At 60.6% G+C, this 57,671-nt stretch carries 54 protein-coding genes and 1 pseudogene (2 of these 55 running past the window's edge); 18 read left to right on the top strand and 37 right to left on the bottom strand.

What is annotated here, in order from left to right; all coding sequences use genetic code 11:
* The 22 genes from AUC68_RS09220 to AUC68_RS09115 all read right to left on the bottom strand — a co-directional run.
* Window positions 1–282: the 5' portion of a CBS domain-containing protein gene (locus tag AUC68_RS09220; RefSeq protein ID WP_069437350.1), read on the bottom strand. The gene continues 153 nt to the left of window position 1, outside the view; the window shows 282 of its 435 coding nt (coding positions 1–282); the start codon lies at window positions 280–282; its stop codon lies beyond the left edge, outside the window.
* A complete protein-coding gene (hypB, locus tag AUC68_RS09215; protein ID WP_069437349.1) occupies window positions 279–1,313 on the bottom strand; it encodes a hydrogenase nickel incorporation protein HypB in 1,035 nt (344 codons plus the stop codon). The genes AUC68_RS09220 and hypB overlap by 4 nt, the downstream gene beginning before the upstream one ends.
* Window positions 1,313–1,651, bottom strand: a complete 339-nt coding sequence (gene hypA / locus AUC68_RS09210; RefSeq protein ID WP_069437348.1) for a hydrogenase maturation nickel metallochaperone HypA — start codon at window positions 1,649–1,651, stop codon at window positions 1,313–1,315. Before hypA ends, hypB begins: the two co-directional genes overlap by 1 nt.
* A 9-nt stretch (window positions 1,652–1,660) precedes the next feature.
* Window positions 1,661–2,725, bottom strand: coding sequence for a hydrogenase expression/formation protein HypE (hypE, locus tag AUC68_RS09205; RefSeq protein WP_069437347.1), 1,065 nt, complete (start codon window positions 2,723–2,725; stop codon window positions 1,661–1,663).
* Window positions 2,722–3,852, bottom strand: coding sequence for a hydrogenase formation protein HypD (gene hypD, locus AUC68_RS09200; protein WP_069437346.1), 1,131 nt, complete (start codon window positions 3,850–3,852; stop codon window positions 2,722–2,724). The genes hypE and hypD overlap by 4 nt, the downstream gene beginning before the upstream one ends.
* Window positions 3,849–4,148, bottom strand: coding sequence for a HypC/HybG/HupF family hydrogenase formation chaperone (locus tag AUC68_RS09195; protein WP_069437345.1), 300 nt, complete (start codon window positions 4,146–4,148; stop codon window positions 3,849–3,851). Before AUC68_RS09195 ends, hypD begins: the two co-directional genes overlap by 4 nt.
* Window positions 4,118–6,571, bottom strand: a complete 2,454-nt coding sequence (gene hypF / locus AUC68_RS09190) for a carbamoyltransferase HypF (protein WP_069437467.1) — start codon at window positions 6,569–6,571, stop codon at window positions 4,118–4,120. The genes AUC68_RS09195 and hypF overlap by 31 nt, the downstream gene beginning before the upstream one ends.
* Window positions 6,568–7,761, bottom strand: coding sequence for an NHL repeat-containing protein (locus tag AUC68_RS09185; RefSeq protein ID WP_069437344.1), 1,194 nt, complete (start codon window positions 7,759–7,761; stop codon window positions 6,568–6,570). Before AUC68_RS09185 ends, hypF begins: the two co-directional genes overlap by 4 nt.
* 2 nt (window positions 7,762–7,763) lie before the next feature.
* The gene (locus AUC68_RS09180) at window positions 7,764–8,633 is read right to left on the bottom strand and encodes a NifU family protein (protein ID WP_069437343.1); all 870 of its coding nucleotides are present in this window, start codon (window positions 8,631–8,633) and stop codon (window positions 7,764–7,766) included.
* 7 nt (window positions 8,634–8,640) lie between these two features.
* Window positions 8,641–8,865, bottom strand: a complete 225-nt coding sequence (locus AUC68_RS09175; protein WP_069437342.1) for a hypothetical protein — start codon at window positions 8,863–8,865, stop codon at window positions 8,641–8,643.
* Between the two features lie 12 nt (window positions 8,866–8,877).
* A complete protein-coding gene (locus AUC68_RS09170) occupies window positions 8,878–9,090 on the bottom strand; it encodes a hypothetical protein (protein ID WP_069437341.1) in 213 nt (70 codons plus the stop codon).
* 26 nt (window positions 9,091–9,116) lie between these two features.
* Window positions 9,117–10,130, bottom strand: coding sequence for a tetratricopeptide repeat protein (locus AUC68_RS09165; protein WP_069437340.1), 1,014 nt, complete (start codon window positions 10,128–10,130; stop codon window positions 9,117–9,119).
* 99 nt (window positions 10,131–10,229) lie between these two features.
* Window positions 10,230–10,550 carry a hypothetical protein gene (locus AUC68_RS09160; protein ID WP_069437339.1) on the bottom strand — a complete coding sequence of 107 codons (321 nt, stop codon included), beginning with the start codon at window positions 10,548–10,550 and terminating at the stop codon, window positions 10,230–10,232.
* A complete protein-coding gene (locus tag AUC68_RS09155; RefSeq protein WP_069437338.1) occupies window positions 10,547–11,035 on the bottom strand; it encodes a hydrogenase maturation protease in 489 nt (162 codons plus the stop codon). The genes AUC68_RS09160 and AUC68_RS09155 overlap by 4 nt, the downstream gene beginning before the upstream one ends.
* A gap of 48 nt (window positions 11,036–11,083) precedes the next feature.
* Window positions 11,084–11,395, bottom strand: a complete 312-nt coding sequence (locus tag AUC68_RS09150; protein WP_069437337.1) for a hypothetical protein — start codon at window positions 11,393–11,395, stop codon at window positions 11,084–11,086.
* Between the two features lie 106 nt (window positions 11,396–11,501).
* The gene (locus tag AUC68_RS09145) at window positions 11,502–11,813 is read right to left on the bottom strand and encodes a hypothetical protein (protein ID WP_069437466.1); all 312 of its coding nucleotides are present in this window, start codon (window positions 11,811–11,813) and stop codon (window positions 11,502–11,504) included.
* A gap of 94 nt (window positions 11,814–11,907) precedes the next feature.
* The gene (locus AUC68_RS09140) at window positions 11,908–13,509 is read right to left on the bottom strand and encodes a nickel-dependent hydrogenase large subunit (RefSeq protein ID WP_069437336.1); all 1,602 of its coding nucleotides are present in this window, start codon (window positions 13,507–13,509) and stop codon (window positions 11,908–11,910) included.
* A 42-nt stretch (window positions 13,510–13,551) separates the two neighbouring features.
* The gene (locus AUC68_RS09135) at window positions 13,552–14,514 is read right to left on the bottom strand and encodes an NADH-quinone oxidoreductase subunit B family protein (protein ID WP_069437335.1); all 963 of its coding nucleotides are present in this window, start codon (window positions 14,512–14,514) and stop codon (window positions 13,552–13,554) included.
* A 260-nt stretch (window positions 14,515–14,774) separates the two neighbouring features.
* Window positions 14,775–15,371, bottom strand: a complete 597-nt coding sequence (locus AUC68_RS09130; protein WP_069437334.1) for a HupE/UreJ family protein — start codon at window positions 15,369–15,371, stop codon at window positions 14,775–14,777.
* A gap of 237 nt (window positions 15,372–15,608) precedes the next feature.
* Window positions 15,609–16,142, bottom strand: a complete 534-nt coding sequence (nikR, locus tag AUC68_RS09125) for a nickel-responsive transcriptional regulator NikR (protein ID WP_069437333.1) — start codon at window positions 16,140–16,142, stop codon at window positions 15,609–15,611.
* A 153-nt stretch (window positions 16,143–16,295) separates the two neighbouring features.
* Window positions 16,296–16,535, bottom strand: a complete 240-nt coding sequence (locus AUC68_RS09120; protein ID WP_069437332.1) for an Rcat domain-containing protein — start codon at window positions 16,533–16,535, stop codon at window positions 16,296–16,298.
* Window positions 16,536–16,539: 4 nt separating this feature from the next.
* Entirely contained in the window at window positions 16,540–17,979 is a 1,440-nt protein-coding gene (locus AUC68_RS09115; RefSeq protein ID WP_069437331.1) for a sigma-54 dependent transcriptional regulator, read from the bottom strand.
* Between the two features lie 397 nt (window positions 17,980–18,376).
* Between AUC68_RS09115 and AUC68_RS09110 the strand changes: the two genes are divergently transcribed.
* Both AUC68_RS09110 and AUC68_RS09105 read left to right on the top strand, forming a co-directional pair.
* Window positions 18,377–19,642, top strand: coding sequence for a formylmethanofuran dehydrogenase (locus tag AUC68_RS09110; RefSeq protein ID WP_069437330.1), 1,266 nt, complete (start codon window positions 18,377–18,379; stop codon window positions 19,640–19,642).
* Window positions 19,643–19,658: 16 nt separating this feature from the next.
* Complete coding sequence (locus AUC68_RS09105; RefSeq protein ID WP_069437329.1) at window positions 19,659–21,323, top strand: formylmethanofuran dehydrogenase subunit A; 1,665 nt, start codon at window positions 19,659–19,661, stop codon at window positions 21,321–21,323.
* Window positions 21,324–21,685: 362 nt separating this feature from the next.
* Here the strand turns inward: AUC68_RS09105 and AUC68_RS09100 are convergent, their stop codons facing one another.
* Together AUC68_RS09100 and AUC68_RS09095 are read right to left on the bottom strand one after the other, a co-directional pair.
* On the bottom strand, window positions 21,686–23,086 hold the full coding sequence (locus AUC68_RS09100; protein ID WP_069437328.1) for an OprO/OprP family phosphate-selective porin: 1,401 nt from the start codon (window positions 23,084–23,086) through the stop codon (window positions 21,686–21,688).
* A gap of 70 nt (window positions 23,087–23,156) precedes the next feature.
* On the bottom strand, window positions 23,157–23,432 hold the full coding sequence (locus tag AUC68_RS09095; RefSeq protein WP_244500462.1) for a winged helix-turn-helix domain-containing protein: 276 nt from the start codon (window positions 23,430–23,432) through the stop codon (window positions 23,157–23,159).
* A gap of 584 nt (window positions 23,433–24,016) precedes the next feature.
* Here AUC68_RS09095 and AUC68_RS09090 point away from each other — a divergent pair.
* Together AUC68_RS09090 and hemC are read left to right on the top strand one after the other, a co-directional pair.
* On the top strand, window positions 24,017–25,327 hold the full coding sequence (locus AUC68_RS09090) for a site-specific integrase (protein WP_141701180.1): 1,311 nt from the start codon (window positions 24,017–24,019) through the stop codon (window positions 25,325–25,327).
* Between the two features lie 165 nt (window positions 25,328–25,492).
* Complete coding sequence (gene hemC / locus AUC68_RS09085; RefSeq protein ID WP_083240576.1) at window positions 25,493–26,473, top strand: hydroxymethylbilane synthase; 981 nt, start codon at window positions 25,493–25,495, stop codon at window positions 26,471–26,473.
* A gap of 5 nt (window positions 26,474–26,478) precedes the next feature.
* On the opposite strand, the gene hemB is transcribed toward hemC, so the two are convergent.
* From hemB to AUC68_RS09055, 8 genes are all read right to left on the bottom strand, one after another.
* A complete protein-coding gene (gene hemB / locus AUC68_RS09080; protein WP_069437325.1) occupies window positions 26,479–27,489 on the bottom strand; it encodes a porphobilinogen synthase in 1,011 nt (336 codons plus the stop codon).
* Between the two features lie 782 nt (window positions 27,490–28,271).
* A complete protein-coding gene (locus AUC68_RS18720; RefSeq protein WP_158008286.1) occupies window positions 28,272–28,946 on the bottom strand; it encodes a nucleoside/nucleotide kinase family protein in 675 nt (224 codons plus the stop codon).
* Entirely contained in the window at window positions 28,913–29,773 is an 861-nt protein-coding gene (locus tag AUC68_RS09075) for a PfkB family carbohydrate kinase (RefSeq protein WP_069437324.1), read from the bottom strand. The genes AUC68_RS18720 and AUC68_RS09075 overlap by 34 nt, the downstream gene beginning before the upstream one ends.
* The gene (locus tag AUC68_RS16425; RefSeq protein WP_141701179.1) at window positions 29,766–30,701 is read right to left on the bottom strand and encodes a hypothetical protein; all 936 of its coding nucleotides are present in this window, start codon (window positions 30,699–30,701) and stop codon (window positions 29,766–29,768) included. The genes AUC68_RS09075 and AUC68_RS16425 overlap by 8 nt, the downstream gene beginning before the upstream one ends.
* Window positions 30,702–31,903: 1,202 nt before the next feature.
* Window positions 31,904–32,935 (bottom strand): IS110 family RNA-guided transposase, encoded by a 1,032-nt coding sequence (locus tag AUC68_RS09070; RefSeq protein WP_069437323.1) that lies wholly within the window; start codon window positions 32,933–32,935, stop codon window positions 31,904–31,906.
* A gap of 120 nt (window positions 32,936–33,055) precedes the next feature.
* Window positions 33,056–34,102: a UDP-3-O-(3-hydroxymyristoyl)glucosamine N-acyltransferase gene (gene lpxD / locus AUC68_RS09065; RefSeq protein WP_069437322.1), complete on the bottom strand. Its 1,047-nt coding sequence runs from the start codon at window positions 34,100–34,102 to the stop codon at window positions 33,056–33,058.
* 116 nt (window positions 34,103–34,218) lie between these two features.
* The gene (locus AUC68_RS16980) at window positions 34,219–34,389 is read right to left on the bottom strand and encodes a hypothetical protein (RefSeq protein WP_193407081.1); all 171 of its coding nucleotides are present in this window, start codon (window positions 34,387–34,389) and stop codon (window positions 34,219–34,221) included.
* A 383-nt stretch (window positions 34,390–34,772) separates the two neighbouring features.
* Complete coding sequence (locus AUC68_RS09055) at window positions 34,773–34,982, bottom strand: cold-shock protein (protein ID WP_069437320.1); 210 nt, start codon at window positions 34,980–34,982, stop codon at window positions 34,773–34,775.
* Window positions 34,983–36,025: 1,043 nt separating this feature from the next.
* Here AUC68_RS09055 and AUC68_RS18715 point away from each other — a divergent pair.
* From AUC68_RS18715 to AUC68_RS09040, 3 genes are all read left to right on the top strand, one after another.
* A complete protein-coding gene (locus AUC68_RS18715; RefSeq protein WP_083240575.1) occupies window positions 36,026–36,265 on the top strand; it encodes a helix-hairpin-helix domain-containing protein in 240 nt (79 codons plus the stop codon).
* 1,029 nt (window positions 36,266–37,294) lie between these two features.
* On the top strand, window positions 37,295–37,543 hold the full coding sequence (locus AUC68_RS09045) for a hypothetical protein (protein ID WP_069437318.1): 249 nt from the start codon (window positions 37,295–37,297) through the stop codon (window positions 37,541–37,543).
* 658 nt (window positions 37,544–38,201) lie between these two features.
* Window positions 38,202–38,633, top strand: coding sequence for a CBS domain-containing protein (locus tag AUC68_RS09040; protein WP_069437317.1), 432 nt, complete (start codon window positions 38,202–38,204; stop codon window positions 38,631–38,633).
* 229 nt (window positions 38,634–38,862) lie between these two features.
* Here AUC68_RS09040 and nhaA read toward each other — a convergent pair whose 3' ends face one another.
* From nhaA to AUC68_RS09005, 5 genes are all read right to left on the bottom strand, one after another.
* Window positions 38,863–40,185: a Na+/H+ antiporter NhaA gene (gene nhaA, locus AUC68_RS09035; RefSeq protein ID WP_069437316.1), complete on the bottom strand. Its 1,323-nt coding sequence runs from the start codon at window positions 40,183–40,185 to the stop codon at window positions 38,863–38,865.
* Window positions 40,186–40,410: 225 nt separating this feature from the next.
* Window positions 40,411–41,493, bottom strand: a complete 1,083-nt coding sequence (locus AUC68_RS09030; RefSeq protein WP_069437315.1) for a zinc-binding metallopeptidase family protein — start codon at window positions 41,491–41,493, stop codon at window positions 40,411–40,413.
* 939 nt (window positions 41,494–42,432) lie between these two features.
* Window positions 42,433–43,245, bottom strand: a complete 813-nt coding sequence (locus AUC68_RS09020; RefSeq protein WP_069437313.1) for a transglutaminase-like domain-containing protein — start codon at window positions 43,243–43,245, stop codon at window positions 42,433–42,435.
* Between the two features lie 1,576 nt (window positions 43,246–44,821).
* Window positions 44,822–46,156 (bottom strand): type II toxin-antitoxin system HipA family toxin, encoded by a 1,335-nt coding sequence (locus AUC68_RS09010; RefSeq protein WP_069437311.1) that lies wholly within the window; start codon window positions 46,154–46,156, stop codon window positions 44,822–44,824.
* On the bottom strand, window positions 46,156–46,404 hold the full coding sequence (locus AUC68_RS09005) for a helix-turn-helix domain-containing protein (protein ID WP_069437310.1): 249 nt from the start codon (window positions 46,402–46,404) through the stop codon (window positions 46,156–46,158). The genes AUC68_RS09010 and AUC68_RS09005 overlap by 1 nt, the downstream gene beginning before the upstream one ends.
* A gap of 264 nt (window positions 46,405–46,668) precedes the next feature.
* On the opposite strand from AUC68_RS09005, the gene AUC68_RS09000 reads away from it, so the two are divergent.
* From AUC68_RS09000 to AUC68_RS08955, 11 genes and pseudogenes are all read left to right on the top strand, one after another.
* Window positions 46,669–47,352: an RNA polymerase sigma factor gene (locus AUC68_RS09000; RefSeq protein WP_069437309.1), complete on the top strand. Its 684-nt coding sequence runs from the start codon at window positions 46,669–46,671 to the stop codon at window positions 47,350–47,352.
* A complete protein-coding gene (locus AUC68_RS08995) occupies window positions 47,339–47,971 on the top strand; it encodes a helix-turn-helix domain-containing protein (protein WP_141701178.1) in 633 nt (210 codons plus the stop codon). Before AUC68_RS09000 ends, AUC68_RS08995 begins: the two co-directional genes overlap by 14 nt.
* A gap of 96 nt (window positions 47,972–48,067) precedes the next feature.
* Window positions 48,068–49,189, top strand: a complete 1,122-nt coding sequence (locus AUC68_RS15910) for a UvrD-helicase domain-containing protein (RefSeq protein WP_141701177.1) — start codon at window positions 48,068–48,070, stop codon at window positions 49,187–49,189.
* Window positions 49,171–51,330, top strand: a complete 2,160-nt coding sequence (locus AUC68_RS17770; RefSeq protein WP_425283223.1) for an ATP-dependent DNA helicase — start codon at window positions 49,171–49,173, stop codon at window positions 51,328–51,330. Before AUC68_RS15910 ends, AUC68_RS17770 begins: the two co-directional genes overlap by 19 nt.
* Window positions 51,331–51,410: 80 nt before the next feature.
* Window positions 51,411–51,902, top strand: a complete 492-nt coding sequence (locus AUC68_RS08980) for a hypothetical protein (protein WP_069437305.1) — start codon at window positions 51,411–51,413, stop codon at window positions 51,900–51,902.
* Window positions 51,903–51,904: 2 nt separating this feature from the next.
* A pseudogene (locus AUC68_RS18710) lies at window positions 51,905–52,389 on the top strand (DUF7665 family protein).
* A 40-nt stretch (window positions 52,390–52,429) separates the two neighbouring features.
* On the top strand, window positions 52,430–52,864 hold the full coding sequence (locus tag AUC68_RS18705; protein WP_425283222.1) for a hypothetical protein: 435 nt from the start codon (window positions 52,430–52,432) through the stop codon (window positions 52,862–52,864).
* Window positions 52,865–52,866: 2 nt separating this feature from the next.
* Complete coding sequence (locus AUC68_RS08970; protein WP_141701176.1) at window positions 52,867–53,367, top strand: hypothetical protein; 501 nt, start codon at window positions 52,867–52,869, stop codon at window positions 53,365–53,367.
* A 1-nt stretch (window position 53,368) separates the two neighbouring features.
* On the top strand, window positions 53,369–54,280 hold the full coding sequence (locus tag AUC68_RS08965) for a ubiquitin-activating E1 family protein (RefSeq protein ID WP_069437303.1): 912 nt from the start codon (window positions 53,369–53,371) through the stop codon (window positions 54,278–54,280).
* Window positions 54,281–54,407: 127 nt separating this feature from the next.
* Entirely contained in the window at window positions 54,408–55,673 is a 1,266-nt protein-coding gene (locus tag AUC68_RS08960) for a metallophosphoesterase family protein (RefSeq protein ID WP_069437302.1), read from the top strand.
* A gap of 3 nt (window positions 55,674–55,676) precedes the next feature.
* Window positions 55,677–57,671, top strand: partial view of an ATP-binding protein gene (locus AUC68_RS08955; RefSeq protein ID WP_069437301.1) — the 5' portion only. It continues 1,572 nt past the right edge of the window; only the first 1,995 of its 3,567 coding nucleotides appear in the window; the start codon lies at window positions 55,677–55,679; its stop codon lies off the right edge, out of view.

Raw genomic sequence — 57,671 nt, 5'->3', positions numbered from 1 at the left:
GCCCATCACATCGTTGATGGGATCGTCGGGAGAACAGAACACGACAACCTTTGTCATCAAGCTTGCCACCGGCACCGTTGGCAGACGGCTCGCATGGGCCGCCAAGCCGTAGGCAAGGTCGCGCTCCGAGATGATGCCGTCTACGGCGTGCCCGTCGGCGCTGACAATGGCCGCGCCAATCCGTTCGGCTCGAAGCCGTTCCGAGAGGTCCAATGCCGTCTCGTCGGGCCGCACCATCGTGACACTGGACCCTTTGTTCTTGAGAATGTCGGCAACGATCATGAGCGTCCTCCCTCGGCTATGGCGTCCCCGGAGCCGGGATCATTGCGCGCTCCCGCCCGCGATCCGGCAGCGAGGCGCCGTGTCTTGAGCCAGGCGTACCAATCGCCCAGCCCTTCACCCGTGCGCGCCGATACGGTCAGCGCGTTGACGCGCGGATTGACGTCGAGCGCATGACGCACGGCCGCCGCCACGTCGAAATCGACATGCGGCAGGAGATCGATCTTGTTGATCAGCACGAGATCTGCGGCGCGAAACATATGCGGGTATTTGAGAGGCTTGTCGTCGCCCTCCGTGACAGACAGGATCGCAACCTTCGCGTGCTCGCCGAGATCGAACATGGCGGGGCAGACGAGATTGCCGACATTCTCGATCATCACCACGGAGTCCGGTGTCGGACTGAGTTGATCGAGGCCGCGCGCCACCATGTCGGCTTCGAGATGACAGCCGGTTCCCGTATTCACCTGCACGGCAGGCGCGCCGGCGGCGCGGATTCGCAAGCCGTCATTCGCCGTGGCTTGGTCGCCTTCGAGGACAAACAACGGCAGCGCGTCCTTCATGTCCTTGATCGTGCGTTCGAGCAGTGTCGTCTTGCCCGCGCCAGGGGAGCTCACAAGGTTGAGAGCCAAGATTCGATGGTCCGCAAACCAGGCCCGGTTCTTTGCCGCGGCGGCATCGTTCTTGGCGAGAATGCGCGCTTCGAGGGCGACGACCGTATCGTTCTCTCCTCGCGCGTCGCCATGGTGGTGATGTTCGTGCCCGTGGTCATGCTCATGCTCATGGGGATGGTCATGGGGATGGCTGTGGCGCGTGCCGTCGGCATGAACGTGCTCGTGCGCGTGATGGTGCTCGTGACCGTGCGCATGGTCGTCGTGATCATGGTCATGACCGTGCGCATGATCGTGCTCGTGAGGGTGCGCGTGCCGGGTCCCATCCTCGTGGACGTGCTCATGCTCATGGCTATGAGCGGCGCCCGACTTCAGATCGATGACCGTGACCTTCGCGTCGCTTCCACATCCGCAATGCCCACACATTAGGCTGCCTCCTCCAACTCCATGGTCTTGATGTTCAGTTCCTCGCCCTGAAGCCGCTCCAAGTGGCGCGAGCCGCAGGCGCAAGGGGTGTAAAGCGCGGTCATGTCAAATTCGGCGCCGCAGTCGCTACAGCGGGCGCGGCCGCGAATGGATCGAATGTCGAGCTCTGCGCCTTCAAGCACGGTGCCTTGCGCGACGACGTCGAAGCAGAACGCGACGGCGTCGGCCATCACCCCGGACAGTTCGCCAATCTCCAGCGTCACGCGGCGCACCTTGCGTCCATTCGCCGCCTCGCTGACGATGGCCACAATATTCTGTGTGATGCCGAGTTCGTGCATGAGACGCCTCTAACAGATCCTGGGAAGCTGCTCGCCGACGAGCATGTCGACGATGCGCCGCCCACCGAAGACGGTGCGCATGGTGACGCGCCCCGGCTCGCCGTCTTTCACCGTGCCGATGATGCGGGTGCCTGCGCCCAAGGGATGCGCCTGCATGGCCGATAGCGCGGCGTCGGCTTCCTCCGGCGGTACCACCGCGGCGACCTTGCCTTCATTGGCGAGATAGAGCGGGTCGAGCCCCAGAATCTCGCAGAAGCCCTTCACTTCCTCGCGGATCGGAGTCGTCGTCTCGTCGATCTCGATTTCCGTGTCTGAAGCGTCCGCGATCTCGTTCAAGACCGTGGCGAGCCCGCCCCGGGTGGCATCGCGCAACGCACGCGTCCCGGGCGCCGCGGCGAGCAGCGCTTCGATGAGCCCATGCAATGCCGCGCAATCGCTTTCGATGGGGGACTCCAGCGCCATGTCGCCGCGCGCGCCGAGGATCGCCGCGCCATGGTCGCCGAGCAGGCCGTTCACCAGGACCATGTCGCCGGGCCGGCGAGATGGCGCCGAGTTCCAAACCTTTCCGGATACGCCGACGCCGGTCGTGGTGAGGAAGAGCTTGTCGCAGGCCCCCTTGTGGACGACCTTCGTATCGCCGGTGACGATGCCGACGCCCGCATCCCGGGCGGCTTCCGCCATGGAGCCGGCGATCTGCCGTAACAGATCGAGGCTGACGCCCTCCTCGATGATCGCCGCGCAGGAGAGGTAGAGCGGCCGGGCGCCGCCAACGGCCAGATCGTTCACGGTGCCGCAAACCGCGAGCTTGCCGATGTCTCCGCCGGGGAAGACCACCGGATCGACTACGAAAGAATCCGTGGTGAAGGCAAGCCGGTCGCCTTGCGCGGCCACGGCCGCCAGGTCGATCCGCGCCTGATCCTCGAGCGGGGCAAGCGTGCCATTGTCGAAGGCCGAGACGAACACGTCGTCGATGAGATCCTTCATGGCTTTGCCGCCGCCGCCATGGGCAAGCGTGACGGTCGGCACGTTGACCTTGCCGAGGCGGCGCGGTTTGGGAAACGGCATGACGTTCATGCGGCACCTGCTTGGGCTTTGATGCCGCCATACTGATAGTAGGCCGCGCATGAGCCCTCGGACGACACCATCAGTGCGCCGAGGGGAGTCTCGGGCGTGCACGCGGTTCCGAACAGCGCGCACTGCCAGGGTTTGATCACGCCCTTGAGGACCGCCCCGCATTGGCAGGCGGCCGGGTCGGCGACCTGAAGATTGGGCAGGGCGAATTTCAGCTCGGCATCGTAACGGGCATAGGCCGCGCGAAGCTTCACGCCGGAATGGTCGATGGAGCCGAGACCCCGCCACTCGAAGAAGTCGCGCAGTTCGTAGACCTTCTCGACGGCGTCCTGCGCGGCGCTATTGCCGGCGTCGGGGACGACACGGGCATATTGGTTCTCGATTTCGGCGCGGCCGTCCTTGATCTGCTTCAGCACCATCCAGATGGACTGGAGCACGTCGAGCGGCTCGAAACCCGAGACCACCATCGGCTTCTTGTAGAAGCTCGCGATGAATTCGTACGGCGCCGTTCCGATAACCATCGAGACATGACCCGGGCCGATGAAAGCATCGATATTGAGATCGGGACTTTCGAGAATGGCCTTGAGCGTCGGCACGATGGTGATGTGGTTACAGAACACCGAGAAATTGGCGATGCCCTCGCGTTCGGCCTGGAGGACGGTGAGCGCCGTCGACGGCATGGTCGTTTCGAACCCGAGTCCAAAGAACACGACCTCGCGCTCCGGGTTCTTGCGCGCGATCTCGAGCGCATCCATGGGCGAATAGACCATGCGAATATCCGCGCCGTCGGCCTTCGCCTGCATCAGGCTCTTCTTGGAGCCGGGCACGCGCATGGCATCGCCGAAGGTCGTGAAGATCACGCCCGGCCGTTCGGCAATGGCGACGCAATCGTCGACGCGGCCCATGGGAAGCACACAGACCGGACATCCGGGCCCATGCACCAGCTCGATCTCCTTCGGCAGCATGCCCTCGATCCCATAGCGGAAGATCGAATGGGTATGACCGCCACAGACTTCCATGATGTGGATCGGCCGCTCCTTGGCCATGGGGATTTCGGCGACCAAGGCCTCGATCTCCTTGATGAGGGCGGCAGCCTTTTCGCGATCGCGGAATTCGTCGATGTACTTCATGACGCGGCCCTCCCGACTTCGGTGGCGGAGAGCCGCATGGCCTCGATCTCCGCTTGCGCCTCGCCAAGCTCGGTCAGGATCTTCAGGGTCTCCGCGGCTTCCTTCTCGTCGATGCGGCTCATGGCGAACCCGACATGGACGAGCACCCAATCCCCGACGCAACTCTCGGCCGGGCGATCGTCGCTCACGATGCAAGCGATGTTGACCTGGCGCTTCACGCCGCCGACATCGACGGTCGCGAGCCGCTTGGCGCCATCGTCGATCTTTACGATGCGGCCTGGAATTCCGAGGCACATGATGTGTTTCCTTCCCTTGTCCTCATCTCTTTTTGTATGAGCTGCGCGGCGCCGATGACGGCTTGGCCGAGCGCGAGTCCGCCATCGTTGGCCGGAACTTGCGCATGGGGGAGCACCGTGAAGTCTTCCGCTTCCAATCGGTGCACGACCTGCTCAAACAAAACACGGTTCTGGAAGCAGCCTCCCGACAGGGCGACATGCGTGAAGCGCGCGCCCTCGGCGCTGTCGCGCCGGGAGAGCTTCCGCGCCATGACGGCGATCGCCTTGGCGAGGCCCTTGTGGAAGCGCGCGGCCATCACGGGGGCTGGCGTTTCGAGAATGAGGTCGCCGAGAATCGCGTTCCACATGGCGAGCGGCTCGATATAGGGAAGACCGGAGCCCCGCAGGTTCGGGCCGTTGAGCGGATAGGCCAGCGCCTCGTCCTCGCCGCGCAGCACGTCCTCGTCGACGGCGGCTTCCAGCGCCGCCGCGGCCTGCCCTTCATAGGCCTGGACATCCTTGGCAAGTCCGAGCGCGGCGGCGACCGCATCGAACAGCCGTCCGCATGACGAGGCGAGCGGCGCGTTGACGCCGTTGTTGATCATGGCGTCGAGCGTTGGTCCGCGCCGCGCCTCGAGCGCGGCATAAAGCGCAAGCTCGGAAAAGTTCAGAGAAAACTGCGCCCAGCCCATCTCCGCCATGAGATGGGCGTAGAGGTTGCGCCACGGTTCGCGGACTGCGGCTGCGCCGCCCGGCATGGCGACAGGCTTGAACGTTGCGAGCCGTTCGTAGCCTTGGTAGTCGGCAAGCAGGAACTCTCCGCCCCAGATCGTGCCGTCGTCTCCGAGCCCCAGTCCGTCGAGCACGATGCCGAGAACCGGCGCGCCGTCGAGCGGATACCCGTTCTCGGCAAGACACGCCCCGACATGGGCATGGTGATGCTGCACCTCGATAGTCGCGAGCCCGTCCTTTCCGGCGCGGGCGCGGGCGAGTTTGGTCGAAAGATATTCCGGATGCTTGTCGGCGACGAGCACCTCGGGCGCGTGATCGAACAGGGTCGCGTAGAGCGCGAGGTTCTTGCAATAGTCGTCATAGGTCGCCGCGTCTTCGAGATCGCCCTGGTGCTGGGATAGAATGGCCTCGCCGTCCTTCACCAGGCAGAACGTCGCCTTCAGTTCGCCGCCGTGCGCCAAGATCTGTGGCGCCGCCTCGAAACCAGGCGGCAATTGAATAGGCGCCGGCGCGTAGCCGCGTGCCCGGCGAACGAGACGCGCCTTACCCGCCATGATGCGCACGACGGAGTCGTCGATGCGGTTGGCGATGTCCCGGTCATGCACCAGCGCATACGGTGCGATGGCCGAAAGCCGCGCGCTCGCCTCCGCCTCGGTGGTAACTTGCGGTTCATCGGACAGGTTGCCGCTCGTCATCACCACCGGCCGGTCCATGCGGCGCAAGATCAGCAGGTGCAGCGGCGTCGTCGGCAGCATGAAGCCAAGCGTCGTCATGCCCGGAGCCACGACGTCTGGCAAGCGCGCGGTCCCGCTCGCAGGGAGAATGACGATGGGGGCCTCGGGGCTGTGCAGCACCTGTCGCGCAATGTCGTCGAGCGCGCAATAGCGTCCGACGATCTCGATGTCGCGGGCCATCAAGGCGAAGGGCTTGGCATCGCGCTTCTTCAAGATCCGTAAGCGCGTCACCGCGTCCTCATTGGTGGCGTCGCAGGCGATCTGATAGCCTCCGAGCCCCTTGATCGCGACGATCTCGCCCTTCTGCAAAAGGCTGCAAACCGCATCGACATCGTCGAGCATGGAATGCTGATCGAAGCTCACCGCGCGCCCGTCGAAACGCACCAGCCGTGCCGTCGGACCGCAGGTGTGACACGCGATCGGTTCGGCGTGGAAGCGGCGGTCGGCGGGATCTGTGTATTCCGCATCGCATGCCGGACACATGGGGAAGGGCGCCATCGTTGTCTGCGCGCGGTCGTAGGGGATGCCCGTGACGATCGAGAAGCGCGGGCCGCAATGGGTGCAATTGGTGAAGGGATAGCGGTAGCGGCGCGCGAACGGGTCCACGACTTCGGCGGCGCATGCCTCGCAGATCGCGGCGTCAGGCGTGACTTGGGTGTGTGCCGTGCCACCGACGCTCTCGGCGATCCGGAACTCGCGCGGAAGATCGCCGCCGAAGGGCCGCGTCTCGAAATGGTCGATCCGTCCGAGCGGCGGCCGTTCGGCCTCCATCCGTTCGAGAAGGCGCGCGATCGCGGCGCCGCTGCCGCCGAGGCGGACAAGAACGCCGTCGGCATCGTTCAGCACCTCGCCGTTGAGACCGAGCTCACGGGCGATGCGCCAGACCGTGGGACGGAATCCCACACCTTGCACCCGTCCGCGGACCCTGATCTCGACCGCGCCCGACTGCTCCGCCGGTATGGGCTGGTGCAGGTTCATGGCGCGCCCTTCCACAACAGAACGCGGTTGTTGCCGGAATCGGCGATCGTCAGCGTGTCCGACATGGCCGAAACGTTGTAGGGCCAGCACAGGCTGTCGCGGGTCACGACACCCCAGCGATTGTCCCCCTTGTCGGCGAAGCCGTGCTGGCCGGAAAGACGGGTTGCGGCCGACCCCATGGCGAGATCCCCGATCTCGAAGCCGAGCAGGCGGGAATTGGCCGTGTCGGCCACGACAAGCCGGTTGCCGAGCGTCGCGACGCCATAGGGCATGTTGACCGTCGCCGCAGTCGGAAAATAATGCGCGCGGTTGTGATCGAGGCCCGCAAAGCCCGACTGCCCCAGAACGTAGTCGCAACGCTGCCCGTTGGATGACGGCATCGCGTTCCACGCCATCACGCGGTTGTCGCCGGCATCGGCCACGAACAGCGCGCCGCCCGCCATCGCCATCCCGTGCGGCCAACGCATGCCAAGCGCGCCCGGCGCGTCGCCCGCGTTCTCGTCGCGCGTGGTGAAGTCCCGCTGGCCGAGCACCAGGTCCGCCGGCGTGCCGTTCTCAGTCGGGATGCCGTCCCAGACGAGCACGCGCCGGTTGCCGGTGTCGGCGACCAAGAGACGGCCGTCGGCGATGGCGACGCCATAGCACCAGAACAGCGTGTCGGCCGCAGGCGCATCGCTGCCGCGATTAGCACTCGTGCCGGTGAAGTCCGCCTGGCCGAGCACCACATCGGCCGGCTGGTTGGACACCGTGGGGTAGCGGTGCCAGATCAGCACGCGGTGGTTCCAGGCATCGGCGACCGCGAGCACGCCGCCGGCCGCGGCGATCCCGGTGGGCACGTTGAGCGTCGCGGGGCCCGGGGCGCCCTTGCCGTTGCGCCCTTCGCAAGCGAAGTCCTTCTGGCCGATGACGAGATCGGCCGGTGTGGTGTCGCCGTCCGGGACCTCGTTCCACACGACAATGCGGTGATGGCCGGTGTCGCAGACAAAGAGCGGCCCTGCAGGGCCTGCAAGGCAGGCGCCGCGCGGCCCGAACAATGTCGTGGGGCTCGGCCGAATTGGCGTGGCGAGACCAGCCGGACCCATATCCCCGCCCAGCACCACATGGGGGCCGTCGCCGGCAAGGAGCCGCCGCGCGACGCCGTCGTCCGCGGGACGCGTCTTCGTGTGTGCTGGTGCGAGGGTGACACGCATGACTAAACGCTGAGCCTCACTTCGACTTTGTCCCCGCTCACACGCACGGCGTGGGATTGAAGTGCGACCTCGGGCGCGGTCAGACACTCGCCGCTCGCGAGGTCGTACTGGAATCCGTGATGAGGACAGGTGACGATGCCGTCCGCGATCTCGCCGTCATGGATGGGGAAGCCGAGATGTGCGCACGCGTTCTGGAAGCATGTGACGGCCGCGCCCCGCCGTGCCAGAAGCACCTTCTCACCGCCGACGGTCAGCGATCGCACACCGCCATCGGGAATTTCACCAAGCTTGCCGGCCTCGTGCCAATCGCTTGCGGATTGGTTGGCGAAGGGGCTGACGAAATGGGCGCTGTCTCGATTGACGAGACCCGAGCCTTTCGCTTGCAGGACCTCGGTGATCTCGGGACAGGCATCCTCGACCGCCTTCTTCACGCCGGCATGAAACGTCAGCTGCGAAGCGGGGCAGCCATCGCAAGCCCCGAGGAAACGCACCTCGATGGCCGGCGGCGCCACCTTGACCAACTCCACGTCGCCGCCATGGGACGCGAGCATGGGCCGTATCCCGGCGAGCGCCACCTCGATCCGCTCGACGAGGCTGGCTTTGAGAATGCCGTGGCGCCGAAGCACCGCATAGACAATCTCGTCGCCAATGGCGCGCTTCATGGCGGCGAGCGCCGCAGGATCGTCCTTCAGCGCCCGAACGAGACGGGTCAACGCCTCGCCATGCAACGCCTCGATGGCCGTGCGATACGCAATAACCGCGTTTCTCGGTGTCTCATCCCACGCCGCGAAAATCGACTCGAGCCGCTCGACATCGCTCAAGAGCTCGGCGAGATCGTTGCGCTTTGTCGGAGTCGGATCGACGACGTTCATACTACCCTCAGCGGTATTTGAGATCCCTGAACAGGTAGGGCTGGATCGCCCCGCCGATGAGACCGGCAACAACGGCGGCAGCCCACACAGGGGCGCCGACGAGGCCGAGCACGATCAGAACGGCCGCGGTCACCGCGGCGCCGATGGCAATCTGCCGATAAGCCTTGCCCGGCTCGGCGAACAACTTGCCTTGAAAGAAAAGAGCGATGGAACTCAAAGCCATGGACCACATGGAGCGCCTCCCTTAGCTCAGAAGCGCAAGCACGATGAGCCCGACGACAAGGCCAGGCACACCCGCGAGCGGTCCATAGAAACCGCCCATCATGGCGGCAAGCTCGTTACCGAGGGCCTTGCCCCCGACCACGACGCCGCCGATCGCGCCGCCGACAAGAGACGCGGCAAATCCCGCAATGAGAGCGATGACCGCTCCCCCAATGGACAAATCTGCAAGTTCCAATTTTGCTCTCCCTTCTTTCGTATTTGTCAGTTCACGACTTCGCTGTTCGCGCCCTTGCCGTTCGACGCCGGCAGCGCCAGGATTTCGCGCTCGATTTGGGTCGAGGCTTCGCCGACGATGCGGGCCTTCTCGGCCTCGCCGTGACGCATGAAGATCTCGCGTGCGTCGGCATAGAGGCCCCGCGCTTGGACGAGATTGGCGCGATTGCCCTGTTCGGGCGCGGCCGGGTCGTCAGGCAGGTTCCACAAACAGTTCGCCTTGTTGGCGATGGTGTTGGCGTATTCGAGCGGCGTCGTTTCGGGGGTGCGAACCTTCAGCGCTTCGTCATAGGCTTCGAGAGCGCGGAGATTGTTTTCGACGACGTGGCTGGACGATGCATATTGGAGCGCGTTGCCGAGATTGTTCTGCAGCATCGCGTATTCGGAAGGATGGTCGATGAGGCCTACGACCTTGAGGCCTTCCTCGAAGGCTTGTACGGCAAGTGCCTCGCGCATCTTGGACCGTTCGTCCGTGAACGGCATCGACAGGAACGCCGTGGCGAGATTGTTCTGCAGGATGGCGAACTCTTCGGGATGCTTCGTCCCGCTGAATGTCCGTAGTGCCCGCTGATAGGCGGAAATGGCATCGGTGATCCGCGCGCGGTTCGCGCCGGCCAGAGCCTGGACGACGACGCCGAAATTCATCTCCGCCTCGGCCGTCTCTTCGGGCGTGCCGAGCTTGCCCAGGATCGGGATGGCCGTCTCCAAATCGGCGCGCGCGCGCTCCAGGCACTCGGTGCCGTCCTCGGGGACGGCTTGAAGCGCCGTCCCTCTGCGCGCGGTAATGCGGGCCCGGAGCAGCGGTTCGTCTTCGGGGCAGACTGCGAGCGCCTTGTCGTAGAGCTCGACCGCGGCATGAAGTTGTTCGGGTGTCTTTGGACGCTGCTGGAGACCGAGGGCGATCTCGACGAGCATCTGCGCGCGCTCAATCGAGCTCGCACTCTCGTCGTCGGCGACCGCCAACGCTGCACGCACCTCTTCGGCGACTCGATGAGTCAACACTCCGGGTACCTCCCAGCTCGCACCTTGAGGCGCGTTTTTTTGATTTAGGTCATGCTATCGAGTTTGGCGAAGACTGTCTATATCCTTCGCATGCTCAAACTAAGTTTGCAATTTAAAGGCGCCTGGCGCGCACAAGGCCCCCTTTTCGGGGCTCCAGGTCACGGAAAGGTGGCGTTCGCAATCGTCCTCGATCCCCTGCTCGCGGAAGAAGTCGGGTGCGCTCACCACGCGATCGCCGGCGGCACTTCGCAGCTTGAGGAGGTAACCGCCGGAGGCGGCATGGCGGACGGGAAGGATCAGAAGGTCGTCGTCGCGTCTCAGAAGGATCACGCCATCGAGCTTGGGGAAGTAACGGTCGTAGACGTCACACCCGAGATAAAGACTGCCGCGCTTCACGGTGACGCTCAGGCTTTCCGTCATCCTCTGTCCGTCTTCCCGTTCAAGCGCTCTGCCACCAACGCCTCGATGCGGGCGGCGACCTTCGCCACGGCCCCGGCGACCGGTGGCGAGAGTTCGAGCCCGAAATCGACGTTGGCCGCTTCGATGAGCAAGACGACCACGTCGTCCGGAAAGTCCTCGCCATAGATGGACCGCCCCGCATGCAACGCGTGATCCCAGCGGAAATCATGCAGATTGAGCGAGGGCTGGTAGGGCTGGACCAGTTCCTCACCGGGCACCTCGAAGACGGCGCCGGATTCCGATCCCGAACGGCAAGCGTCCACGAGGATCAGGGACCGGCACCCGCGGGCCGCGAACATGACACCCATGCCGTCTGTGCCCGCGTCCAGCAAGCGCACCTCGGGCTCCTTGCTCGCGAGCACGCCCTCCTTGAGGACGCGCATCACCTCGGGCCCCGCGCCGTCGTCTCGGCGATTTGCGTTTCCACAGGCGATGACGGCAATCATGGGGACACCGGTTGGGATCGCGGGGCAGCGGAATGCGTCCGGCGCATGTCAGATGCGCCAGAGCCGGCAGGACCATTGAGGTTCCACCGGTACGTCGAGCTCGGGAAGTTCGCAATAGCAGCGGTGGACCTGATAGTACATGCAGGTCTCGCAGGCCTGCTCGATCCCCTCATGCTCGATGGGCGTGAGCGTAAAACCGGCAATTGCGAGCCTGTCCTTGAGATCGCCGTTCGCCTGGAGGCGCCCCACGATCGCCTGCACCTCGTCATGAGTGTCGGCCCGCGGGAACACCTCGACCTCAAGCCCGCCGGCCAGCAGCGATCTGATCGTCTCGCGCAGCTTGTCGTCTTCGTCGCTCAAGGGCGTTCCTCCCGCGCTTGGCCATGAGGCGCAGATGTCCAGGGGCGCAGATGCCCAGGGGCGCGAATGTCCCGGGGCGCGAATGTCCCGGGGCGCGGACGTCGCGTCAAATGCGCCAGAGCCGGCACCACCATTCGGGTTCGACCGGCACGGCGAGTTCCGGCAGGTCGCACCATTTGCGATGCACGAGGTAGTACATGCACTCCATGCAGCGCTGCTGCTCGGGCCCGTAAGGGTGGTCGACGAACCCGCCGATGACGAGCTTGCCCTTGAGGTCATTGGGGTCGAGCTGCCGGAGCTTGATGAGGATGTCGGCGAACTCTTTGTCCGTTTCCGGAAAGGGCTCGACCTCGGTCTCGAGGCCGGCTTCCAGCATCGCGGCGATGGTCTTCAGTATGTCTTCCGGATCGGACGCCATGGGCGTGCCTTTGGTTTCGTTGGACTCGTCGAGCTCTGACGCCCGACGAGCCTCCGCTTCATCAGGTCCGTCCGGATCAACGGCCGGCTTGCGCTCAGGCCGTGCGGAACCGTGCAAGTTCTTCTCCCGTCCGCGCATCGTGGGCGTGAACGGTGCAGACGAGGCACGAATCGTACGAGCGACAGACATGACCAACCTCCACCGGATCGTGCGCATCCGCAATGGGCGTGCCGATCAATGCTTCCTCGATCGGGCCCCGCTCCTCATCCGCAGCACGCGGTCCGACATTCCAGGTGGTCGGAGCGATGATCTGATAGTTCTTGATCTTGCCGCCCTCGACCTCGATCCAATGGCACAGTGCGCCGCGGATCGCTTCGGTCGCACCCCAGCCGCGACCGTCCTTCTCCGTCGGCTTGATGTACCAGGGGTCGTTCAATTTTGACTCGCGCAAGCACCGCTCGGCCTCGCGGTAGAGCTTAGCGCCTTCGTGCATGCGTGCGAAGTGGCGTAGCAGAACGCTCGGTCCGCCCATCTTGCGATACATGTCGAGAATGAGCGGGTCGGTGTGCTGCCAGGACTCGCCATGGCTTCCGCCGGCGATCAGCTGGCGGGACAGCGGCCCGGCCTCGAGGCGCCCGTTCTCCGCGTGACGCACCGCCGTTGCCCAAGAGTACTTGCCGTCGGGGTCGATGGTATTCTTCTGCACCGGATTCGTGGTGCGGTCGAAAGGATGCAGACCGCCGGGCTCATCGTACCAGGCATGCTTCACGTCCTCGCGGGTGAAGACCTGGTCCATGGTCTTGTGCGTGTCCGACTTTCCGTCATACACGCCGCTCTTCATGATGACCGCCGCGTTACGGCCCTCGATCGTCGGCTTGTTGTACCGCTCCTCGCTCGGGAGATAGCCCCAGCTCACATATTTGCCGAGGCCGGCGCCGTATTTGTCGAGCCCGATGTCCTGGCTCATGCGCCAGAACAGGCCGAGATCGGAATTGGCATGCTCGGGCCGCTCGTCGAGCCAAGCCAGGAAATCGTCGTAGGACTTGATCTCCTCGTAGCGCTCCAGCGAGCAGCCATACCACATGGGCTCCATCCAGTTGCGGCGGAAGTGCTCGAGGATCGACCAGGCGCGGGTGACGTCGGTCAGGGTCGGAGCGCACATGACGCCGCCCGGCACCATGTAGCTCGAATGCGGCCACTGGCCGCCGAGCAGCGCATAGATTTCGACGGGCCGGCCCGAGATCGTCACGCCGAGCTCGTAATTGGTGCCGGTGAACGGCGCCCAGCGCTTCACGGCCTCCTCGTAGAAGGGCGACCCCGAATAGTTTTTGTGCGTGTAGTCGATCATGAACAGGCCGTAGTGATGGCGCGGCAGGCTCTGGATCGACTCGGTGATCTGACCGAGATTGCGCGCCAGGATCGCGTTGGGCGGCACCTCGGTGGCCCACGCGGTGTCCAGCGCCCAAGCGGCGCAAGTCAGATGCGAGGCACCGCAAATGCCGCAAGCGCGCGGCGTCACGACGAGGCCGGCTTGCGGATCCTTGTCGCGCAGGATGACTTCGAAGCCGCGAAAGAGTTCGGCCTGGGTCCAGGCGTTGGTCACGACGCCGTCCTGGACATCGACCCGAACATCGAGATCCCCTTCGACGCGGCCGACCGGCGAGATATCGAGAGTTTGGACTGCAGCTTCAGACATGGGATTTCTTCCTCCCTAAGAGGTGGCTTGGCTCGTGCCAGGTCAAACGACGAACAGATCTTCCTCGGCCCAGGCCGGGGAGGCCGCTTTCGCTGCGGCGGTGAGTTTGATGTACCCGGCCTTGTCGACGCCGGTCGGCATGTCCTTGGGGGCACCCATGACCGTCTGGGTCTTGAACACGGTTCCCGGCTCGAGGTCGAAGAACGGGAACTCGGGCTCGGTGCAGCCAAGGCACGGCATGCCCGCACGCGTTTTCGACGACACGCGATTCCATAGAATGCGGTTGCACGGGGAGTGCGTCATCGGTCCGCGGCAGCCCAGATCGTAGAACAGGCAGCCCTTGCGCTGGCCGAACTCCGTCGCCGAAACCTTGTAGGCGAAGTGCATGTTGCGGGTGCAGCCGGTCTGCGTGAAGCTCGTGAAGAACGTCTTCGGGCGCTGGAACTCATCGAGGGTGAGATCGCCCCCGCGGCCCGTCGCGACCGCGACCACGATCTGGGTGATCCAGTCGGGGTGTGCGGGGCAGCCGGGAATGTTGATCACCGGCAGTCCGGCCTTGGACGTGTAGTCCTTGCCAAGAAATCCGCCATGCTCGCGTTTGAGAAACTGTAGGCCCTCGCTCTCGGACGGATTTGGCGCCGTTGCCGGGATGCCACCCCAGGTCGCGCAGTCGCCAACGGCCACGGTGAAGGTCGCGACCTTGGCGAGGTCGGCGACCCAGTCCTTCATCGGCCGCCCGCAGAAGCGGTTCCACTCTCCCGTCCCGTTCGGCGCGTTCACCACGGTTCCTTCGAACACGAAGATGTCCATCGCGATTTCGCCGGAAACGATCGCGTCCAGCATGCGTCTCAGGTTCTCGCCAAGCTCAAGCCCGAGAGAGGGGTGCCATAGAACATTGATCCCGAAATCGGTGACGAGATCGCAAGCACTCGGCTCCTCGGCATTGAGGAACGACATGGTGTTGCCGGAGCAGGCTCCGCCCTGGAGCCACAGAAGATTGGCCATTTGCTGCCTCCGCAGTGGGCGGCTTGAGTGCCGCCTTGGTCAACTGGAGAGCAAACGGCGTGCCACATGCTGCGAGAATGCGAAAAGCTCAAGAATTCTAGGGTGCTGAGGCAAGCCGGAAAAATGTTGCGACGCAATAGGTTGCGGGAAGTGTCAGGCAACCTTCTTTGCAGCTGAAAACTAGGTTTGCAGGTACAACCCAAAAAAACCGGCGCCCTGAGGCGCCGGTTTTCAGGTCTGTACTCTACGGGAGAGACCGGTCAGACGTATCCGACCAGCAAGGCGAGACCGGCGACGGAGGCAACGCCTCCGGCCACGCGATAGACTGTCTTGCCGAAGGTTTGGCTCATCATGCCGATCAGCATTCCGATGCCGATACCGATGGCGTGGAGCAGTGCGGTGGCCATGATGAAGCCGGCGCCGTACAGGGCCCCGGAGGCATCCATGGGCATCTCGGTTCCATGGGCATGTCCATGGAAGATCGCGAACAAGCCGGCGATAGCCATGGCCACGGCCACAGGCGCCTTGATGCCGAACGCGACGATCGCGCCAAGCACGATCACGGACAGCGCGATGCCGATTTCGACGAACGGCACCGGAATGTCGGCAACGCCGAGGAACCCGCCCAGCGCCATCACGGCGATGAACGTCAGCGGCACAAGCCACAGGGCACGGCCGCCGAGCTGGTAAGCGAAGATGCCCACCAGGACCATGGCGAGCAGATGGTCGAGACCGCCGAGGGGATGCATGAAGCCATGCATGAACCCGCTCGTGGCACCGATACCGGTGTGCGCGAGAGCGGCGGACGGAACGAGGCAAAGCGCCAGGATTGTCAGACGAAGAAACGACCGCTTCATGGGCAACCTCCCTCTTGTCTTGGAGCGACGTGTATAAGCGGTAAGCAATCTGACAATAAACTTCATACTGCGCGCCGCGCAACACGCAGTTTCAAAAAATGCATGCTTGCATACTTAGTATGCACTTCACGTCAACTCATCACACGTGCGCAAGGCTCAGCGCGCGCAGATGCTCCGTAAGCGGACGAAAAATCGCAAGGACAAGTCTTGCGCGGCGCGCGCCTGGTGAGCGCGACGTTACGCGCTGCGCTTCGTGGTGCGCACGCGCTTGGCGCGACGCGGGGACTTGGTCGCATGCGTATGCGCCTTCGCCCCGTGCGCGTGAGAATGGCTGTGCGCCTTGCTGGAAACCCGGCGCGGCATTCCCGCGATCTCGATCGGCATGGGGACGAGCTTGCCGTGGCGCACGCCGCGTTCGGCGATCACGCGTTCCCCGAACCGTTGGACGTCGCCGGACTTGCCGCGCAGGACCGTCACCTCGAGACACGTGTCATGATCGAGGTGAACGTGGAGAGACGCCTGAGACAATTCGTGATGATCGTGGAACGCCTTGGTTAGCCGCTTGGACAACTGCCGCGCCTCGTGGTCGTACGTGTAGACCAAGGCCGCCACGCAGTCACGTTTCGGATCGAGATCCTCCGCCGCTTCCCGAATGCCGGCGCGTGCCAAGTCGCGGATCGCTTCGGAACGATTTTGATAGCCGCGCGCGGCGATGAACGTGTCGAGCTCGGCCATGAGGTCGTCGTCAAGCGTGATCGTAACCCGTTGCATGTGTTCCCTTAATCTTCGATTGGAAAGCCCTGTTGCCGGCACAGCATGCCGACGCCCCATGCCGGCATCCCATGCCGCCACCCCTTGGCGCATGCCTTTGGTCGCGCCGCAGTGCAGATAGTCTATGCAAGACCCAGGATCGGCGCGACCGTTTTAGCCGTGGCGGTTGCCGCACACGGGACAGGTCACCTCAAGAAGGTAGCCATACCAGATGCCCCGGCAATGGCTGCACCAATGGCCCGATGTCTGCTCGGATGGCGCGCCGAGCACACCTGCGAGCTGGCTTGTCCCGATAATCTTGAGAGGCTCTCCGCTGCCGGACATCCGTACGCGCGATTGCGGAAAACGAAGCACGCCGGCATCGGGTTTGCGGTCGTCCTTTGGATCCGACATAGGGTCAGCTCGTTTCGGCGAGCCCGTAGCGCTTGATCTTGTTTGCCAGACCAACACGCGAGAGACCAAGCTCGTTGGCCGCCCGGCTCTGATTCCACCGGTGCCGCGACAGCACCTCGCCGACGAGCTGCTTCTCCAGGCTCTCGACCTTCTCCTTCAAGGTCGCCCCTTCCGGCATGAAGCCCTTGACGACACGAGGCGCGCGCGGCGCTGCCGCCAGTATGGCAGGCGAGAGCGTGTCTGTCGTGAGATATTCACCGTCCTTCGCCAGTGCGACCATGCGCCTGATCTCGTTCTCCAGCTCGCGCACATTGCCGGGCCAATCGAAATGGACGAGCTTCTCCCAGACGCCGGCAGAGATCCCGAGCACTTTCCGGCCGATGGCATTGCTGTGTTTGGCGGCGAAGAACTCGGCGAGCGCCGGAATGTCGTCCGGCCGGTCGCGTAAAGGAGGCACTTCGAGCTCCGAGCCGCGCAAGCGGAAATACAGGTCCTTGCGGAACTTGCCCGCCTCCGCCATCGCCTTCAGCGACCGGTTCGAGGCGACAATGACCCGCACATTGCAGGTTTCCGTCTTGTCCGAACCGACCGGCTTGACCTCGCCCTCTTGCAGGAAGCGCAGCAGGCTCACCTGGAACGACGGTGACACCTCGGAAATCTCATCGAGAAAAACCGTGCCGTTGTCGGCCGCCCGGAACAGGCCGAGCCGGTCTGAGATCGCGCCGGTAAACGCACCGCGTTTGTGGCCGAACAGCTCCGACTGCAGCAGCTCGTCAGGCATGCCGCCGCAATTCTGGATCATGAGAGGGCTGGTATGGCGGTTCGAATTGTAGTGGATGCCGCGGGCGAGGAGTTCCTTGCCGGTGCCGGTCTCGCCTTGGATGAGGATCGGCATCTCCGTCTTCGCGGCCTTGCGGGCGAGATCGCAGAGCTGCGCCATCTTCTCGCTGACATAGATGAGCTTCTCGAAGCGGTGGCTCTCCGGATGGACCGGTACGCCCGGGCGCCCGTCAACGCCGAGGCTGTCTCCGGAGAACTTGAACTCCCGCGACAATAGCCGATGCCGGCGCGCCAGTTCGCGCGTCTCGAGCGCGCGCTTGACCACGAGCCCAACCTGAACTGCATCCAACGGCTTGCGCAAGAACTGGTAGATGGATGCGGCCGACAGAGCCTTTTGAGCGAGGCTGTATTGGGGATCGACGACGAGGATGCGGACGACGTCTGGGTGCGAAATACGAAGGTCCGACAGAAGGCTGAGCCCCTCGCCGTCGCCACCGTCGTCCACCATTACCAGGTCGACATGGGCGTCGGACAGGGTAGCCTTGGCCTCGTCGGCGGAACGCGCCGTCAAGACCCGGTAGTATTGGCTCGAAAGCAGGTCCAGCGCGTCGGGCCACGCGGCTGGTGCCTTCGAGACCATGAGCACTGTTCCGAGCTGTTCCATACCAATCAGCTTATCAGTTAGAATACCTTCTTAGCAGTTGGTGCGCGGCCAATCAAATTCCTCGCCAGCCGCTCCGTTGTGGAGCAACTGCAGCCTCGAGGCGATGCTCGACATTGGTTCTTGGATCTGATGCGGGCACTAACTCCTTTGGCGTGGACGTTCGCCTTGGGTCGTCAACGGCCCCCGTCATGTGCCGTCAGAGCGCGACCAGTTTGAAGCTCGAACCAGCCGTGTGCCGCCACGGGGGACCGCCATGCCACCGGCCGGGGGCAGTGCCGCGCGAGTCGGCGCGCCGTCCCCGTTTCTGACCCGGGTCATGACGCGTCGACGCGAGAGTTGTTTCCGGACTCCCTCGCGTGCAATACTCGATCTCGCATTTCTCGGGAACTCCCACATCATGTCTTCTCCGCCGGTGTTGTTCCATGACGTCGCTTGCCCATTCTGCGGCATGATCTGCGACGACCTCGAAGTCGAGCGTGCCGCCGATGGCCTCAAGGTGCGAAGGAGCGGCTGCGGCCGCGCGGCGTCCGCGTTCGAGCGAAAGCTGCCGCCATCGAGTCCGATGATCGCGGGCAAAGATGTGCCGTTCGCCGAAGCCGTGGCGGAAGCGGCGCGGCTGATCGGGAGTGCCAGCCAGCCACTCTACGGTGGCCTCGCCACGGATGTAGAAGGCATGCGGGCGGTCATGGCTCTTGCGGAGCGCACCGGTGGTGTCGTCGACCATGCGGCGAGTGGGGCGCAGTACCGCAATTTCAAGGTGCTTCAATCGGTTGGCTGGACAATGTCCACGCTCACCGAGGTGCGAAATCGCGCCGATCTCGTCATCATCGCGGGGACCGACGTCCAGGCCCTGCATCCACGTTTTTTCGAGCGCATCGTGGCGCCGGCCGAATCGATGTTCGGCGTGACCCCGAAGGATCGCACGGTGGTGGTGATCGGGGAGGGGCTCGAGAAGGCGGCGAAGGCAGCCCGTGTCGGGAAGGTCGTGTCTCTCGCCTGCAAGCCCACCGAAGTGGGCGAAGTCGTCGGCGTGCTCCGCGCTCGCCTGCGCGGCTTCTCACTGGACAAGGTGAAGTTTGGCGGGGTGACGCTTGCCGAAATCGATACGGTGGCCGAGCTCTGCCGTGCGGCGCAGTACGGCGTCGTGGTCTGGGCGCCGGCCGCCTTCGATTTCCCGCATGCGGAGCTCACCGTCGATCAGCTGGCCGGGCTGGTCAAGGATCTCAATCCAACCACCCGGTTCGCCGGCTTGACGCTTGGCGGCGCGGAAGGCGCGACGACTGCGGCCTCCGTCGCGACCTGGCAAAGCGGCTATCCCTTGCGGGTCAGCTACGCCTCCGGCGCCGCGGAGTTCGATCCGGCCCGCAACGATATCGCGCGCATGCTCAAGGCGGGTGAGGGCGATCTCCTTGTCTGGGTTGCATCCTATTCGCCGGACTTCGTGCCTCCGAGGACCGACTTGCCGACGATTGTTCTCGGGACCCCGGGTCTCAAGCCGCCGAAGGGGACCCAGGTCTTCGTCCCCGTCGGAACGCCAGGGGTCGATCATGCGGGCCGGCTCATCCGCGTGGACAGCGTCGTATCGTTGCCGCTGAAGAATTTGGGCCGTGCGGCGCTTCCCTCAGTGGCCGACGTGGTCTCGGCAATCGAAGCCGCGCTTTAGGTCAGGGATTTTCTCAATGCTAATCAAGTTGACGGGCGGCAAGGTCTACGATCCCGAGAACGGCGTATCCGGCGTGGTCCGCGACATCTATGTGGAGAACGGCAGGATCGTTGCGCCGCGGCCCGACGCGAAACCCGACCAGACCCACGATGTCAGCGGCAAAGTCGTCATGGCCGGCGCCATCGATCCGCATACGCATATTGGCGGCGGCAAGATGACCATCGCCCGCATGCTCCTGCCCGAAGATCATATGGGCGACCCGGTCGCGCGCACGGACATCACCCGCGCCGGCTGCGGTCATGCCGTGCCATCGACGCATCTCACCGGCTACCGCTATGCCGAGATGGGCTATACGGCCTGTTTCGAGCCGGCCATGCTGCCGGCCAATGCGCGGCAAGCGCATATGGAGATGGGCGATACGCCTATGGTCGACAAAGGCGCTTTCGCCATGCTCGGCTCGGACGACTATTTCCTGCGCCAGCTTTCGGAAAAGAAGGACTTCGAGGCGATCAAGGACTATGTCGCCTGGACCATGCACGCCTCGCAGGCCATCGCCGTCAAGGTCGTCAATCCGGGTGGGATCAGCGCCTTCAAGTTCAATCAACGCAAGCTCGATCTCGACGAGGAGCATGCCTATTACGGGGTCACGCCGCGGCAGATCATCGTCAATCTCGCCCGCGCACTGAAGGAACTCGGCGTTACGCACCCGCTGCACATTCATGGTTGCAATCTCGGCGTGCCTGGCAACATGCAGACGACGCTTGATACGATCCGTGCGTCGGAAGGGCTGCCCATCCATCTCACGCACATCCAGTTCCATTCCTACGGCACCGAGGGCGACCGCAAGTTTTCCTCGGCCGCGCCGCAGATCACCGAACTTTTGAACAAGACGCCGAATGTCTCCATTGATGTGGGCCAGGTGCTGTTCGGCCAGACCTGCACGGCCTCGGGCGACAGCATGCGCCAATATGCGATCTCGAAGAGCGCCAATCCGAAGAAGCCGGTGGTGATGGATATCGAGTGCGACGCCGGCTGCGGCGTTGTGCCGATGCGCTACCGGGACAAGAGCTTCGTCAACGCGTTGCAGTGGGTCATCGGGCTCGAGACGTTCCTGATGTTCGACGATCCGTGGCGCCTGTTCCTGACCACGGATCACCCGAACGGTGCGCCGTTCTACACCTACCCGCATCTCATTCGGCTGCTGATGGACAAGAGCTTCCGGGACGACATGTTCCAGACCATCAATGGCGACGCGCAGAAGCAAAGCATCCTTCCCACGCTCACGCGCGAATATACGCTGGACGATATCGCCATCTTGACGCGGGCGGGGCCGGCGCGAAGCCTTGGTCTGAAGGACCGGGGGCACTTGGGGGTTGGTGCGGCCGGCGACATTACGGTCTATACGGACAATCCGGACAGGGAAGCAATGTTCCAGACCCCCGAGATGGTGTTCAAGGGCGGTGAACTCATCGTGCGCAACGGCAAGGTCGTGAAGGTCGTGCAGGGCGGCACCCATGTTGCCCGGCCCGATTACGATAAGGGGATCGAAAAATCCCTGAAGGATTATTTCGACCGGTTCCACACGATGCGGATGGACAATTTCAAGGTCTCCGACGAAGAGATTGTCACCGGCGACAAAGGCTCCGTCATCGTTCAGCCGACCGGGCCTCGCGTCTCCTGAACGAGGTCCCGGCCCGCATCGAGACGATTGAAGACTCCGCAAACTTGGCCGTGAGTGGCGGGGCGGTGTCGGGTGGTCGTTATACGGCCGCTAGGGCGCGTCGCGGCGGCGAACAGGCCGATTGCTAACGCGCTGAAGTAGCGAGTGACCCTGCAGGATTCGAACCTGCGACGCTCGGATCGGGACACCGGCAAGTCTGAGTTCCGTCTTCGACTCGATACGGATTTTGGACTCCATACGGATGTGGACGTTGCGCCTCACGACGCCGGCGTTGTGCCTGTGGCGAAAGTGGCCGCGCCCGTGCGGCGCTCAGCGAATCGGGCGCGGCCTTTCGCCTCCGGCGTTCGGTTCTGCCGAGACGCCTACCAATCGACCTGAGCGCGCATGCCGATGCCGGCGATCTCAGCACCGTCGTTGACCCCGCCTTTGATCTCCGATTGGTTCACGTTCAGCATCAGCCGCGCGTAATCGTTGAGGTACCAGTTGAGACCGATTAGCCAGGTCGCCTGCTCGCCGCAGCCGGTACAGCCGGGGATGAGGGCCGATTGATCGGAGAGATCGATCGCGTCGTAGCGCCCGGCAATCTGCCACGCACCCCAGCCACCGCTGCCGTCATAGACGGGGTTCTTCACCTTCACGCGCCTGAACTGGCCGTTCGCGTAGGGCCTTGATTCCCCCGTGAGGAACCAGCTCGCATCGACATACCAGCCGTTATAGGTGGGGTCGGCGCTTCCAAGCGCGGTCGGGGCCTCGACGGTGTCCTGGGCGTACTCGCCCTGAACGGAGAACGATCCGAGGACGACCGCGCCTTCCAAAGCCCATAGCGTGTCGGACTCGCCGAATTGCGGCGTGTATACGAAGCGATCGGCAAGATGCAGGTCCGCTCCGCGGGCGCGATAGCGGAACAAGGGGTCGTCGCTGCCGTCGCGCGACTGGCCCGAGGCGTCGCGGTGCCGGACGCTACCACCCAGATGCACGACACGGCGGTCCTGATTGACAGGCGCCGCGGTGACCCGGGCCGTGAAGGTCGTGCCGTCGTCGAAATACGCTGCCTGGTCTGCTTCCGACGCCGTGCCGAAAATGCCTGCTTCGGCCGTCCAGTGCTTGTTCTCGTCGTAGGACACGCCGCCGCCGATCAGACGGTCGATGCCGAAGGCTTCGATGAAGGAGGCCTTCTCCATGAAGGTGATGTAGTTGGCGCTCATGAGAGCTTCGAGCGAGTTGTACTGCTTGAAGTGTCCGGCCCTGAGATCCACGGGCAGTCCGGTGTATTCGAGGTAGGCGTCCTTTATGGCCGTCTTGTCGCCGGCGAAATCGACCTCGAACTTGTATATCCAGTCGTAGAACAGGACACCCTCCACGCCGAGCCGCGCGCGGCGCAGCTCGACCGCGCTGACGTCGGGGTCGCCGGTGATCTGCTCATCCTGATCGATGCCGTTGTAGTCGACATTGATCCGTCCACGGACCTTGAACTTGAACTTGCCGTCTTTGCTGGAAAGCGCCGGTGTGCCTTTCCATTTGACCTTCAGGTCAAGGGGCTCGCCGCGCGCGCCGTGGTTAGACGCAGTCGCCGCCGCAGCTTGGGCCTTGGCGTCGTCGACCTGGCGTTTCAGCTCTTGCAGCTGAACCTCCATGACCCGCATCTGCGCCTCCAGCTGGTCGACGTCGGCCGCCTCGGCGATTGAAACGTTCACGATTGAGGTAGCAAGCACAGCGATGCTTGCGAGCAGGCTGGGCCCGCTCTTGCGCAGCCTCTGGATCATCGAAAAAAGCCCCCGCTTTTTACTAAATGCTTGAGTTCGGTTTCGTTGTGTTAGATCTCCATGGGTCTCCCTAGCCCTCGTGCAGGCCGTGCCCAATCCGGGCGAACTCTTCGTGGATCGCTTGATTGGAACGCGCGTCGGCGCGCCGGTAAGCGTCGACAACTGCGCGGCCGAAGTCGGTGACCTGCGCGCCGCCTCCGCCTGTGCCGCCGGGCGACGTGGTCACGAGTGTCTTGCCAAACATCTCGTTGAGAGCGCTGACGAGAAGCCATGCGCGCCGGTACGACATGCCGAGTTCGCGCCCTGCGGCGGAGATGGAGCCGACCCGATCGATCGTCTCGAGCAACTCCACTTTTCCCGGTCCCAGCACGAGGCCCGGGCGCACCATGATGCGGAGCCGGGGAAAAGGACGAGGCGACGCCTTGTCCCGACCGGACAATGGCCGGCCGGTCGTTGCCGCGCTCTTCTTCTTCGCTGGTTTCCGAGTCATCGCGGTCGCGCTACTCCGACAGTTCCGAGGATCGTTGCAAACGCTATATCTCATCGGATATAGCGGAGTCCAGCCCCGTTTTCCGAGCCTAACCGGCCGATCCAGTGATTCAGATGGCTTCGAGTCCCGGCCAGCCTCCGTTCCGGGTCAAAGGCGGCCCCGGGGGCGGGCGCATTTGCAGGTGTCCGCCGATGTGCTCCAAGTAGTCATCGAATGCGGCGGGTCCGGCAGCCGACGCAAACGTTTCGCGTGGCAGCGCTGTGGTCGCTGAAAAGAGATCGAGGAGCGGAGTGCGCCTGCCCGTTGGGGCGCCAACATGTCGGCAAATTTGGTGACCCCGGCAGGATTCGAACCTGCGACCCTCAGATTAGGAATTTGTGGTTCGATGTTACCGGGCGATACCGCGCCATTGTATTTCATAGGAAAAACAAAGGGAAGGTTTGATAACGATATCGGACGTTGCGGCGTTTTCCAGCGAAAGTGGTAGCTATGTGGTAGCTACAGGCTATGATTCCATCACTGTTCTGAAGCCGGTGATGGACGTGGCAAACCGACTAAACCGCAATGCACTGAAGAAGATGCACCCCGGGGAAACACTCTGGGACGGGGAGCTCAAGGGCTTTGGCGCGCGCCGGCAGAAGGACGCGGTCACCTTCTTCCTCAAGTGCCGGTTCAGGGGGCGTCAACGCTGGTGCACCATCGGCAGACTCGGCAGTCCGTGGACATTGGACACAGCGCGGCGTGAAGCGCTGAGGCTTCTGCTGGGAATTGCTGACGGCGAGGATCCTGTGCGCGCTTCTCGCGGTGCGGATACGACCGTCAAGGAAGCTGTCGAGCAATTCCTGAAAGAACATGGCCCGAAGCTCAAGCCCCGTACCCTGGTCGAGTACAAACGGCTTTGTGAGCAGGTCATCATTCCAAAACTCGGCAAGCTGCATCTTGATGAAGACATGCAGCGCGAGGTCGGGCGACTGCATGCCGGGCTCTCCTCGACGCCGCGCAAGGCCAACCTGGCGCTGATGGTGTTCTCCAGCTTCATCGGTTGGGCGGAGAAGAACCGCTTGCGGCCGGAGGGGCAGAACCCTTGCCGTGGTGTGGCCAAATACCGAGACGCGAAGCGCGAGAGATATCTATCGGCGGAAGAGCTTGGCCGCATCGGTACGGCTCTGGCGAAACGGGAGGCGGCCAGGACGGAGGGCCCCTTCTCGATTGCAGCGGTGCGGTTGCTGATTCTCACGGGCGCACGGCTTCAGGAGATCCTCACGCTCAAGTGGTCGTACGTAGACGTGGCCCGAGGGCAGTTAAGGCTGCCTGACTCGAAGACCGGCGCCAAGGTCATTCGGCTCAGTGCGGCCGCACAGGCAGTGCTACGCGCCATTCCCCATATGAGTAAGAATGACTACGTCATCGTCGGCGATAAAGAGGGGCAGCATCTGGTCAATTTGCAGAAGCCGTGGCGACGCATCCGGAAAGACGCAAAGCTGTCGGATGTCCGACTGCATGACCTGCGGCATTCGTATGCCAGCGTGGCAGCGGAGCTGGGTGGCTCGCTGCCGATGATCGGCAAGCTCCTCGGACACAGCCAATCGCAGACCACGGCGCGCTACGCGCATTTGGCGGACGATCCGATCAACCGATTGAACGAAGAGATTGGTGAGCAGATTACGGCGGCGCTGTCACCGAAACGAGTAGGAAGCGACAATGGTCCGTCGGGTGACAAACAACGATGGCCGGCCAAGGTTACGCCGTAGCTTGGTATGCGGCGTCTCAATACCTGAAAGAAGGAGGCGGTGGCCTTGCTTCGGCTAATAGGGCCGTGTTTGGCGTTTTTTGTCGAAATTGCGGGCAAGAATGGACAGTGACGGTATTGTCAAGCAGTCTTTCGACAGAGAAATTTTTGTATTCGGGAGGAATGAGTGAGAATTGGGACACGTGGGAGCGTCATGGCTTTGGCGCAAACGGAAGAGGTTCTAAGGCAGTTGAAGTTGGCGCGCCCTCAGGGAACATTCGAAAAGGTACTGTTTGACACCAAAGGGGATCGCGACACTACGAGCAAGCTTGTTCAACAAGGTGGTAAGGGCGGGGCGTTCGTCAGCGAAATTAGAGATGCAGTTCGGCGGAAGGAGCTGCATGCCGCGATGCACTCATTGAAGGACATACCTGGAAATGAAGAGACACCGGATCTCACGATTGGAGCGTATCTGCAGCGAGACACAGCGCACGACTGTCTTGTGCTAAGAGCAGATCGCAGCGAAGCGGATCTCAGTTCATCAGCAGCCACGGCTCCCCTTACTATTGGCAGTACTTCAGTCAGGCGTGCTGCTTTTCTGAGGCATATCTATCCTGGCTGTGAGACCATCCACTTCCGTGGTTCCGTTGTAGGGTCGGAGAAGAGCCGACTGTTCAAGCTCGACAATCAATTGCCGCAGGAAACTGAGGACGGAGGCACGGTAGGTCCTGCAGATGCACTCGTATTGGCAGCATCCGGACTGAAAAGAGTTAACCAAGACCATCGAATAGAGCGAGTCTTTTCGACAAGCGAGATGCTGCCGGCCGTGGGACAGGGTGTGGTCGTTGTCGAGTGTCGCTCGGATGACTATGAAACGTTGGAGCTGCTTGCGTCTGTTGATCATTTTGAGACCCGTCAGTGTGCATTGGCAGAACGGGAGTTGCTTTGGATTTTGAATGGGCACTGCAACAGCCCGATAGCTGGCATATGCGAAATGGATGACGGAGAGCTTCGTCTGCGAGCTGCAGTTATGAGTTTGGATGGGCGCAAAATGATAGAAACAGAAGTGAGCGGAGAGGTTGCTTTGCCGAGGGAGCTTGGACGTGAGGCGGCATTCCAGTTGCTCGGCAAGGGTGCGGGGGAGCTGATTGAGGCATCCAGACTTTGAGACAACTAGGCAAAGCCGTTTCTTGCGATATCGCGAGCAAAGTAGGTCAAGATTAGGTCCGCGCCAGCTCGTTTAAACGCGCCTAAAGTCTCTCTGATCAGGCGATGCTCATCGATCGCGCCGGCTTTGGCAGCAAACTTGATCATCGCGTACTCACCGCTGACTTGATAGGCCGCAATCGGGGTGTTCGATTGATCGCGGAGACGCGCCAGGACATCAAGGTAGCAAAGGCCCGGCTTCACCATCAAGATGTCCGCTCCTTCCTGCTCGTCGGCAAAGGACTCGTTAAGGGCCTCACGACCATTGAGGGGGTCAACCTGATATGTGTTGCGGTCGCCTTTAGGTTCGCAATCGGCGGCCGCTCTGAAGGGGCCATAAAAGCCTGAGGCGAACTTTGATGAATACGCCATAATGGGAAGATTCGTGAAGCCGGCCTCATCGAGACCGCGTCGAATGGCGGTTACCTGACCATCCATCATGGCGGAGGGAGCTACAATGTCGGCACCTGCATTGGCCGCAGCGATAGTCTGGCTTGTTAAATTTTGCAGGGTGAGGTCATTGTCAATCAGATCACAATGCAGGACGCCGCAGTGGCCATGGGAGGTGTAGCCGCAAAAGCAGCAGTCAGCGATGATCACCATCTCGGGTGCGGCATTCTTGGCGCAGCGGACCATGCGGGAGAGCAGCCCATTTGCCGCCCAGCTGTCACTGCCGGTATGATCTTTGTGATGGGAAACTCCAAACAACATTAGGGCTTTTATCCCTTCCTTGGCGAGGGCTTTGACCTCGCGTGCAAGACGACGCTCGGGGATACGGAATATGCCAGGCATCGCTTCTATAGGGACGAAACGGTCGATCTCCTCTTCGACAAAAATCGGATAGATGAGGTCGTTCATCGTGACAGTATTCTCGCGCATTAGGTCGCGTAACTGTGGCGATGATCTGAGCCTATGGAAGCGGCGGAATTGCTGGGAGGAGGCGTCGCTCTCTTTTGACGCGTGACTAGAGAAATTCATCTTGTGCGCTATTTGAAGGTTACTTGTACATCCAACTATTCATTGCAACTATTTATGAACAATTACAGAAAATAAATGAAGATGACCATCGATTAGGCATCATATTTTTTATGACGTTGAGTTAATTAAGAAAGATACTCTGATGTGGCCCCAATTTACAGTTTGGGTGCCGCACAGCAAATAATTGCAGTCGGAAATCGGCCTGAAAGGCATTGCAGCTTGTGTGGGGCTACCGAGAGGGGGGCGTTGTTTCTCCGCAGCCAGGCAAGAATCTCTTCCGGTTTGTGTCGCCTTATTTCCAGCTTCGACGCCCCGTTTCCCAGCACGACGGCGGGTTACGTCAGTGGGGGGAGAATCAGCTGGTATACGCTCCAGAGCCCTCCCGGCGTTTGAGGGACAAGCAATATGCTCTTGAGGCCGGAGGCCGAACGAGCGGCCTTTGGGGCGAAATTTCGCCCCAAAGGCATTGCTTGCTCCCAATACCTGAAGATACAGGTGTTGCGAACATGAGTTCCATACTGTGTGCATACCGACTGTGCACAAAAGTGCCACGTGGCCACATCTGCGAACTGACAATTATCGAAGACAAGGGGGCGCTGCCCCCTTTCCCCCCGGGATTTATTGTCAGTGATAGCTGGGGTAGGTGACTCAGAAATAGGCGCTGTCGGGCACACAGCAGCCTTACGTGCTGTTCTGTCTTCGGAGCTGCCCCTGTCCTTCAGATGAAAGCAAATCGGCAGAGTATCCATGTTGGTCCGCAACGAACCATAGCGTTGACAGGACTAACGTATGACCGGTGATCGAACGGGGCACTGGTCAGTTGCAACGTTCACGTTCGCGGATCGGGAACGTGACCGAACCAACGCCGCATTGTTCATATCGAAGCCTCGGGCTCGTGCTAGTGCATCCGCCTCAGACCGGCCCGAACGCGCGTATCTTTCGCATAAGCGACTGACCAAGACATCGTCCGCCTCATCCAGCATGATACTGAAATCGACCAGATCCGCGATCTTTGTCCATTCTGGATCGTTGAGTAGGAGGTAGTTCCCTTCAGCAATGATCGTTCGGTTGTGCTCATTGAAGGAATAGGCATTTGGAACCGGCTCATGTGAAATTCGAGAATAGGCCGGAGCGCTCATACACTCGCCGCTTCGAAGGGCCTCCAAGAGCGCCAAATATCTACCGACATCGAATGTTTCCGGCACGCCTTTCTTCTCAAGGAGCCCTAGCTGTGCAAGGCTACGATTTGGAAGGTGAAAACCATCCATAGGCGCAAGCTGCGCATAAAGAGGTGCTCCTGCATTACGCGACAGGAGGTGTTTGGAAAGGGTTGATTTGCCGACCCCCGGTGGCCCCACTATCGCCAAAAGAAGCCTGCGAGGAGGCTTAAGTTCACACAGGAGCGATCGAGCCCGCTTTTCAATCAGCTCACAGAGTTGGTCCAATGCGATATCCATTCTCTCGTACCAACATACCTGCATGATTCCGCTGACACCTTGGCAGCAAATTCGAGTGATTTGACGAAATCACCTTCGAAACGGTAACAGAACGCACCGTGGAAAATGTCGCCGGCGCCCAGGGTGTCAACTGCCACAATCGAAGTCAGTTCAATCGTCCCGCGCGCGTCGCCCAAACTCCAGAATATGCTCTGACCTCCCCTTGTCACCGCCACTGCCTTGGGGCCGAAGTCATGGATGGCATCGATTACATCGGGCTCATTCACCCCAGGGGGACGAAATCGTTCGGACACGATTGCATAGTCAACGAACGGAAGAAGTTCGCTCGTAGATGCTTTCCATGACCCGCCGTCAAATACGATGGGTATCCCCCTCTCCTTGGCCTTCCTTACAATCCGTAGCGCAATCTCAGGCACAAACCCATCAACTAGGATGATGCTTGGATCAGCAGGCAACACAGGAGAACTTGCCGGGTCCACCAACAATTCGGGTGGGTGTCGGTCTATGACCGTTCGCGTCTTAGTTCCCGGCACTACAATAATGCTCGATACCGGAAGCAGCTCTGCATCGGGTGGTGCAAAATCGAGTGTTTGCACACGATAACGAGCGAGCTCTTCACGCACAGTGTCAGCAAAAATGCCTTTCCCAATCAAGCTAGCCAGGATTGGCTCGCCCCCCAGCGACTTGCACGTGACTGCGGCATTTAATGCGGGACCGCCGGCGACTGTATAATATGAGGTTGCAGACAGCTTTCGATCCTCGGTAGGAAATTTCGGGCAAATGTAGCCAAGATCAAGTGTGCTGCGACCGATGAACAATTCAGACATGGATTTCTCTACGGTTCATGAGGATACGATCATGAGTGGATATCCAAACTGGCTGCGTTTGCGAGACGGCGTAAGGTGGGACGCTGAAGATTGCGATGAAATCCTCAGAGCCAGCATCTTTTTGGAGCCGTCGCCAGTTTCGTACAACGTACCTCGCCGCGCCGACTGTCGCGTTTGGTCCGAGTCCTGCACAGAAGAACCAACGTCTCTCTGAGAGTTCGGGATTGGGAGAGCACCGTAGAAAAATGCCGATTTCACGCCGGTCGTAAGAAGCAAAGTCATACGCCTTACCATCGGGAGCATTGACACGCAGATATTCGCCAAACCGCGCACCTTCATCTTCATCATGGATCTCGAAGAAGGGGTGTGGCATGTAGTCCAAATACATATGAGTCAGCTCGTTGCTGGAAAGACCGAATGAAATGAAACTATAACCCCCCTTTAAAGCCTCTTCATCAGAAATAAGTTTTGGTGTTATCGATCCCATTTCTCCAAATAGACTAACAAATTCTGTCAACGCTTCAATGTCATTGATAGCAACGCATTCAGGAATATCAATTCTATACACTCGGTCGAATGCCGATACACGCTTTGTATAGACACCCTGCATGTCAATTCCTGCTTCAATAATGGTGTTTGTAACGGTCTCATTAAGAACAAAATTTGGATAGACGAAACAAAAACTCTCCCCCGTAGCATCAGGACCAAAAAATCTCTTGAATCGCCTAAACCGGAAAGCTTTTCCAAGCGCCATTAATATTCTGGTGATTATGAAAAATATGAACGAGGCCGAAGTTGACACTAGAATGTCTCTATAGACCTCGTCTTTAAGATAGAATGCGACAAATAGAGTTGCAATAGCCCCTACAACAAGAACAAAATCGAATGTCGGAAACGCTATTCTTGTGCTCTTTACATTGAAATGCATTTCTTACTGTTACCGTCTCGGTGTATAGATGTAATTCAGGATGAACTAGTCTAGCATCGTTTTAGCCAACAGATTCCTCAGAATTACGTTCTCATTTTTCGGCATCCGCAGTTTGGGGCTGTCAGCGAACTCGTCGTTCCGTATTTGGCCTTCCGCTTGGAGAATGTCACGCTGTTAGTCCCATGCTTAGGGCAAACATTCGGGGGCATCCTGGCAGCCTCCTGCTCCTTTTCTGCCCAATGATCTATTCGTCTCTAAGAGTTCGAACGTTTCATGAAACCGTCTCCTGCTACCTACGGACTCTACATTCAGTTGGACGAGTTTGCGGGGCTCAGTTCAATGCATACGAACTGAAGTGTGGTGCCAAGCTTCGGCTGTGTTCTCCGACCGGTGAGCGATGTTGGTGCCAAGATCCGAGATCTGGCGTGCAGCCCTAGCAGTTGTACTGAGAGATTTAGCCGGGGCGCGACAGGTCAACGGTGAGTTAGAGCGGTTCCTTGGTCCTACATGCGGGGCTTCAGCGGTGGTCTTCGGAGCCGCCCGTCGCTGGCCGCCTAGAGCCTGGGGGCCTCGGGCCCCGTCAAGGGGCCTGCGTAACCGTCTCCTTTCCCTTGACGGGAATGGACGCCAGGCTAGGTCAGCGTGGCGTCGGGCGGCGGGGCCCGCCGCGTCACGCTGGTGGTTTTTGGTGGGCACCTGAGCATGAGGAAGTGCGGCAATAGCGCGGAAAGTTTCGTAATGACGGTTCGATTCGTGTCGGGTGGTAGTTGCGAACCATCGTGGGCAGTTCGCTCGGCTCGGCTGGCTCCTGATCTAGTTGGTGACTTTGGCAGAATTCGAATCGCAACCCTTAAAGAGCAAATAGACAGATCTGAGGGCCGCTTTTGACTGCGTGCGGACTTGAAAATCGCGTCTCGGAAAGTCCGCAATGTGCCATGTGTGGACGGCTCCCTGTTGGCAAGAGCTTTTTGGAGGTGATGCACGGCAGGTCGGTGCTGCCATGTGTCCGGCCTTTTGATGCGGCGCTTACCCATGGCCGCTGGCCATAATGCTCTCCGCGAGATCGGGTCCCGGTCAAAAGCCCGCAGTCAAAAGCTGCCCTGGCACGATTGGGGTGTCCCGATCTCCGGATCGACCGGCTGGGTGCATTATCCTCGTACTGCCCTTTCCAACCTCGTTAGCGCGTGTAAGGCGCGCATCTCTCAAACGACCTGCAAAGCGGGCTCCCTGTAGCGTGTGCCGCTGACCATCAGCGCCCAGGCAATGCGGGCGATCTTGTTGGCCAAGGCGACCGCGGCAACCTTGACTGGCCGGCGCCCCATCAGCTCGGCGAGCCAGGCCCGCCGCGTATAGCCGACCTGCTTGGCCCGTCGGATCACGGATAAGGCTCCGACCACGAGCAACGAGCGCAGATAGCGGTTGCCTGCCTTGGAGATGCTTCCCAGCCGCTCCTTGCCGCCCGTGGAGTTCTGTTTGGGCACAAGCCCAATCCATGCCGGTACATCGCGTGCCGAGCCAAAGGCATGGGGATCGGGGATGCTGGCAACCAGGGCCGTCGCGATCAGCGGCCCAACGCCGGGGATCGTCTCAAGGCGACGGCTCAGTTCATGCGACCGGTGCCAGGCAAGGATGCGCCGGTCAGCCTCCAGGATCTGACGTTTGACCAGCACGAGCTGGGCCCGCAACGCTTGAAGGCATTCCCGTGCCACACGAGGCACCCGCTCATCGGCCCCGTCGTCGATGAGCCGAAGGAGCCTCTCTACACCGTTGCGGCCGACCCCGGCGACAATGCCAAACTCGGCCATGTGAGCCCGGATCGCATTGATCAGGGTCGTACGCTGGCGCACGAACAGCTGCCGGGTGCGATGCAGCATCAGCACCGCCTGCTGCTCTTCCGTCTTGACCGCAACAAAGCGCATGGTCGGCCGCGCCACCGCCTCACAGATCGCTTCCGCGTCCGCCGTATCGTTCTTGTTCCGCTTGACGTAGGGCTTCACATATCTGGCCGGCATCAGCCGGACGTCGTGCCCGAGCTTCGCAATCTCCCGCGCCCAGTGATGCGCGGTGGCGCAGGCCTCCAAGCCCACAACGCATGCAGCTTGCTTCTCGAAGAACGGCAGAACCTGGCTACGCCTCAACTGCCGGCGCACGACAACCTGGCCCGACGCATCAACGCCGTGGACCTGAAAGACGTTCTTCGCGAGATCAACTCCGATCGTGGTAACTTCGTTCATGGACGGCTCCCTCCTGGCGGTTCGCAGACAACAACAACCGCAATTTGGCACCTAGATGCCGGTGGCGGGAGCCGTCCACAGCATCAGGAGCAGACATGCTGTGCGCCTACCAGACGCGCTCTAACCCTCCAAAGGCCGACTTTTCTTGCCGAGTCGCTTCACCACCGCAATTTCTCGTGCCCATTCGTTGAACGGACGGGCCGGCGTTCCGCCCATCCGGGCCCCGCTCGGCACATCGTCCTTCACATGGGCCATGCCTGCAATCAGCGCACCATCGCCGATCTTCACGTGTTCCACCACGCCGGACTGGGCCCCCAGAATGACGAAGTCACCAAGTTGGGCCGAACCCGCAATTCCCGTTTGGGAGACGATGATGCAGTGACGGCCTATCACCACGTTGTGGGCGATCTGAACAAGGTTATCGATCTTAGTTCCTTCACCGATCTTTGTGTCCGCTAGGAAGCCTCGATCGACTGTCGAGTTGGCACCGAGTTCGACGACATCTCCAATGACCACCCGGCCAATTTGCGGGATCTTGAAATGCCCTTCCGGGCTCATGACGTAGCCAAAGCCGTCCTGCCCGACTCGGGAACCGGCATGAAGCGTGACTCTATTGCCGACCAAGGCATGGGTTACAGACGCACCAGGGCCCACAAAGCAATCGGCTCCAATGAACACGCGGTAACCGACCACGGCGCCTGCGGCAATCGTGGTACCGGCACCGATCTTCGCCTCACGCCCGACAATGGCCCCAGGTCCGATTGTGACACCTTCGCCAATCTTGGCGGTTGGGTGCACCAACGGACCTCCTACGGTCGCGTATGCCAAGTGCTCCTCGGGTTGGAGCGCAGAGGGATAGAGAAGCCCAATCGCCATGGCAAAGGCACGGTGGGGGGCGTCCGTGATAATAGGGACGACATCTGTGGGAATGAGGCTGACGTCGGAGTGTCTGATCAGACAGGCCCGCGCCTTCGTGGCAACGAGAGCCTTGGCGTATCGGGGCCCGGTACAAAATGTGAGATGGGTGGCGGATGCGTCGCTCAAGGCGCGCAGGTCATCGATTTCAGCCAGGCCATCGTCGGAACTACTCAACTCAGCGCCGACCGCTTCGGCAATGCGTCTGAGTGAGATGGGATCCCCGCGGTCAAAAAAGCCAGGGTGTTCCACGGTTCCTCCAAGACTGAAAACAAACCGCGACTGACGTATCCGAACTGTGCGGTCGGGGCTAATTGGGGTTAGACACGCTTCCGGCTTCGATAAGCGAATTGGGCAGTTGTTTCTGGTTAGCGATTGCTTGCATCAGAATGAGCAGGAGTATCTGGATCGGTCCCATCGTCATGCGCCGCTTGGCGCTTGGCTGTCTCGTCCTCAAGCCGCTTGAGCTTTTCCTGTTTCTTACGGTTTTTTGCCCGCTCTCGCTCGGCCTTCTGAAAATTGTAGTTCGGCTTAGCCATCTGCACCTCGGTGTTTGTCTGACGCCGCGATCAAGTTTTCTTGGATCTGCGCACTCTTGGGCGCTTGACGGGGGCAGGCCTGAGTGCCGCCTCTGCCCTCTCGGCGGCTTCCTTCGCGAGTCGAAGTTCGCGCAAGCGGGCGGTCTTCTTGGCGGTCGCTTCGCGTTCCCGTTCTTGATCGCGCATCAGATTGTCATGGCGCTGTTGGCTTCTGCTGCGAACCAGCTCGGGACTACGCTTGGCTGCTGTCATGCGCGTGGTCAGTGACGTTCTCATGTCGGGCCTTCGTGTCGGTTCGGCATTCAATGGACAAGTTCGGGCAAAGCTAACAAGCCGCCCCCGAAGGGACGGCTCTAATTCATTGAGGCGATAGTCTGGAAAGACTATGCGGCCTCAATGGTGCTCACAGCGGTCTTGCCGCTGCGGCGATCGACCTCGGTGGCGAATGTAACGCTCTGACCTTCGGTCAGGTGCGTGATGCCCGCGCGCTCCAGCGCAGTGGCGTGTACGAACACGTCATTGCCGCCATCAGCGGGTGCAATAAAGCCGAAGCCACGAGTGGAGTTGTAAAACTTAACGGTTCCCGGATTCATCGGGTTTCCTTTCGTCCAAGTGTATGCAGTCGTGCCTGAAGACGCGCGGAAGCGCGACTCGAAGCGAGATTGTCGATGTTTGGGAGGGGTCTGAAACGCGCGCTTGTGCGCTACGGCCAATTGTCCGGCCAAATGTCGATTGTCCTATATAGGCGCATTCGGTGGAAACCACAAGGTGTCGTGCGCGGGGAGTCCTCGAGCAGCCGGCGCTTGGGATTAGAAGCATGCGTTGATCCGCGAGCCCAGACATCGCTGGGCGCAAGATGCCGTACGTTCCTACGGACTGTCAGTGATGCTCTTATGCGATTTAATTAGGTCAGGTGAGTGCTGACGACGTATGCTTGATGAAATCGAAGGCCTGCTCATTCGATATCCTATTGTGGCTCCTTCATGAAACATTGAGGTCGAGCCAAGGAGGGGGCCCCGCGCCCACGCATTTGGCTGCGGGGCTCCTCTTCCAAAATCACACGGAAGAGCGGCGGCCCTTATCTGGAGGACGTTGCTACGAGCTCTTGCGGTAATCCCGCTGTCTGCATCAACTGCGCTAGCAATCCTGAAAATGAAGGTGGCATCGACCTCAGCGCAACCGACCGCTGCTTTCTGCCTCCAGCGCAGATGCATCAAAACCACAAACGGGCAAGTTGACCTTCTCGGCGTCACAGGGATGCGCGCGCGCATCTAGGACTTCCAGCTGGCGGGACTGCCGCTTTGGGTCAGTAGCAGACTGTATTAGTCGTTTCTGCTAGGTTCTGATTCACCCCTCCCAAGGCAGACATTCGACAGCTGCAGGTTCTAATTTCTGCTCCATAACCGTGTTTCGACTCGCTATTTGCCTCCTAAGGGCGCATGGTCGATTAAGCGTCGTCAAGAACTAGACGATAACTGCTACAGCTTCGCACCAAGCTATTCGCCACACATTGTTATAACGACGAGGTCATAGTGGCGCGGCAGTCCCTATTTGGCTTTCGAGGTGACCCAGCACTCGAGCCGCGGGCGGCAGCCCGTTCTTGTCGCGACGCACATCAACAGTACGATCAAAAGGAATGTCTATGCCTTTTCGCGCGTCCACACGGTCCTATCGTGCCAACCTCAATTCTGCGTCCTTCGACGCCCTTGTTCGTGTGGGTAAGCTAGACCCAAAGCGAGCTAAGGCGCTGGTTCAACATCGACCCTACAGAAGTTGGGACGAGATAGAGCAAGTTCCCGGCTTCGACCGGCACGTGGCCTATAGTCTTCAAGAGAGCAGCTTTCTCGGCCCTTCCGTACGTAACAAGTCTTCCTAGGAATCGGTGTGTCACAGCGGTCCAATCCAATTAGACCGGACTACCAAACCAATGGTCACCTGAACCTCGGCGCGACCAATTCTCAAACGCAATCTGATGCTATCTATGCGATGAGACCAGAGGTAGACGGCGAGCAATACCGAAGCTCCCGCTATGGATGGCGCGGCGGCCTTACCTAGAGGGAGGTTCTTGCTTCATGCCTGAGTACCAAGCTCACCGCTGCCAACAGTGCCATCAACCCCTGAGGGAGATTGATAACTTTGGGCAACGCTTGCGGGGGTGCTTCGCCTGCAATCTCTGGGCGACGGCCGAAGGGGCCACTTGGATTCGATTGTCCGAGGAGGATTTGCGTTCGTTCTACAAGTTGCGCCATGACCACGAGCCCGAGTAACGCCCGCGCCATATCCGTAGCGTCCAGCTTGCGTATGCTTATTTCACTTGGTCCGCGTAAATGCCGGAACGTTGGCATGCTGCCCCCCGGACCTACAAGCAGCTGGCTCACTGCAAAACTTCGTCAGCAACTGTGTCGTTGGCAAACGGGCTACTCACAATTTGACGCCTGAGTACCCATATGACTTTAGGTAACGGATTTAGTCACTGTATGTGACGCTGGGCGCGCAGCCCCCTGCATAACCCTTCGCAGTCAAAATCCGCGCGAACAATTTCCCTAGACGAGACCCCGATAGCCGGCCTGCGATAATCGCACGCGATGCGGCTACGACTAAAACAAAGAGGCCAAATAATGAATGCTAAGCGCCCTATTTTGCATGCCAGGTTTACAGATCGGCCTGCAAATATCACGCGCAGCCGCCGTGGCGATTCTCTCAACCGGGCAAAACCGGCACTGAACGATTCCTCTGTTTCCGAATTCGAAGCCGCGCTGATCAAAGCACGAGACGCCTGGCGCGGCAGGAGGTCGCACATTTCCCGTAACGCCACTCGCCGTGACCTTGGGGCGCAGAGTCGATAGAGCGCTTGCAAGGTCGTTGGTCAGCTCACTGTGTGCACACCACGACAGGATTGGATGATATGGCGTTTGACTATGCCGCGATGGCCGAACTTTATCCAGCCCGGAGCTGCAAGCGCGGTCTCGGGCACATTACCTACAAGCGCTTCGAGGTTGCCGCCGAAGCATTGCGCTTCGCGATCGAAGAGCTTCCGGCTCAGTACCTCTTGGGCACCTACCTTGAGGTCGAAGAGCAAAGGTTCGATGGTCACCAAATTCGCTTGCTATACGAAAGTAAAAGTTACCCGCTGTCTCGCAAAGATGTCGTTTGACCAAACCCTTTGCGCTAACGGGTCCGTCGGTCGTGGGTTGGCTCTTGCTGACGACCGTTGGCTAGCTAAATACACTCTGGGAGCGACGAGATTTGCTGACAACCCAACCCGGATAGGCCATGGGGTTCGCGTCTTGAACAGCCGATGATGACTTGACTCGCTATTCGTTTGAGAAAGGCGCAGGATCAGTTATCGCTCGCAAAGTGACTTCCGCCTAAATTGTCTGAGCCAAAATCTCCGGTTAGGTACGCCTCTGAGTGTGTTTGTGCGAACCGATATCGCATGAATCCCGAGAATAGACACTAGTCTTCCGCATTGCTCACCACTTTCGCTTCGCATGACTCACGATTCGATCCGTGAGACTGACTAGCAGCTCTACTGCAGGGGAACCGATCGGCGCGTAAATCGCGCAACGAAGCGGCTCATTGTGTGCGACCACTTCGATCGCGCGAACCGGACGGCAATGAAGAACCACGGCATCATATCCCATACTCCGAGTCGCTGGCCCGGCATTCTCTCATTCCTCATTACGGGCACGCTATTCGCGGCGGTGCTGATCTTGACGCTATCTCACACCTTCAATGGGGCCCGCCACCATGACCCTGGGCAGGTGCAGTTATTGTCCGGCCGCTAGGCCAACTGAGACTGGAGGAATGGCATGAATGCCACCAGCAACCTGGCATATAGGGATAGTAGCGTAGTTGTCGCCACCGCTGAGAGATCGCTACGCCATGTCGCAGAGCTCCTCGCCAGGCATCGCATTGGCTGCGTTGTCATTGTGGAGAATGAAGACAAAGTTTGCGGCATTGTGTCGGAGCACGATGTTATGAGAGCGGTCGGCAAGGCCGGCCACGAAGCCTTGAGTAGACCTATCTCTGACTTCATGACTACGGCCGTGGTGACCGCGAACAAAGCCGACACGAACCAACGACTGTTGGCGGAAATGGCGACCCACCAGTTCCGCCACATGCTTGTTGTAGAAAAGGGAAAGCTGGTCGGCATCGTATCGATTGGCGATTTGGTCAGAAAGTATCTTGAGGACGCTGAAGCCGACTCGGGTGCGCTGCGAGATCACATCCGCTCCGCGTAGCCGGGAGTCTCCGTGGTTCTGATTGATGCTTCTGCGGGTGAGAGAGGTTGAGATGATCTATTTGGTAGCGGCTTATGCGCTCAAATATTCTCCGCTCATCATAGTTGCGTTGGTGGCCACTCTAGTTTGGCTCACGAGATAATCCCGACGTCGCGGAAGTTAGGAATTAGTAGGCGACCTCCCAACGATGCTCTCGGAGCCATGAGCAGGAGTGCCTCATGCTGCATTGCTAGATCAGAGCGATCCGCTTAACGTGAGTCAGCCAAAACAGCATAATAAGACCTGCGGTGGCGGACACCACCGCCGCGATAAGGACTCCGATCTTAGCCGCGTTTAATATTGCAGGGTCGTAGGCTAAACCTGCAATGAACAGCGACATGGTGAAGCCTATCCCGGTCAGCAGACTGCCCGCCGCCAATAGAGGCCAGCTCAATCGGAGCGCTCGACTAGCGAGACCGAGGCGAACTGCGAGCGAACTGAAGGTCAGCACACCGATGGGTTTGCCAAAGACTAGCCCCGCAAAGATCGCCACCGAGACAGGCTGTCCGAGATCCGCGCCGTGAATTTCGACCCCGGCATTAGCCAGAGCGAAGATTGGCATGACCACGAACCCTGCCCATGGATGCAGCATCATTTCCAGCCGCTCCAAAGGTGAGAGTGCCTCTGTTAGAGCTGTGCCCGCTCGCAGAAGGTCTCGACGCTCGGTGGTATCCCCACTCCAGTAATCGCCTGTCGGATGAGAAAGCGCGCGACTAAGGATCGCGCGTAGTCGCTCGTCGCTCACCCATCCATGTGGTGGGGTCATCAAACCCAGTATCACGCCCGTAATCGTTGCATGGATGCCGGAGGCGTCGAAGCAAAGCCAGATGACACATCCCAGCAGAAAATAGAAGGGAACGCTTCGGATTCCGAGGCGAGCAAATCCCGCGACCGCAGTGACTCCGAGCATGGCCAAGGCAAGGGCTGCCCAGTTGAGGGCGTTGCTGTAGCTTACGGCCACGACCGTTATGGCTCCCACATCATCAAAAATCGACAGAGACAAGAAAAACAGGCGTAGGCTCGGTGGGATGCGGGAGCCGAGAAGTGCGAGGCATCCAATCACGAAGGCGGTGTCGGTCGCCATCACGGTTCCCCAGCCATGCATGCCAGGCTGGCCCCACATCAGCGGCACATAAAGAGCTACGGGAATGAGCATGCCGCCGAGTGCGCCCGAGAAAGGTAGTGCCGCCGCGCGCAAATCTCGCAACTCACCCAGGACGAGGGCGCGCTTGAGTTCCAAGGCAATCACAAAGAAGAAGAGCGTCATCAAACCGTCGTTGATCCAGTGGCGCAGCGAACGAGTGAAGTCCAATGAGCCGACATGCAGGCCGATTGGTGTTTCCCAGAAGGCCAGAAACTGCGTGGCCCATTGAGAGTTCGCTAGGATCACCGCAGCCAACGTTGCAACGAGCAAGGCGCAGCCTGCCACAGCCTCAATCTTGACGAAGCGCGCAAAGGGCTCAGTGAATCGGTCGGCAAACTCGGGCGGGAGTCCCGCGTTGTCCTTTTGCATTGACTGTGCACCCTGTGTTCGGCTTTCGGTAGAATTTGCCTGGCGCCATCACGGCAGACTGGACGCCGGGCCAGGTGAAACCGAGCCCGCTCGTGCTGGGTCCCAATCATGGCAGATCAATAAGGGTATCCTGCGACTGTCGGATCCTGGGCCGTCACGGTCAGACATCGCTCTCATCGGGCAAAAGTCTATCATTGCCGCCCTTGCAAGTTAGGCTTCGAAGCCTCAGTTCGCTTCGACCTCGCTGTCTCGGTGTATGAGCCCGTGGACGAAACGGAGCTTACCCATGACCGTTGGCGCTAGGACAAAGGGATAGAGGTCTTGCTGGCCCATGCTGTGGTTGAGGCCGTTGACCGCGTAAGTGAGTGGCAGCCATGCAGCGACCAGTGCATCGAAATTATCCTGGCGGAATGGATCAAAATCGATGTCCATCTCGAGCACGGCGTTGCGGCCTGTCTTAGGGCGCACGCGCAGACCGAAGGCGGCGGCCGTCTCTAAAGTATCGACCATGTGCAAATAGTGCGCCCACGTTTCGGCGAAGTCCTCCCATGGGTGGGCGCTTGCGTAGCTACTGACGTACTGCTCCTGCCAGCCGGGCTTGCCCCCGTTTGCATAGTGGGCTTGCAGGGCGGATCCGTAATCGTATCGCTCGTCGCCAAACTCCTCCCGAAAGGCTTCGTGCCAGACACCCCCCCGAACGAGTCGCTCCCAATAATAGTGGCCGGACTCATGACGGAAGTGTCCAAGGAGAGTGCGGTAGGGCTCTGCCAAGTCTTGGCGATGGCGTTCTCGTTCGGCGTCGTCGGCTTCCGAGATATCGATGGTAATCAGTCCCCGGCTATGGCCTGTGATGACCTGTGGGCCTTCCCGGAACTTCGCGCCCGATCCCGCGAGAAAATCGAATGCAAGTCCCTTCTCGGTGTCGTCGAACTTGCTGACTAGCGGCAGACGATGCCGCAGCAACCCAAAGACAAGGCGGTGTTTGGCAGCTTCCAAACGTCGCCAGAGAAGGAGATTCTTGGGTTCATCGAGGTTGGGGATCGTCCGATTGAGTTGGCAAGCACGGCAGTGTGTAAATCCCGCAGCCGCCGGAACGAGCCAGTTACAGACGTCGTAGGCGGCATTGGCGCAGAAGGCAAAAGCCTCCCCGGCGTCATCCAAGGCATACCAAAGGCCACCGCCATCGCCCGTCAGGGTGACCAAGTCCTCTCGGTCCGGCAGATAGCCCAGAACGTGTCCACAGCGCTCGCACCGCGTGTTTTCGAAGTAGAGCAACTGTCCGCAGTGCTGGCATTCGAACAACTTCATGGTGCAGTGATCACGGACGGCTCAAAAAAGCGCGCCTCAAGAGGCCATCGGAGCCAAATCGATTGTGGACCGATGACGGGGTGGACGATGTGCTGGCAACACCGCGCATGTCGGTGAAGTAGTCTGCCGAAGAGTGAAGTTCGCTGCTAAGACCGAGATCTTGCACTCAATTGGAGGCATGCCGTTTCAATGGGTAGTCAGCGTCTTCGTAAAGCGCTCGGATTCCCGCTCCGTCGAACCGGGCCTCGTCGACCTCGAGGTGCGTGCCCAACAGAAGCTCGGAAGGCAGCTCTTCCACGGCAAACCTCACAGCCTCTGCTGCAGAGTCGAAGCGCCTGTACCCGATCGAGCCTATCGGACTTGCCCCGACATTCCGTTGTCTCGGATAGAGTTCAGCGGGGGTGTTGTAATCAAGTTTAGTCATGGACCTCGCTCCTTTTCGCAAGGTTGCGTAACGTGCGGACTCCGCCTGAGATGCGTCAGAACACAAAGGTTGCACGCTATAGGCTTATGATGCCCGTGTTTTGGCAGCCCAAGCTCGATAGTGAGCCTGTCAGCCTCGATGATGGCGATTGGACCGAGGCGCTGGCGCGCAGCTGATTGTGAGAAGGCGTCTCGCTCGTCGCCATCTGCAGTAATGAAGCAGAACCTCCGGCAACTTGATCGAAGGACTTGGAGGTGCCACTGAGGCGTATAATTGCGCTGTCGCCGGGGAACTTAGGCGCACGAACTACAAGTAACATGCCACGCTGCGCCCCGATCTCAGCGGCGGCGCGCGCTCAACAATGGCACCAATACTGTCGTGAGCGCGCGGGGCCAGCACCCAGCGTTGGGTGCGCCATCACTTACGTGTATGGGCCGGGCTCGTCAGATAAGCAAGGTGGAATATCGCGCGCCACTCCTTCTGCGGCGTCCGTATCGGTCGGCTATCCCAAGCGCTCACTGCGACTTCTCCACCTCGTAGGTCCACACTCGGAAAGACTTGAGGAGATGAGGTCCGAATGAATTGATGAGAGGAACATCGGCAGCATCTCGTCCCCGGGCGACCACAATCCTGCCGATCCTCGGAACGTTGTTGCGGGGATCAAATGTATGCCACTGGCCATCGAGGAACACTTCCATCCAGGCGCTGAAATCCATTGGATCCACAACGGGCACCCCGATATCGCCAAGGTGGCCGTTCACGTAGCGCGCCGGAATGTTGAGGCAACGGCAGAACGCCACCGCCAAATGAGCAAAGTCTCGGCACACCCCAACTCGCTCATGGAAGACTTCGAAAGCTGAACGTGTCGCACGGGCTTGCATGTAGTCGAAGCGGATGTGGGTGTGCACAAAGTCGCAAATTGCCTGCACACGCCTCCATCCGGGAGGCAATGATCCGAAAAAGTCCCATGCGACTTGGCTAAGCTTATCTGTTTCGCAATAGCGACTGCCCATAAGATACGCGAGGCAATCGCTAGGTAAGTCCGGTACGGGGATCTCCCTGGCCCCGGGGATCACAGGGTCCCTTTGGCCGTCATCCTCGATGGTGGCGTCGCCCCAGATTGTGAAGTCGCCTGCGGGCGCAACCAGTCTTCGGCAGAGGTTACCGAACAGATCGTAGTAGGTCGACACAGGGACGTTCGGTGTCGTGAAGGTTGTTTCGGGGGCCCTGATATCAGCCGCGCGATCCTGATGGACCGATAGCAGGCAAACCAGCGCCGTTGGCTGCTGACAGACTAAGGTCATTTCGTAGCCATAGCGTATCAGCATTGAAATCCTCTCCGCCGAGCGGCAATCGCGGCCTATGTGCGGAACGCCTGTCTGCACCACACGGCCAAGGCTACTGCGCGTCACAATAAAGCGCAGGCCAAGCGAGATTCAAAACGACCCCCATTCTTTAATCTGAGAGTTTGGACTGCCGCAGAACAATCGTGCGGCTATCGCCGAGACGACCCCGTTACCGATAGACTCACTTCAGTAACACGTACACCCGCTCCGCGTCTCATTCGCCAAATGGAATGGCCTGGGGGGTGACCGCAATAGAGAACCGGGCTACCGCCGCCGTCCTTTCTGCTTTGGGCCGATAAAACCGATCTGCTCCAGTATGACCAAGGGCGACGAAGTAAAAATTTCCTCGCATATCATTCCGGGGCTATCAGCAATCCTGTACCTAAACTCGCCCTCCAATAGCGCTCAGCCTGCCCCTCGAGGGTTTCGCCAGGGGCGTTTATCGTCATGAGGCTGTAGTCGGCGATGTGTTGGGGGGCATCTGGCTCGAGCTTTTCGACTGCGTAGAGATAGTAGGCGCGGGCATCGTTCCTGAGGCCAACACGCACAAAGAACTCTAGTTGGGCTTGCGTGGGGCACCCGTAAGCAGAGTTGAGCCTACTCGGCAGATGACCATATCGATCTTGACGGATGCGTTCGAAGACCGGTTCGGCTTCCCAATAAGGATGTGTCTTACCCTTCTTCCTAACGATGCGGCCCCAGTTCCCTGGCCGAACGACGTCGCCGGCTGACTCGAGCGTTGGGCTCGAATGGAAGAAAATCATTGTCCTTTGATCCTCGCGCACCTCAGCGCCTGAGCCGCCGCCGAGACGCATCCCTTTGCGTCAATGGCCCTGTCGTCCGGCACGATGTGGCTCTGGGTAGGGTCGTGGGGTGAGGCCTGTGCGTCTAGCTTGTCATCCGATACGCGAAGCCGCCTCAATTGGGTTCCACCGCGCGGTCTGAGGATAGCAGAAAAAAGGCCCACGCCATTCTGCAGTGGCGAAGGTAAGAGACGTTGGTCAACGTGGCTTAGCCGACGAGCTTATCCGTCCCTACGTCCGCTTTGGGTCAAAAGCAGACGCGGGCGGTGGCATCTGAGAATCTCAGCTTTGGACTCAGAGCGGACATTGGATGCAGGTCGTCCTGCGGCCTAAGCGGCATTGCCACGTGGTAGCTATGCGGTAGCTACGGAATATCGCCGGCAACACGTCCCGATGGGTAAGCTCCTGATTTGATTGGTGACCCCGGCAGGATTCGAACCTGCGACCCTCAGATTAGGAAACAGCGTAAAAATATTTACGATTAGAATCAGCAACTTAACGGGTCTGCAAATGTCAGTGGATCGCCCGGTCTTCCCTAAAAAAATAGTGAGCAGTCTTGTGACGCAATGAGCCAGATACGGGCCGTCTATGGCGGTTCCCGAGAAAGTGGTAGCTATATGGTAGCTACAAAGGAGGGGATGCGGCACTCGTGACGCGACGCTACTGACGCTGTTGCACCTTGTTGTGAGGCGAACAGGCAGATGGCTACCACTGCATGCCGATTTGAGGCCTCTTTCCAGCTCAGAAGCCTGACGTCAGACAACGTCCACCTTGGCGATATTTGGGGTAGCCAAAAGATCGATGCGGTGCTTGGCGCCGTTGCTAATAGATTGTGCGACATGGCCTGGAAAATCAGCCGGAAGACCGGCAATGACAGCGTCGATTCTCGCCTTTCCCGTGTCGCAGATCTCCTGGATGGCATCGCTGACGAGCCTTGCAGACAGACCGCACTTGTCGCCGGTTTCGACGAAATGGCGCCCTATGATCGTATGCACGATGTAGTGCCGGTTTTTTCCGATTGCCATCGCCATCTTCATTTGGTTGAGACGGATCTGGTTGGCGTCGACGCTTGGTTGGGCCGATACGACATCGTAAATGGGCGTCAGGCGGAACCGGCCACCGGACGCAAGACGAAGACTGAAGTTCTTAGCATGTCCATCGGTCGCGCCAAGTAGCCAGAATATGACCTGCGCTTTGAACACGGTTTTCTGATCCTCCTCCGGCGCATCGCTCCCCTTCAGGAGTTCAACCAGATCGCAAACGCCAGGGCCGCCGTCTGACTCGTATTTGCGGGTCGGGGGCACGGAAAGAGCCTGGCAGCAATCCTCTTGGGGAACCCGTAGAAGTCGACCGTCTTTGGTCCAGATACGGTCGAAGCGCTCAATCACGAGTGCGCGCTTGCCTTCGAAATCCCTGATCTTGGATTTCGCGGCAGGGAGGCCGAGGGCTCTGACCAGTTCCAAACAAAGATGCTCGTTCTCGACGCTGTTTGACAGGTCGACGCCGTCGGGAAGGTGGCCGATCTGAGGTTTCAGAATGTGCGTCGTGGCCGTCGTGCCGTGCGGCACGTGCCATTTGTCTTTCCAGTAGAGTAGCGCCGTCTTTTCCTGCGCTCCCGCAATTGAAATCCGGAATTCGCGATCGTCGTCACCGATGCCCAGCGGGTTGCGTGTCAAATCGCCGATGCGTTCAGCAATTTCCTGATCAGTGACAGCGCGCGCATTCACCTCTCCGGCTTTGCCGGCGTCCATGCCGTCAGGCACGAACTGGAGCGCGCCGACGCAATCGCGTCCGACTGCGGCCAGAAGGCTGTAGGCGTCGAAACCGTCCGCATGGGCTCGTTCGGCGAGCCGCCGCCGAATATCATCATTGTCGGGTAGTAGATTGTCGAAAACAGCGACGACTGGATCACCGACATATCTATCTTCGCGCGGAGGGAGCGAGTGCGAGACCGGAATCGCATTTTCCCAGCCGAGCCAGCTTGGGTCATATATGAAATCGATGGCTCCGCTGCTTTCACGGCGAAGACGGCCGACAAGCCGGCCGTTCAGGTACACGTTGAGCGGGGGTCGGCGAGGAGCGCGAGCCATCAGAACAGCTCTTCGATATCTTCGGCAGCCCGGCTGCGTGGTCTGACCACAAGTTCAAGGTCGAGTGCCGTCAAGGCATCAATCAGGACGCCAAGCTGGGTGCCCCGCTCGCCGCTCTCTAGTTTTGAGACGGTCGCCTGGCGGGCATGCATCAGCTTGCCCAGGCTTAGTTGGGTGAGGCCCTTTTGGCGGCGGTAGCGCCGCAGCGTGGCCCCGAGCTGCTTGGCGGTTCGGACTATCATGTTCATAGAGGCAATATACGCGATCGCGTATTAATCGTCTATATACGCGTTTGCGTATTTTTCTGAGCTATACGTGATCGCGTATTACCACAAAATATACGCGCTTGCGTATTGAAAGCCCATATTTATGGTAGCAGCGTCGGACTTTGCACCAGCCGCTGGTAGGCTGACCGGCCGGCCTCAAGAAAATTACTACCGGCTGCTTCCGGATTTTTCGGGCTGCGATCGCTACCCGCCAAGGAAACGCATTCATCCACGTGAGGGCAATTAATGAATACCACGACCAAAAAGATTGAGGAGCCGCCCTCCGATACCGACCTGGATGCATGGCGGCAGATAGCGGCCGAAGACGGCCTCCGCCGCATCCCGCCGGAAGAGATCGTCGCTGCCATACAGCGCATCGGTCCCAACGGCGATCAGCAGCTTCTCAACGCCCTGATGGGATACATCTCGGACAAGATTCTGCGGACCTTGCGCCGGAGGGTGAGCACGCAGCACCACAATGGCGGTAGGGACATCATCGAACGTGCGCATGAACAGTTGATCGTTGCCATTCTCAAACCGAACTCCCCCAACGGCAAAGGTTTGAGGGTTGCGTTCCGGGCGTGGGTCGGATTCCGCGGGGATGACTCCATCCGCGCCGAGATGCGCGAGCGTAAACGCTACACGCATTACAAGACCAACGAAGATGGAGAAACGGTCGAGCCGCCAGACAGGCAGGCTCCCGATCACGTCGAACAGGTCACCTATGTCGAACATCTTTTAAGCAAGATTCCAGATCCCCGGAAATGTCTCGCGTTCCGCCTGCACATGGAGGGCTGCCCTGTCACCTCCAACAAAGGCCCGGAGTCGATCTCGAAGACGCTGGGCGTCAGCGAAAAAACCGCGAGAGCATGGATCGAAGAAGTCCAGACTCTCCTTAAGAACCTAGGAGTGTCCAATGACCGCACGTAACACGAACATGGACCGCGACGCGGTACTGTTCGCCTTCTATCAGGAATGCGAGCGCCCCACCGCGAGACAAATCATAGAATGGGCGGAGCGCTACCCTCAGTTCGCGGATGACATCCGCGCGCATGCAGCCATCCGCCTTGACCGCGCGCCCGGCGCGGAGGATCGCTCGGAACTGGAGCCGGACGAAACCATGATTGCGCGCGGGCGCAGCCGTGTGCTCAACGCAATCTATAATGCGCGGCAGGAAGGGGACGAGGACGCGGCCGAAACCAAAAAGGCTGCCGCGCAGCCCAACTGGCAGGGGATGCTGCGCGCGAAGGACATCACGGTCCCGCAGCTTGCCCGCCAGATAGACATAGATCGAATGGTCCTTTCCGAATTGGGGGCGGGCCGCATGCGATTGCCGATAGGCCATAGACTGATGGATGCTCTTACTAAAGTTCTTGATGTCACACCGGCATATGTAAGCGCCGCCGTCACGCAACTCGTCGCGGCACCACGGCTCGGGCATGCCAAGGCTGACAAAGCGCCAACCATTCTGACCCGGTCGTTTGAGGAGGTCATCCGATCAAGTTCGATGACGCCTGAGCGACAACGTTATTGGCTCGGCGAGGACTAAGCAGTGGATGCGTGGGGGGACATCAGGCTCAAGGCTCGCGACTGGCACCGGCACGCACTGCAGGAGGCCAAGGGCGATCGCAAGGCGTCAGCCCTTGTGGGCGCCGCGCTCAAGCTCGACGACCTCCAGCTGCAACATTATGACCCCGGCACGATTGTCGGCGATGGCGTGCATGGCTTTCTCGACCGGGATTCGTTGATGGTCTATGTGGCTCGCTGCCGATCTGCCGAGGATGAAGCCGTCGTCGTCGCCCATGAGATTGGACACTTCAAGCTTCACCACGATCCGCGCAACGAGGTCACTGCCATCGCCTCAACCTTAGGAGGCGATCCGATTGATTCCGGCGCAGGGCACGTCGAGGGCTATTCACCACGTGAGCGCAAAGAAGTGCAGGCGGATGTGTTCGCTGGCGAGTTCCTTTGTCCGGCCGATTGGCTCCGGGAAGAGTTGACGAGTAGAGGTCGGACTCCAGCTGAAGTTGCCGAAGAGCTGGGATTGCCGCCGGGCCTTGTCATGAACCAGGCCATTCGTGCGCTTCTTTTGCCGCCAATCGCCGCGCCTACGGAGGAGGCGCAAGCCCAGCCCTACGCGCTTGATGACAGCCAGATGGAAGCAGCGACATGGGATCAGGGACCGTTGCTCGTCGATGCCGGGCCTGGCACCGGCAAGACGCGAACCCTCGTCCATCGCATCCGCCATCTGCTTGAGAATGGTGCGGCCCCTGCGTCCATTCTCGCACTGACGTTTTCCAACAAGGCCGCAGAGGAGATGCGCGAACGCCTGTCGGCCATGAATACCGACGCCGCGATTGAAATGTGGGTCGGAACGTTTCATGCCTTCGGCCTGGAACTGGTCGCCAAATATGCCGATCGCGTGGGCCGGACAATGAGCCTCCGGATCCTCGATCAGGCCGGTTCGCTCGCTCTGCTTGAAGACAACCTGACGCGCCTGCCGCTCCGCTACTTTCAAAATCTTTACGAGCCGTCTTTCGAGCTGGTGCATGTCCTGCGCGCGATATCACGCTGCAAGGACGAGCTGATAAGCCCGGCGCCTACCGCGCCGAGGCCGAGGCCGCGCTTGCGGTGGCGACAACGGAGGAGCAGCGCGAGGGCGCTGGCAAGGCGCTTGAGCTGGCGGCGATCTATGAAATCTATGAAGAGCTGCTGCACGAGGCCGACGCGGTCGACTTTGGCGATCTCGTGCTGCTTGCGACCTTAGTCCTCGAACAGAACGACGACATCCGCGCGGAATACCAACAACGCTTCGAACATATCCTTGTGGACGAGTACCAGGATGTGAACTTGGCGAGCGCGCGGCTTCTCCGCGCTTTGGCACGGCCGGGAGCCGACGTGTGGGTGGTCGCGGATCAGCGTCAGTCCATCTATCGTTTCCGCGGAGCCGAGCCATCCAATGTTGCGCGCTTTGAGGCGGAGTTCTCCGGCGAAAAGCGCTCGCTCAAGATCAACTACCGGTCGGGCGCCGCCGTCGTCCGCGCCTTCCAAAGTTTTGCCGCCAACATGCGTTCCTCGTCGGGCGGTTCATGGACTGCCAGTCGTGGCGAGGTTGGCGCGCTGGGTCATATCGTCGGTCCATCTCTTGCGGCCGAGGCGGCGGGAATCCGCGCCCATATCGAGCAAGCGCGCGCGGACGGAATTTCCTACGGCGAGCAGGTCATCCTCGCCCGCAGCCATCTGACCCTCGCCCGTATCACGGGGCACCTGGAAAAATTAGGTGTCCCGCTGCTCTATCTGGGCGATCTTTTCGAACGGCCGGAGATCCGGGATTTGCTCTCGCTCGTCTCCATCGACGCGGAGCCAGGCGGCATCGGGCTTGCTCGTGTAGCGCAACTGCCCGACTACGACGCCACGCGCGGCGATGCGCTCTCGGTTATCGCGTGGGCCAAAGAAAATCGCGTTTCCGTCATCGAGGCACTTGGCCGTATCGACGAGATTGCGGATATCTCGCAGGGAGGCCGAGCGGGCCTCGCCCGTCTCGGCGCAGAGCTTCAGGACTTCGGGCCGGCGACAACGCCGTGGACGCTTCTCACAACCTGGCTCTTTGAGCGCAGCAGTTACCTTGCGCCGCTGCTTGAGGCGAACGATCCGAAGGCGCAACAGCAACTGGTCGCCATCTATCAATTGCTGAAAGTGTGCGGTGAGATGGTGGCAGCAGGTCATTCGACACGCAGGCAGTTCCTGGCGCGCATACGGCGCATCGAGGCCTTGAACGATGACCGCGTTTATCGCGCTGTCGCATCGGAGGCGTCGGGCATGGATGCCGTTCGGGTCATGACGATACACGGCAGCAAGGGTCTTGAATTTCGGGCGGTGCATCTGCCAGCGCTCGCGACAACCTATATGCCGGCCAACCGTCAAGGAATAAGGTGTCCGCCACCGCCGAGCCTCGCGCATCTGGCGATCCGCCCGGAAGGCCACGAGGCCGAGGAGGAATGCCTGTTCTTCGTTGGGTTGTCCCGGGCGCGCGACTTTCTCTTCCTGAGCCGTGCCGAGCGCTACACCAGCCGCAACTCTACCCCCTCGAAATTTCTTTCCGCGCTTACGTCGCTCGCGCCGCCTAGACGGCATGCGGACAGCGCTGTCGCAACCCCCTCGGCACGGCAATTTGCGCCACCAACAATCCGTGATCGCTATGAAGAGCGGGAACTAAGCCTCTACCTCCAATGTCCGGCGCGGTATCAGTATGAAAGGCTCGATGGCCTCCGGGGGGCAACCGACGACGCCCCCTATATTCGCTTTCATCGCTGCGTGTACCGGACCATAGGTTGGATCGAGGCCCAACGGAGTGCAGGCCAACCGGCCACGCTTGACGAAGCGCAAGCCGAGCTGGCTCGCGACTGGGCGGAGGCCGGGCCTGTTGGTCATGGCTTCGAGGCCTATTACCGATCCTCGGCTGACGCCATGATCGCGACAATGGTGGATGTGATCGCCGCCGAGACCGGCACCTACGATCGTGGCGAATGGGAGATCTTGCTGGACGGCAAACTGGTTACAGTGACGCCCGATCGGGTCATTGTTGCCGCCGACGGAACGGTGCATGTGCAAAGGATACGCACCGGGCGTAAGACAAAATCAGAGCCGGAAAACCGGGTTTACGCCCTTCTCCGGGAAGGCGCACGCACGAGATATCCAGTCCGAACGGTGGTGATCGAAACCTTTTACTTGGCGACCCGCGAAACGGTACCGGTCCTGTCGCGCAAGGACGACAAGCTGCTCGCCGAGTACCGCCAAGCCATCGCCGATATTGAGGCCGGCCAATTCGCGCCGGCCCCGAAGGATGCCCGACGCTGCCCGAGCTGCCAATGCTACTTCATCTGCGACTACGTCCAGGGCGTCTCGTAAGGCGACTTCCGGATTTTTCGCCCTGCCATCGCTAACTCCTTAAGGCCCGGATTGGCGGGTCACCGATAAGGGGAAATGCGATGAGCAAGATTGCTGCCTTTGTTCAAGTCCAGGACAAGCCTGGCATCGCCGAGGTCGAGATCGAGGCCCCGGCGACATTCGATCACATTCGCCATGCCCTGAAGGGGGCGGGTGTGGAGATCGACGAGGAAACCGCGCTCTTCATCGACGAGCACGAAGAGCCGCTTCATCACGGGCACAAGGAGCCGGTCGGACATCTTAGGCCGGGCTCCTGCATTCACGTCACCCACTGCAAGAAGGTCAAGGTCAGGGTCCATTTCCAGGACAAGACCATTGACCGGGCTTTTCCGCCCGGCGCGAAGGTGCGCGCGGTCAAGCAATGGGCCGTACACGAGCTGAAGCTGAACCACACGGATGCCGGTGAGCACGTCCTTCAGCTCTGCGGCTCGACGAAGCAGCCGCCGACCGACACCGCGCTGGCCGAGCTGACGGATGGCCGGAACTGTGAGGTCTGCTTCGATCTCGTCCCCGAGAAGCGCGTCGAGGGCTGACGATGGGGAACCTCGTTCCGCCAGATCGCATGCTTCTCGAAGCGGATCTGGCCGCCCCGGAATTCCGGTGCGGCCAGATCGGGGGCAAGTGGCGTCATATCGCGACGAACTGGCCGCATGTCCTCATCACCGTCTCCGCTGCCGTGCGCCCCAATGCCCCCGACGAATACGGGTTTCGTTTCGAGTGCAGCGGATACCGCCAGGCCCCGGTGACGGCCCAGCCTTGGGATCTTGCGGCCGACAAGCCGCTGCCAGCGCCGCGATGGCCGACAGGCCGTTCCATCGTGCCGTCCGTCTTCAGGCTGAATGGAAGGGCGGACAATGCCTCTATCTGCCATGCGATCGCATGTCGATTGAGGGGCATCAGAACTGGCAGCACGAACACCCGAACCGCCTGTGGCAGCCCACGCGCGGCATCATCTGCTACCTGGAGCAAATTCATGATCTCCTCAATCAAAGGGATTATGCGGGCCTTCGTGGCGCCTGATCACCGGCTCAGTTGCCCTCCGTCGCTGTGGCACCGCGTCTTGGCCGAACTGCATCGGCGCGGCGGGCGGCGCCACGAGGCGGGCGCCTTCCTTCTTGGTCTTGAACGCGCCGGACGGCGCGAGGCGGTGGATGTCGTCTTCTATGACGATCTTGCTCCGCAGGCCTATGCGAGCGGGGTCTGCATTCTCAAGGCCGATGCTTTTTCCAAGCTCTGGGCGCTGTGCCGTACTCGGAAGCAGATGGTCGTGGCCGACATCCACACGCATCCCGGGCCGGCATTCCAGAGCGAAGCGGACCGAACGAATCCGATGATCGCCCGCGCCGGCCACATCGCCATCATCGTGCCGGAGTTCGCCACCGCGCCGATCGACGACGAGAGGCTTGGCATCTATGAGTACCAAGGCGGCCACCGCTGGCTGGACAAAGGGCATTCCACCGCCCGTCGCACACTTTACCGGGGGTTTTGGAGCTGACCATGAGCGTCCCAATCGATCACACGCGGCTGCATCGCACGGCCAAGTATTTCATGGATAACGGCCAGGCCGAAACCGTTGACGAGGCCATGGACCTGCTTCACGGTTTTGGACTCACGGTCCATGTCGGTCCAGAACTCGCGGAGTCCACCCCGCACCAGATCGCTCTTCTCACGCTCATCAATCTCGCGCGCCGCACCTTTTTAGGCGGGGTCGAGGTGGTCGGCATGCGCAACATGCCACTGCTTCTGCCGCTGACGGCCGATGCCGATCTGGCGGCGGCCGTCGAAAGTTGGGGGCCGTCTTGTCGAACAGGGCCGGACAACGATGCCGGCCGCTCTCATCGGAACATGTGTGACAGAAGGGACGACGCAGCCGTGCTGGCAACTGACGTGGCAAGGATGGCGAGGTGGCGTCGTTCCCGCTCGCGCCGAAAGACGCCTTGCCGAAGATACCGTCAATCCGCTTACGGCGGCGGTTGCGGCGGGTGCATGCGCGGCTGAATTGTTCGCCTGGTACTCTGGCAACCACGCGATGGCCGGACGGCGCAGCGCGGGCGTATCGCTGTGGCAGCCCGACGCGGACTGGATCGCCGATGACGCTACCGAGCCTATGTTGGCTTATCTGCCTTCCCGCCTGTGGCTGATCGGGCTCGGCAATCTCGGCCAGGCATTCGCGTGGCTTCTGGTCTGCCTGCCATACCGTGACCGCAGCGCGGTCGAGCTGATGTTGCAGGATTTCGACCGCATTGCCGAGTCCAATGACAGCACCTCGTTGCTCTCTTCACTCGATCTTGTCGGCCGCAAGAAGACGCGCGCAGTCGGAGAGTGGTTGGAGCGTGTCGGTTTCCGCACAGACTTTGAAGAGCGGCGCTTTGGAGAATGGACGAGGCGGGCACCGCACGAACCCGGCGTCGCACTGTGCGGCGTAGATAATGCGCTCGCGCGCGCCGATCTCGACAAGGCTGGTTTCGAGCTTGTCGTCGAAGTTGGTCTCGGGGCCGGGCCTGACGGCTTTCGGAATTTCTCGATGCACAGTTTCCCTGCATCGAGGCGCCCTGATCAAGTCTGGTCGAAGCACAGTCGATCGCAACAGCCAGATCTGACATCCCTGCCGGCTTACGTTGCGCTTCGGAAAACCGGTCTGGACGCTTGCGGCCTCACACAGCTTGCATCGCGCACAGTGGGGGTGCCGTTCGTCGGCCTCATCGCTGCCGCTATGGGACTATCGGAGCCACTACGCCGGCTCCACGGCGCCGAAGGGCTCGAACTCGTGGCCGGCTCGATCGCAAGCCTCGGAGACCTGGACGCCGCCCGCATAGGGTTTGTGCCTTACGCGCACGGGCACCTTCCGGTTCAGCTCGACCAGGGCGCGGCCCAGGCAATCGGCACCGAAACCACCGTGGAGGGATTTTGATGTTCCCATTTCGTTCGCTAGAATGCTACCCTAACGCGCGGACAGCCAGTTCTACCGCTTTTCAAACGGGCGCGGCTGGTCCGAATGCGCAAAATCATGAGGAATTCCAGCAGGGCACGGGGGCGCCATGATGTTTCGTTTCATTCATACGGGCGACATCCATCTCGATAGCCCTCTGAGAGGCCTGGCCGGCCAGCAAGGAGCGGCTGCGGATCGCATCCGGACGGCGACCCGAACCGCCTTTGCCAACCTGGTTGATTACGCCATCGAAGAAGCGGTCAACTTCTTCATCATTGCCGGCGATCTCTATGACGGCGATTGGCGCGACTATCAGACGGGCTTGTTCTTCGTCGCGCAGATGGGCCGCCTGGCGAAAGCCGGCATTCCCGTTTTTCTTCTCTATGGAAACCACGACGCCGAAAGTCAGATTACGAAGCGCCTGACGCTGCCCGAGAATGTTCGCGCGTTCTCATCCAGAAAGCCTGAGACTTTCGAAATTGAGGATCTGCGCGTCGCGCTACACGGCCAGAGCTTCCGGCAACGTGACATCACCGACAACCTTGTTCTGGCTTACCCGGCCCCGATCGAGGGCGCCTTCAATATCGGCGTCCTTCACACCGGCCTCGGCGGCATGCCGGGCCATGCGAACTACGCGCCATGCAGCCTCGATGATCTGGTCAACAAAGGTTACGACTACTGGGCATTGGCGCACGTGCACCAGGGCACGGTGCTGCACCAGGATCCGTATGTTGTCTTTTGCGGCAACCTACAGGGGCGCCACATGCGTGAGACCGGCGCCAAGAGCGCCTCAGTAGTCACGGTTGAGGACGGGCAAGTTGTCGATATCGCACCCGTCGAGGCGGACGTTGTCCGCTGGGTCCACGTTCCCGTTCCTGTTGATGAGATCAACAGCTTTAGCGAGGTCATAGACAGGCTGGCGCGAGCCATCGAAGAGAGTGCCGGCAACGCGGGGGGAAGGCTCATCGCCTGCCGCATCGAACTGACCGGCCGCACCGCCCTGCACGACCAGCTACTTTCGTCACATGCACAGCTTGATGTTGAAGCGCGAGCGGCCGCACTCGCCCTTGGCGACGAAGCTGCCTGGATCGAACGAGTCGTCATCAGCACGGAGCCAGAAGTCGGTGCTCCCGCGAACGATGCCGCCAATGCACCTGACGATTTCGCCGCAATTCTTGGTGAAGCCTCAAACGACCCGGCATTTCTCGCGCAACTGGAAGCGGAACTCGGCGAGCTTGTACGAAAGCTTCCCCATGACATTCGCGCGGATACCGATAGCGGAGAGCTTTCGGCAGCCCTGAATGGCGAATACCCCGCGCTTGTCAGCGAAGCGTCACGTTATCTCAAGGCGCGCCTTGCTGCGGAAGGAGCATAGGCCATGCGTATTCGTCGCCTCGACCTTATTGCCTACGGGCACTTCAGCGACGAAGGCTTCGATCTGCCCAAAGCCGAACCCGACATCCATTTCATCTACGGTGTCAATGAGGCAGGCAAATCCACGGCCCTTTCCGGGATTGAAGATCTGCTGTTTGGCGTACCCGCCAATAGCCCGCACGGGTTCCTGCATGGTTACGGCAACATGCGCATTGGTGCCGACCTTGAAGGAAGCGGCAATGCGCTCGAATTCGTCCGGCGCAAGGGAAATAAGGATACGCTGCTTGACAAATCCGGCACGCCTTTGCCTGCGAGTGAGGCGGCGCTTACGCCTTTCCTCAACGGCGCGGAACGCGCGTTTTATGCCCGCATGTTTTGTCTCGATCATGCCCGGTTCCGCCAGGGAGGCCGGGAAATCCTCGAAGCGCAGGATGATGTAGGACAGATTCTTTTTTCCGCAGGAGCGGGCATTACCGGTCTTCGCGAGCATCTTAGAAAGCTGCATGCCGACGCGGATGCTCTGTGGGCAAAGCGCAGGGCGTCGCATCGAAAATACTTTCAGGCCGAGGACAGGCTGGACGAGGCTGAGAAAGGGATGCGTGAACACACCGTCCTCGCCGCACGCTGGCATGAATTGCGCACGGCATTGGATCAGGCGAAGGAAGCGTGCGCGGCGCTGGAAGCGGATATCGAGACGAGGGCAACAGAAGGACGCAAGCTGGCCCGAATTCGGCGGGTTTATCGGAACGTGCAAAGACACGTCGATGCCGGTAGCCGCATTGCCGATATGGGAGCTGTTGTCCCGCTGCCGGAAGACGCTTCGCAGCAGCTGCAAGATGCGTTAAGCGCCGACACGCAAGCCGAGATTCGACTCACAACCTTGACAGAGCAAATTGAGGGGCTTCGCGCGGAAGGATCGGCCCTAAGTTATGATGAAGGGCTTCTCGCGCGGGGCGACGACATTCGCACGTTGAACGAGCACCGCATACAAGTCCGGGCTGAAAAGGCGGATCTTCCAAAGCGTCGCGCCGAACTCGCCGCTGCGGAATCGGATCTCCAGAGGCTTGCCGCCGAGCTCGCCTGGCAGGCGGAGAACAGCGGTGACATTGCAGATCGTATCCCGCCGCGCCCCGAGCTAGTCCATGCCCGCGCCCTCTCAAAACGCCACGGTGAACTCGTAGCGTCTGAAGCGAATGCCCGTGCGGCATCGGAAGACGCCGACGAGCTGGTTTCCGCGCTGGCGCAAGAGATCGGGGATGAAGGCGAGGCGGCCGACCTCTCCAGCCTGGCAGCCGCCATCACTGTGGCGCGGGAGGCCGGCGACATACCGGCGAGAGTCGCCGCAGCCGAAAAGGAGGCGGCGGACGCAGAGCATGCAATTCGAAAGCTTTATAAGGGCATGAGGCCGTCCTTGGGCGCCGGCGTCGAACTCGGATCATTGCCCGTCCCGCAAAAGGAGGCCGTCGAGCGCCATCGCGACCGTGGCCGTGAGACGGCGCAGCGCCTGCAAGACTGCCGGGATCAAATCCGCCATGCCGAACTAGCTCTCAAACGTAGCCAAGAGGCGTTCGAGCGTGTAACCGACACCGAACATGCAGTGCCGCTGGATGAGTTGACCCGCCTCAGGCAGCGGCGCGACGCCGGTTGGTCGATCATTCGTCGCAAATACATCGAAAACATCTCTGTGCCCGAGAGCGAGATCGAGGCTTTCGACGCAAGCGGCTCCGTAGCCGATGCCTACGAGCTGGCAACGTGCAACGCCGACCAAGTTGCGGATCAGCGCTATGAAAAAGCTGAAGCGACGGCTCGTCTTGCGGAGATTGCGCGGCAAATTGCAGATCAGGAAGAACAGCTAGAGGAACTGCGCGGCCAGGAGCACGGCTATTGCGGCGACGAGGAGGCGCTTACCGCCCAGTGGCTCGCGCTCTGGAGGGACATTCCTCTCGAGCCCCTTGCGGCGGACGACATGCTTGCCTGGCTCGATATCCGTGAGCAAATT

Source organism: Methyloceanibacter methanicus, from assembly GCF_001723285.1.
Classification (GTDB): Bacteria; Pseudomonadota; Alphaproteobacteria; order Rhizobiales; family Methyloligellaceae; genus Methyloceanibacter; species Methyloceanibacter methanicus.
Note: the sequence above shows the minus strand (reverse complement) of the source record. Positions and strands in the feature narration are given on the sequence as shown.

What these genes read in the sequence shown, in the direction of transcription:
- AUC68_RS09160 (WP_069437339.1), bottom strand. Translation starts at nt 10,550, where the DNA reads ATGACGGAAAGCCTGAGCGTCACCGTGAAGCGCGGCAGTCTTTATCTC.
- AUC68_RS09010 (WP_069437311.1), bottom strand. Translation starts at nt 46,156, where the DNA reads ATGGCTCGCGCTCCTCGCCGACCCCCGCTCAACGTGTACCTGAACGGC.
- AUC68_RS09130 (WP_069437334.1), bottom strand. Translation starts at nt 15,371, where the DNA reads ATGAAGCGGTCGTTTCTTCGTCTGACAATCCTGGCGCTTTGCCTCGTT.
- AUC68_RS08970 (WP_141701176.1), top strand. Translation starts at nt 52,867, where the DNA reads ATGAGCGTCCCAATCGATCACACGCGGCTGCATCGCACGGCCAAGTAT.
- AUC68_RS09155 (WP_069437338.1), bottom strand. Translation starts at nt 11,035, where the DNA reads ATGATTGCCGTCATCGCCTGTGGAAACGCAAATCGCCGAGACGACGGC.
- AUC68_RS09020 (WP_069437313.1), bottom strand. Translation starts at nt 43,245, where the DNA reads ATGCTGATACGCTATGGCTACGAAATGACCTTAGTCTGTCAGCAGCCA.
- AUC68_RS18715 (WP_083240575.1), top strand. Translation starts at nt 36,026, where the DNA reads ATGTCTATGCCTTTTCGCGCGTCCACACGGTCCTATCGTGCCAACCTC.
- AUC68_RS18720 (WP_158008286.1), bottom strand. Translation starts at nt 28,946, where the DNA reads ATGGATATCGCATTGGACCAACTCTGTGAGCTGATTGAAAAGCGGGCT.
- AUC68_RS16425 (WP_141701179.1), bottom strand. Translation starts at nt 30,701, where the DNA reads ATGCATTTCAATGTAAAGAGCACAAGAATAGCGTTTCCGACATTCGAT.
- AUC68_RS09175 (WP_069437342.1), bottom strand. Translation starts at nt 8,865, where the DNA reads ATGTGGTCCATGGCTTTGAGTTCCATCGCTCTTTTCTTTCAAGGCAAG.
- hypE (WP_069437347.1), bottom strand. Translation starts at nt 2,725, where the DNA reads ATGAACGTCATGCCGTTTCCCAAACCGCGCCGCCTCGGCAAGGTCAAC.
- AUC68_RS09040 (WP_069437317.1), top strand. Translation starts at nt 38,202, where the DNA reads ATGAATGCCACCAGCAACCTGGCATATAGGGATAGTAGCGTAGTTGTC.
- nikR (WP_069437333.1), bottom strand. Translation starts at nt 16,142, where the DNA reads ATGCAACGGGTTACGATCACGCTTGACGACGACCTCATGGCCGAGCTC.
- AUC68_RS09185 (WP_069437344.1), bottom strand. Translation starts at nt 7,761, where the DNA reads ATGCGTGTCACCCTCGCACCAGCACACACGAAGACGCGTCCCGCGGAC.
- hypB (WP_069437349.1), bottom strand. Translation starts at nt 1,313, where the DNA reads ATGTGTGGGCATTGCGGATGTGGAAGCGACGCGAAGGTCACGGTCATC.
- nhaA (WP_069437316.1), bottom strand. Translation starts at nt 40,185, where the DNA reads ATGCAAAAGGACAACGCGGGACTCCCGCCCGAGTTTGCCGACCGATTC.
- AUC68_RS09100 (WP_069437328.1), bottom strand. Translation starts at nt 23,086, where the DNA reads ATGATCCAGAGGCTGCGCAAGAGCGGGCCCAGCCTGCTCGCAAGCATC.
- AUC68_RS09135 (WP_069437335.1), bottom strand. Translation starts at nt 14,514, where the DNA reads ATGGCCAATCTTCTGTGGCTCCAGGGCGGAGCCTGCTCCGGCAACACC.
- AUC68_RS09145 (WP_069437466.1), bottom strand. Translation starts at nt 11,813, where the DNA reads ATGGCGTCCGATCCGGAAGACATACTGAAGACCATCGCCGCGATGCTG.
- AUC68_RS09030 (WP_069437315.1), bottom strand. Translation starts at nt 41,493, where the DNA reads ATGAAGTTGTTCGAATGCCAGCACTGCGGACAGTTGCTCTACTTCGAA.
- AUC68_RS08995 (WP_141701178.1), top strand. Translation starts at nt 47,339, where the DNA reads ATGACCGCACGTAACACGAACATGGACCGCGACGCGGTACTGTTCGCC.
- AUC68_RS09045 (WP_069437318.1), top strand. Translation starts at nt 37,295, where the DNA reads ATGGCGTTTGACTATGCCGCGATGGCCGAACTTTATCCAGCCCGGAGC.
- hypD (WP_069437346.1), bottom strand. Translation starts at nt 3,852, where the DNA reads ATGAAGTACATCGACGAATTCCGCGATCGCGAAAAGGCTGCCGCCCTC.
- AUC68_RS09110 (WP_069437330.1), top strand. Translation starts at nt 18,377, where the DNA reads ATGTCTTCTCCGCCGGTGTTGTTCCATGACGTCGCTTGCCCATTCTGC.
- AUC68_RS08980 (WP_069437305.1), top strand. Translation starts at nt 51,411, where the DNA reads ATGAGCAAGATTGCTGCCTTTGTTCAAGTCCAGGACAAGCCTGGCATC.
- AUC68_RS09115 (WP_069437331.1), bottom strand. Translation starts at nt 17,979, where the DNA reads ATGGAACAGCTCGGAACAGTGCTCATGGTCTCGAAGGCACCAGCCGCG.
- AUC68_RS09070 (WP_069437323.1), bottom strand. Translation starts at nt 32,935, where the DNA reads ATGAACGAAGTTACCACGATCGGAGTTGATCTCGCGAAGAACGTCTTT.
- AUC68_RS09180 (WP_069437343.1), bottom strand. Translation starts at nt 8,633, where the DNA reads ATGAACGTCGTCGATCCGACTCCGACAAAGCGCAACGATCTCGCCGAG.
- AUC68_RS09195 (WP_069437345.1), bottom strand. Translation starts at nt 4,148, where the DNA reads ATGTGCCTCGGAATTCCAGGCCGCATCGTAAAGATCGACGATGGCGCC.
- AUC68_RS09000 (WP_069437309.1), top strand. Translation starts at nt 46,669, where the DNA reads ATGAATACCACGACCAAAAAGATTGAGGAGCCGCCCTCCGATACCGAC.
- hemB (WP_069437325.1), bottom strand. Translation starts at nt 27,489, where the DNA reads ATGAATTTCTCTAGTCACGCGTCAAAAGAGAGCGACGCCTCCTCCCAG.
- AUC68_RS16980 (WP_193407081.1), bottom strand. Translation starts at nt 34,389, where the DNA reads ATGGCTAAGCCGAACTACAATTTTCAGAAGGCCGAGCGAGAGCGGGCA.
- AUC68_RS09140 (WP_069437336.1), bottom strand. Translation starts at nt 13,509, where the DNA reads ATGTCTGAAGCTGCAGTCCAAACTCTCGATATCTCGCCGGTCGGCCGC.
- AUC68_RS09075 (WP_069437324.1), bottom strand. Translation starts at nt 29,773, where the DNA reads ATGTCTGAATTGTTCATCGGTCGCAGCACACTTGATCTTGGCTACATT.
- AUC68_RS09120 (WP_069437332.1), bottom strand. Translation starts at nt 16,535, where the DNA reads ATGTCGGATCCAAAGGACGACCGCAAACCCGATGCCGGCGTGCTTCGT.
- AUC68_RS08960 (WP_069437302.1), top strand. Translation starts at nt 54,408, where the DNA reads ATGATGTTTCGTTTCATTCATACGGGCGACATCCATCTCGATAGCCCT.
- hypF (WP_069437467.1), bottom strand. Translation starts at nt 6,571, where the DNA reads ATGAACCTGCACCAGCCCATACCGGCGGAGCAGTCGGGCGCGGTCGAG.
- AUC68_RS09055 (WP_069437320.1), bottom strand. Translation starts at nt 34,982, where the DNA reads ATGAATCCGGGAACCGTTAAGTTTTACAACTCCACTCGTGGCTTCGGC.
- hypA (WP_069437348.1), bottom strand. Translation starts at nt 1,651, where the DNA reads ATGCACGAACTCGGCATCACACAGAATATTGTGGCCATCGTCAGCGAG.
- AUC68_RS09005 (WP_069437310.1), bottom strand. Translation starts at nt 46,404, where the DNA reads ATGAACATGATAGTCCGAACCGCCAAGCAGCTCGGGGCCACGCTGCGG.
- AUC68_RS09105 (WP_069437329.1), top strand. Translation starts at nt 19,659, where the DNA reads ATGCTAATCAAGTTGACGGGCGGCAAGGTCTACGATCCCGAGAACGGC.